We start from the raw sequence: 49,226 nt of genomic DNA on the forward strand, positions 1-49,226 counted from the left end.
CGGGCAGTTCGCCGACCGGTTCCGGCGCGCGCGGCCGAGGACCCGGCGCTTGCTGGGCCTGTGTGGGAGTGGGAGCCGCGCTCGGCCGCGGCCGAGCGTGACGGGGTTCCCGCCTTCGTGGCCAGTCGTGAGGGTCGAGTTGGCTGGCGACCGTCAGCGGCCGCCGGGACGCGCCCCGACGCTGACGTCGTCGAGGTAGGGGCCCTTGAACCGCATCGCGGGTGCCGGCTGCTCGCACGGCTCGTGTGGGATGCCGCGCTCCCGTTCAGAACTCGGGTGACTGATCCGCCGCGCCGCGGGTCGCTAGGCTCGATGGGGCGCGGCACTGGACCGTGCGAGAGGAGACCGCAATGGCTCGGATTCCCCCCGCGGTGAGCGTCTTCGTCGACCGTGCGGCGGCACTCGACGGCGCCGCCTACCCCGCGATCGAAGACGCCCACCTCGACGCCGATGAGGTGGCAGCGCTGCACGAGAGGCGCGACCCGAAGTTGTCGGCGTCCGAGTCGTCGTCCCTCGACGCGTACGTCCGCGAGCGACTGCGCGCCCGCAGTGCTGACCTGCCGCAGTCCGGCATCGGCACCATCAGTGGTGCCATCGGCGCGACGAACCTGGCCGCGCGGGTGATCTGGAAGCGCGACACCGTGGCGCCGGAGGTCTTCGAGATCGTCGTCGCGCCGTTCCGGGACGCCGGAGTCGAGGTGCCCTGACGGAATTGGTGTTCTCCCCATGCGGTCGATCCCGAGGTCCGCTTGTGCTGGGGGCACCGGCCGCGGCGGGAGGACCCCTCCCAGCCCGCGGGCAGATCGACGGCCCTACGTGAACGAACGCATAGCCCGGCCTTGTGCTCGGTACCAAGGCAGACCCTAGGAGGTCTCCAGGTGCAGGCGGCAGCGGGCCTGATAGCTCTCGATGCCGCCGACGTGCTCGGCGCCGGGAACCATCGCGTCGCCCACGGCTCCCGCTCGGACCCGCTGGTGGAAGGCCGCGTCCCGCCCGCAGACGGCGCACACCGCGGTGAGTTTCGTGACCGACTCGGCGACCGCCATCAGGGCCGGCAGCGGCTCGAACGGCCGCGCGTCGAACGTGACCGACAGTCCGGCGACCACCACCACGATGCCGCGCCCGGCGAGCTCCGTGGCGGCCTCGAGCAGGTCCGGGCCGAAGAACTGGGCCTCGTCGACCGCGACCAGGTCCGGGGCGCGCCCAGCGAGGAGGTCGAGCAGCGCCGGGACGCCGGAGGCCATGTGCGACTCGGTGCTCTGCCCGGTGTGCGAGGACACCGTGCCGGTGCCGTGTCGCTCGTCCAGGGCGTGGTTGACGACCGTCACCTCCAGGCCGGCGAGCCGGGCGCGGCGGACCCGGCGCAGCAGTTCCTCGGACTTGCCCGCGAACATCGGCCCGCAGACCACCTCGATCCGGCCGGCGGGGCCGGTTTCTGTGCGCATGCCCGCGAGAGTACCTGCCGGTGCCGACGATTCCGACAGGTGCCGACGGTGCCGGGTGTGCCGACGGTGCCGAGGGTGCCGACAGTGCCGAGGTGCCGAGGCGCGGATCGCGGTTTGCGCGGAGGTGCCGGCACCGGGCAAATCCCGTGGCCGGGTGCACGGTCGCCCTGCCACCATGGCCGGCATGGACTACGTGACGTGGCGGTCCGGTGACGTCGAGGCGACCGCCTGGCGACGCCCGGACGGCCGGTGGCAGCTGGGCCTGCCCGACCGGACCGAGTCCTGGCCGGCGCTGCTCGCCGGCCGGCCGGGCGCCGTCGACCGGCTTCTTGTCAGCGCGACCGAGGGCTCCTGGGACGCGCCGCTCGCGGACCTGGGATTCACCGCCGTCCGCACGGAGCAGGTCTGGCACCTCCCGGTGGCCGGCCTGACCACGGCGATCACGAGTGCCGCGCACACCTTCACCCCGGTCACCGGCTGCGACCTGGACCGCGTGCGGGACCTGGACAACATCGTCCGGCAGCAGATCCCCGGGACCGAGGACTGGACGGGCACCGTCGAGGACCTGCGAGCGACCCTCTCCGACGACGAGTTCGACCCGCTCCTGTACCTGATCGCCGTGCACACCGGCTCCGGTTCCTACGACGGCCTGATCCGCGTCTGGTACCGCCGCCCCCGGCCCCGGCTGGGCTGCCTCGGGGTGGTGCCGCAGTGGCGGCGCACCCGGCTCGCGGCCGGGCTGCTCGGCGCCGTCGCCACCATCCTGCGCGGGCGCGCGGTCACCGAGATCCTGACCGAGACCGACCTGCGCAACCCCGACTCCCACCCGATGGCGGCCCGCCACGGGGGCATCCCACGGCACCGCACGACCGAGTGGGCGCTGACCGCCGGATAGCATCGAGGAATGACGGCCCGTCCTCGCAGCACACGCGCCGCCCTCACCGCCCTCGTCGCCCTCGTGCTGCTGGCCCTGGCCGCGACCGGCGCGCCGCCCGCCCGCGCCACCACCGGCGGAGCTGCGAGCGCGACCGGGGTGGACGCCATCGCCTCCGAGGTGGACCTGACCGTCACCACGACGGGCGCGATCGGCGCGCTGCAACCCGTCATCGACCTGCTCACCGAGGACCCGATCCTGCGCGGCCAGACGGTCACGCGCGTGCAGGTCGGCACCCCGGCGGAGCCCAGCGGCACCGAGTCCGACGCCGTCGGGCCGGTCTCCGTCGCCGACCTCGTGGTCATCGAGGCGGTCACGGCGGACACCGCGCGGGTCGAGAACGAGACCCTGTCGGCCCGGTCCGGCGTCGGTGGCGCGAACGTGACCCTGTTCGCCTACGAGGTGCTCGACGTCGGCCCGGTGACGGCCTCGGCCACGACCCACCCGACCGAGGCGCCCACCGCGGATGCGGCCGTCACCAGCCTGTCGGTGTTCGGCTCGTCCGTCACCATCCCGGACGGCGAGTTCGTCGACCTGGACCTGGCGCTCAGCACCGACCAGGTCCTGGACCTGCTCGAGGAGCAGTTCCCGGGACTGTCCTCGATCACCCGGTTCATCGGCTCGGCGATCAGCGCCGACGGCGCGATCGAGGTCACGATCGGCAGCGTTCACGAGGTCGACGAGGGGACGGGGTCCGCCCGCGCCGTGGGGTTGAGCGCCGAGGTCGGCCTCGACCTCCACCTGGAATTGTGCCTGCCCGACTCCGACGGCGGTTGCCGCGGATCGGTGGCGATCAGCACGAACGCGACCGTGCTCGACCTCACGTTGGCCGAGGCCGCCGTCGAGCGACCCGAGGCGCTGCCCGAACCGGCGAGCGTGAACGGGTGGGTGATCGCCGCGATCGTCGTCGCGGTCGCCGCGGTCGGCGTGACGATCGGGGTGATCGTGGGCACCCGGCGGGCTCGCCGGCAGGGCGCATGAGGTTGTTCGCCGCGATCCGTCCGCCGGTGCCAGTGCTCGCGCAGCTCGGTGCGGCGACCACCGCGCTGCGGATCGGCGCCGGCTCGCCGCTGCGGTGGGTGCCGACCGAGCAGCAGCACGTCACCGTCGCGTTCTTCGGGGAGGTGCCCGGCGGCGCAGCCTCCGATCTCGAGGGGCCGCTGGCGCGGGTGGTGGCCGGCTTCGCGCCGCTGGAGCTGCGACTGCGCGGGGCGGGGGAGTTCGCGGGCCGCTCGCTCTGGGTGGGGGTCGGCGATGGTGGCACCGGCGGCCCGGGTACCGGCGACCTGCCGCGGTTGCTGGCGCTCATGGCCGCAGCCGACGGCCTGCCGTACGCGCAGGAGCGTGACCGCCGGCGGGCGCACCTGAGTGTGGCGCGTCGCTCACGCCGGGCCGCGGACGTCGATCTGCACGCCCTCGCCCGCGTGCTCTCGGTGTACTCCGGGCCGGCCTGGGTGGCCGAGGAGGTCGAGCTGGTGGCCTCCCAGCTCGGCGCGGGCCCCGGCGGCGGGCCGTTGCACGAGGTGATCGACAGGTTTCCGCTGCGCGGCTACGGCACCTGACCCTCGCCGTCGGGCCCCGGTCACGGCAGACTGGGCGGATGCGCCTGCCGATCGACCTGCCCGTCACCCCGATGCTCGCGAAGGCCGTCAAGGCGGTGCCCGCACCGGACGCCGTCGAGGGCGGCTACTCCTACGAACCGAAGTGGGACGGGTTCCGCGGCATCATCCTGCGCGACGGCGACGAGGTGGAGATCGCCTCCCGGGGCAGCAAGCCGCTGACGCGGTACTTCCCCGAACTCGTCGAAGCGGTCACGGCGCACCTGCCGTCCCGGTGCGCCGTGGACGGCGAGATCGTGGTCCGCTCGGGGGAGGCGGGCAGCCAGCGGTTGGACTGGGAGGCGCTCTCGCAGCGGATCCATCCCGCGGACTCGAGGGTGCGACGCCTGGCCGCGGAGACGCCGTCGGAGTTCGTGGCGTTCGACCTGCTCGCGCTCGGCGACGACGATCTCATGGGCGAGGCGTTCTCGGTGCGGCGGGCACGCCTCGAGGCCATGTTCGACGCCGTGTCCCCGGGTGCGCCGATCCACCTCACCCGGGTCACCGGTGACGACGCGGTCGCGAACGACTGGTTCGAGCGGTTCGAGGGGGCGGGGCTCGACGGTGTCGTCGCCAAGCCGCTCGCGCAGCCGTACGCGCCCGGCAAGCGCACGATGCTCAAGATCAAGCACGCCCGCACGGCGGACGCGGTGCTCGTGGGCTACCGCGTGCACAAGAGCGGGCAGGGCGTCGGGTCGTTGCTGCTCGGCATGTACACCGAGGACGGGAGCCTGGTGAACGTCGGCGGCATCTCGGCGTTCACGAACGCCCGGCGCCTCGAACTCGTGGACGAACTGGACGAGCTCGTGGCGCGCGGTGACGACGGCGCGGCCGTGCGCGGCGAGACCGACCGGTCCCGGTTCAGCGCCAGCAAGGACGTCTCGTTCGTGCGGTTGCGTCCGGAACGGGTGGTCGAGGTCGCGTTCGACCAGCTGGAGGGGTGGCGGTTCCGGCACTCGGTGACCTTCCTGCGCTGGCGCCCGGACCGGGACCCGGAGTCCTGCCTGATCGACCAGGTGGACCGGGCGGTCGCCTACGACCTGGACGCCGTGCTGGCGAGGTAGGCAGCGTGGCTGGCGGGCAGACGGACCTGGCTCTCGACGAGCACCTGAACGCGATCGCGGCGGGTGCCGACCGGATGCTCGCCGAGCATGCCCGGTCCGGTCCGGACGCCGGGGTGCCGACCTGCCCGGCGTGGACCGCGGACAAGCTCCTGGCGCACCAGGCGATGGTGCACCGGTGGGCGGCCGCGAACGTGCGCGGTGAGGGGTCCCGGCCCCCGATCACGCAGACCCGGATCCTCGCGGAGGTCCCGGACCTGCGCGGCTACCTGCGGGAGGGGGCCGAGGCCCTGGTCTCCGCGATCACCGGGGCCGACGACGACCTGAGGGCGATGACCTTCCTCGACGACGCGCCACCGCCGCGGCGGTTCTGGGCCCGGCGCCAGGCGCACGAGACCACCATCCACGCCGTCGACGCGCTCGCGGCCGCCCTCGGCAGGGTGCCGACGGCCGCCGAGGCCGGCCTGCCCGTCGAGCTCGCCGCCGATGGCATCGACGAACTGCTGCGCGGGTTCGTCCCTCGGGGTACGAAGACGAGCCCGCTCTACGGAGGTGAGATGTTCGCCTTCGCCGTGCGGCCGTCGGACGCCGTCGCGAACTGGACCGTCCGGGTCGGCGACGGTCCGCTGGTGACCACGCGAGGCGCCGCCGGTGAGGTCGACGCCGAGCTCACCGGCACCGCGGCGCAGTTGTACCTCGGACTCTGGAACCGTGGTGCGGAGATCGTCGAGTCCGGCGAGCGCGAGATCCTGCGCCGGTTCGCCGACGTGCGGGTGCGGTGGTGAACGGGCCGTCCCGAACGGCGCGGTCCGGAGCGCCGGCGCCCGGACCTGTGGTGCGGTCGCGACGGTCGCGCTAGTGTGCGGCGCATCGCGGGTCACCGACGGCCTGCCGAGACGAATGCGGGGGCGTGGGATGTCGAGAGCGCGACGAGGCGTGGTGATGACCTTCCTGGTCGGGGTGCTGCTGGTGCTGGCCGGCTGTTCCGACGGTGCCGGCCCGACGACGGCGGTGCCCGGGGACTGTCTGGTCGAGGCGAGCGGTGCGGATGACATGAACGTCGTCGAGTGCGCCGACGCGGAGGCGAAGTGGTCGGTCCTCGCGGTTGCCGACACCACCGACGACACTGTGTGTGCCGACCAGCCGGACGGCGACATCTACCTGACGTTCGAGGACGAGGGGACGTCGGTGTGCCTGCGCCTGTTGGGCGCGGTGGGTGACTGCGCCTGGACGGACTTCTCGGGACTCGCCGACTGCGAGGAGGACTCCGGCTACCAGCTCGCCGCGATCCTCGAGGACACCGACGACGAGTCCGGCTGCCCGGCCGAGACCGAGCAGGTGCGGGTCTACAGCGACCCGAGCGTGTACTGCTGGATCCGCTGGCCGGCCTCGTGACCGGCAGTCCCTGATCGCCGACGGTGAATCGCTCCGCACTGTCCACGGCAGCCAGTTGCCGCCTGCTCACGACCGGGCGGCGGTCCGGGCGCCCCCATGTGGTCTCGGTGTGGTTCGTGCTCGCCGGGGACACGGTGTTCGTGCTGGCCCGAGGCCCCGGGACCGACTGGGTCCGCAACGTCCGTGCCGAACCGGTGGTCGAGGTCCGTCATCGGCGCACCGTGCTGCCCGGGCGCGCCCGCCTCGTGACCGACGAGGCGGAGAGTCGCCGGGCCCAGACCGCCTGGCAGGCCAAGTACGCCGGCCGGCTCGCGGACCTGCCCGCGTACTCGCCCGAGGCCACGGTGGTCGCGGTCGACCTCGATCACTGACCTCGATCAGCGGTCGCGATCACCGAGCCCGGCCGGTCACTGCTCGATCCGGTTGCCGTCGGAGTCCCAGTGCTCGGCGACCTTCTTGCTCGGCTGCACCCGAGGGGGCTCGCCGGGCTGCTTCGGGTAGTCCGGCGGCCAGTTCAGCTCGCCGCCGGGCAGCTCCTCCCAGAGCCGCAGCAGCGGCTCGATCGAGTAGGCCCGGTCGTCCATGTCGGCCCACGGGTCGCCGTCGGCGAGGTAGTCCGGCACGGTGGTCAGGTTGAAGTCGCGCGGGTCCCCGACCTCGGCGAGACCCGCCCAGGTCATCGGCGTGCTGACTGGGGCGCCCGGCCGGGCCCGCAGGCTCCAGGCGCTCGCGATCGTCCGGTCCCGCAGGTTCTGGTTGTAGTCCAGGAACAGCCGGGACCCGCGTTCCTCCTTCCACCAGGCCGTGGTGACCCCGCCGTCGCGCCGCTCCAGCTCGCGTCCGAGGCCGATCGCCGCATGCCGCACCTCGTCGAAGGTCCAGTTCGGTTGGATCCGCACGAAGATGTGCACGCCACGGTTCCCACTGGTCTTGGGGTAGCCGCGCAGGCCGAGCTCCTCGAGCAACTCCCGGGTCACGTCGGCCACCCGCTGGGCGTCGGCGAAACCCGTGCCCGGCTGCGGGTCCAGATCCAGCCGGAGCTCGTCGGGGTGGTCGACGTCGGGCCGGCGCACCGGCCAGGGGTGGAACGTGAGCGCACCCATGTGCCCGGCCCAGACCAGCGCGGCGGGCTCGGTCGGACAGAGCTCGTCCGCCGTCCGGCCGCTCGGGAACGCGATCCGCACCGTCTCCACGAAGTCCGGTGCGCCGCGGGGCAGCCGCTTCTGGTAGAAGCCGTCGGCATCCCGGTCCTGCGGGCCGACGGCCAGCCGCATGCCCTCGCGCCAGCCGTCGGGCCAGCGCTCCATGGCGGTCGGCCGCTCGCCGACGACCCGCATCAGCGCGTCACCGACCGCCGCGAAGTAGCGGCAGACCTCCAGCTTGGTGATCGCCGGGGTCGCAGATGTCGCCTCATAGACGACCCGGTCCGGACTGGACACCCGCACCTCGCGCGTGCCGACCTCGACGGTGGCCGCTGGAGTCTTCGCCATGGCCGTCAGCCTACGCGGACGCGCGCTCGCCGAGCCCGTACCGGTGCCCGGCGTAACCCCAGACGGCCAGGCCGAGCATCGGCCCCCAGAACCAGGCCGGGAAGATCAGTGCGCCCTGCAGGCCCATCATGAGCAGCAGCGGCACGGCGGCCCCGCACAGCATCAGGGCGACGAGCCCACCGGGGATGATCGCCGCGAGCGGGTGCACCGGCCGGTCGGTCGCGCCGGAGCCGCCGGGGAACCAGCGGGGCAGCCGCTCGCCCCAGCGGGCGATCAGCCCGAGGGTGAGCACGAAGCCGAACCAACCGGCCGCGCCGAGCATGAGGCCCTGGACGCGGACGCTCGGATCCAGCTCGGCCACCGGCCCGCCGAACTGCGGCCACGGGGTCAGCCAGGTCAACCGGATGACGGCGTACGGCAGTGGGCCGAGCGCGGCCAGCGCCGTGAACAGCACCCGGTGCCGCGTCACCCACGCCGTCGCGCGGCGGCCACGGCCGTCGGCGCGGGCATCCCGGATCAGCAGGGCACCCCAGGCCACCGCCGCGAGCAGGGGCAGCACCACGGACGCGATCGTCCACTGGATGCCCGGAAGCATGGGGGCCATCGTCTCGACGTAGCCGGCCAGGGCTCCACGGATGACGATCCCACCGATGACGAGAGCCACGGCCACCACCAGCAGCATCGGTCGGGCGCCCCGGTAGGCACGGAAGGCGAGGATCCAGAGGGTGATCAGCACGAGCGGCAGCGCCCAGGCGACCACGTAGCCGAACGTACTGAGGGTGCCGGTGCCCTGGGCGAGGACGCCGAACACCACCGCACTGACGGCGCCGACGGCAGTCGTGAGCGCGGCCGGGGACCGGCCGATCAGCCGGGAGCCGGCGGCGAGCACCCCGAGGCCACCGAGCGCCGCGAGCGTGGCCGTCATCGCGGTCGGCGACAGCAGGGCCGTGGCGAGCACGCCGTTGTCCGCCGTGTACTGGTTGATGCCGGGCCGGGCCAGGAACAGCAGACACAGGGCGGTCACCGCCAGCGAACCGATGCCGGCCAGCAGGACCGGGATGCGGGATGCGGTCGGGACCCCCGCGGCGCGGGGATCGTGGTCGATCACGACCGGGGTTGTCCGGGGCATGGTGCCCCTCCTCTCGTAGCAGCGTGCTGCCACGATCGCGCCGACCACCCGGTGCGCGGCTCCCCCGAGTGGGGGAGCGGGCGTCCCGTAGGAGGGAGAACGCCGACGGCGGCGCTCACCTCGGGAGGTGAGCGCCGCCGTCGGGCAGTGCGTGGACTGTCGGGCTAGAGGGAGGCGTACGCCTGCGCGAGGCGGGTGACGCCCTCGTCGATCTCGTCCGGGGTGACGCCGGAGTAGGCGATCCGGATCGAGTTCTTCGCGCCGTCGAGCAGGAAGTCGCTGCCCTTGACGATCGCCAGACCACGGGCAGCGGCCGCGTCGAACAGGGCGTCGCCGTCGGTGCCCTCGGGGAACTCCACCCAGAGGAAGTAGCCACCCTCGGGGTCCACGAACCTCGCGTCCGGGATCTGCGCGCGCAGCCCGTCGGCGAGCCGCGCGGCCCGCTCGGCGAGCGCCGTCTTCACGGTCGCGATGGAGGTCTCGAAGGACCCGCCGCGCACGAACTCGTTCACGATCGACTGGGCGACCATGTTCGGGGAGATGTAGGTGCCGGTGGCGAGCTTCGCGATCTTCGCGATCAGGTCCTCGTCGCCGACCAGGTAGCCGACCCGGATCCCCGGGCAGACGGTCTTGGAGAAGGAGGACGCGTAGACGACCTCGCCGGAGGTGGACAGCGAGAGCATCGTGGGCTGGGACTCGCCGGAGAACCGGAGCTCGACGTAGGGGTCGTCCTCGAAGATCGTGACGTCGTACTCCCGGGCGAGCGCCACCAGGGCGCGGCGCTTGTCCCCGGACAGGGAGTACCCGGCCGGGTTCTGGAAGTTCGGGATCAGGTGGGCCAGGCGCACGTCGGTGCCGCCGGCGAGCAGGTCGGCGAACGCGCGCACGTTGACGCCGTCCTCCTCCAGTTCGAGCGCGCGCAGGTCCGCCTGGCGGCCCTTCAGGGAGAGCAGGGTGCGGTCGTAGGACGGTCGCTCCACGACCACCGTGTCACCGGCGGAGACGAGGGTCTCGAACAGGAACGCGTCCGCCTGCATGGAGCCGTTCGTGACCAGCACCTGGTTCTCGGACACGCCATGCCGCTCCGCGATCCAGGCGCGCAGCGGCTTGTAGCCGACCGAGGTGCCGTAGGCGAACGTGCCGGCCGGGTCCGTGGTGAACGCACGGTCGGCGGCGGCGCGCAGCCCCTCGGTGTCGATGATGTCGAGGGAGGGGGCGCCGCGGGCGAACGAGATGGGGGCGGGTTCGGTGGCCATGGCGACCAGCGTAGTTCCCGGGTGCCGGGCGTCGCCAAACCGTCTCGCAGCGCGGCCACGCGAGACTCGGCGAGTGCGTTCCGACCTCGCCGGGCGGGACAGCCGCGTCCTGTCAGTGCTCCAGCCCTCGAATCAGTCGGGGCCCGCCGACTGACTCGGGGCGTACCCGACTGACAGTGGCGCGGGACTCACCGCGGCCGGTCCTCGGCGGCGTCGTCGGTGTTCTCCTCGGTCGTGGTGGCCTCGTGGGCGAGCCGGGCACGTTTGCGCAGCCGGACGATGACGAACCACACGATCAGGCCCGCGATCGCGATGAGCACGAGGTTCGAGATGACCCCGCTCCAGCGCTCGAGCACCGGCTCGATGGCCGGGCCGAACGCGAAGCCCAGGCCGATCCAGATCGTGTTCCAGATCAGCGACCCGAGGAATGTGTACAGCGAGAACTTCCACAGGGCCATCCGCTCGATCCCTGCGGGGATCGAGATGAACGAGCGGACCAGCGGTACGCACCGCCCGGTGAAGACCGCGACCCCGCCCCAGCGGGAGAAGAACGCCTCGGCCTTGTCGAAGTCGGCCACCTCGACCAGCGGCATCTTCTCGAAGATCCAGCGGGTCCGGTTCCGGCCCAGCGCGGCGCCCAGGCCGTACCAGATCCAACCGCCGATCAAGCCGGCCAGCGTCGCCGCGAACAGGGCCCACCAGAAGTTCATCCGGCCCGCGTAGGCGAGGAAGCCGGCGCCGGGCAGGATCGCCTCGGAGGGGATCGGCGGGAAGAACGTCTCGATCAGCACCGCGAGCCCCACGCCGACCTCGCCCACGGTCGTCATCAACGAGAGCACCCACCCGATGAACCCCTCGTACTCGGCGGCGGGGTCGCCCGTCTGCATGGGGAGGTGGGCAAGCGCGCGCATGGAACTCCTCGGAGGATCGGGCCGGCGATGTCAGCGCAGGTGCGGCGGTCGCCTTCGACCCAAGGTTCTCACGCCTGCTCGCGCTGCCACCTCCCACCACGGTCGTAGCATCCGTGGGACCGTGGGCGGACCCGGGCCGCCCGCACCCACTGGCCTACTGACCCACGCGTCCGTCGACCCGTTCCCGGATCAGGTCCGCATGGCCGCAGTGCCGGGAGTACTCCTCGATCATGTGGATCAGCACCTGACGTAGCGGGGTCTGCCCGTCCGCACCGATCCAGCCGAGGTCGTCGTGGGCGGCGACGAACGCCTCCGAGTTCGCGACCTCCGCGCGCCATGTGGCCCACGCCTCCTCGACCACGGCGGCGTCGGCGACCGCGCCGCTGAACTCGGTGTCGATGCCGTCGACCACGTAGGGCGCCGGTACCTCCTCCCCGGCGAGGATGCGACGGAACCAACTCCGCTCCACACCTGCGAGGTGGCGCACCAGTCCGAGCAGGGAGAGATCCGACGGCGGCACGGACGCCTTCGCGAGACCGGCCGGATCGAGCCCGGCGCACTTCAGCTCGAGGGTGAGCCGGTAGTCGCTCAGGAAGCCGAGCAGCATGGCCCGCTCGGTGTTCTCGAAGCCGCCGTCCTGGCGCGGATCCTCCTCCTCGGGCACGAACATGTCCCACCAGCCGAACCTGCGCTCCGGGAGCTCCTGACCGACCTCGTCGCGGGTGACCATGCTCCGAGCCTGCCTCCGGCGGCCGGATGGGGCAAGGACAATTGGCGGCCGGGCGGGCGGCCGGGCGGGTGGATCGGTCAGCCGAGCCGGCGGTACCCGTACAGGTCCTTCTGGGTCTGGTTCACCCAGATCCGGGTGCGCAGGTCGTCGGGGGAGTCGGGGTTGGCGATCTGCAGGGACAGCCCATAGTTCTCGTCGACCACGTCCGCGACGATGCCGGCGTCGTTCACCCGCTCGGCCAGGGCGCGCACGTCCGGATGCTCGAACGAGAGCACCGCCCCCACCGAGCCGGCGCCGTGGACCGCGAACAGCCCACCGCCGGGGGCCCTCAGGTCCACCCACTCGCCGGAGTCGGACCGGATCCGCTCTTCCAGCCCGAGCGCCGTGAGCGCCCGGACGCCGCCCGGGACGTCCCCGGTGTACCAGAGCGGCAGCACCTCCGCCGGTGCCGCGGCGGCGAGGGCCGTGCGGCCGGTCAGGTCGGAGTTCTCGTCCAGGTACACGTGCTGCCCGTCGGCCGCGGCGATCGTGGCGTAGCGGCCGAAGTCCTCGGTGGTCACGCTCGGGCTCAGACCGAGCCCGTCCAGAGCGGCGGCGGCGGCGCGCAGCGCCGCATCCAGGTCCGCGACCACGAATCGCAACTGCGTGCTCCCGACCGACGGGTCGCCGTCGGGCATGGCGTGGATCGCGACGCCGCCACCGGCGAGCGCGAAGAGCTGCCAGTCGCCCTCGTCGAGGACCTGCTCCGCGCCGAGTGCCGTGACCAGGGCGACCCACGGCGCGGGATGCGCGGTGTACCGGATCGGGCGGACGCGCAGACTCATCGGTCGTGCTCCTTCAGGTAGGTCTCCAGGGCTCGCTGGACGAACGCGGACAGGCTGAGGCCGTCGTCGATCGAGCGATGCTTGACCGCCCGGATGAGCTCCGGCGGGAGGTAGACGTTGAACTGGGCCTTCGCGGCCTTCTCCTCTGTCATGCGAACATGCTAGCAACCTACAAAGGCCTTGGGCAACGCCGGCCGGTGTGCCAGGATTGCCCCATGCTCACGCGTCGATTTAGTTGGCCCGCCTCCGGGCCGCTGCACGCCGGCTGAGCCCACCGACGATCGCCGATCGTCATGCCCGGGGCGGGCGCCTCTACACTCCCAGTGGTCCCCACACGTCCCGGAAGGTTCGCATGCCCACCCCCGAAACACCCTCCCCGCTCGATGCCGACGCCGTCGGGGTGGCACTGACCGCCGCCCTGGAGGCCGTCGCCGGAGCCGACTCGCTGGACGCGCTCGCCGGCGTCCGCATCGCCCACACCGGGGACAAGAGCCCGCTCGCCCTCGCCAACCGCGCCATCGGCGCCCTCGCCCCGGCGGACAAGGCGACCGCCGGCAAGCTCGTCGGCTCCTCGCGTGGTCGGTTGAACGCCGCCATCGCCGCCCGCCAGGGCGAACTCGAGGCCGAGCGCGACGAGCAGGTGCTGCGCACCGAGGCCGTCGACGTGACGATCCCCGTCGACCGCGCCCCGCTCGGCTCCCGGCACCCCCTCGACTCCCTGATGGACGAGGTCGCCGACTTCTTCGTCGGGATGGGCTGGGAGATCGCCGAGGGGCCCGAGCTCGAACACGAGTGGTTCAACTTCGACGCGCTGAACTTCGGCCCGGACCATCCGGCCCGGCAGATGCAGGACACGTTCTTCATCGATCCCGCGAGCGCCGCCGAGCATCTGGTGCTGCGCACGCACACCTCCCCGGTGCAGGCCCGCACGCTGCTCACCCGGGACCTGCCGGTGTACATCGCCTGCCCGGGCAAGGTGTTCCGCACCGACGAGCTCGACGCGACGCACACGCCGGTGTTCCACCAGGTCGAGGGCCTGGCGGTGGACAAGGGCCTGACCATGGCGAACCTGACTGGGACCCTCGACCACTTCGCCCGGGCCATGTTCGGCCCCGAGGCGAAGACCCGGCTGCGGCCCTCGTTCTTCCCGTTCACCGAACCGAGCGCCGAGATGGACCTGTGGTTCCCGGCGAAGAAGGGCGGCCCGGGCTGGATCGAGTGGGGCGGCTGCGGCATGGTCAACCCGAACGTGCTGCGGGCCTGCGGCATCGACCCGGACGTCTATTCCGGGTTCGCGTTCGGGATGGGCATCGAGCGCACCCTGATGCTGCGCCACGACATCACGGACATGCACGACATCATCGAGGGCGATATCCGCTTCTCCCAGGAAGGACAGCGCTGATGCCGTACGTCGTGCCGAGCTGGCTCCGCGACCACGTCGAGATCCCCGTGGGCACCACAGCCGCCCAGCTGGCCGCGGACCTGGTCCGGGTCGGCCTGGAGGAGGAGGCGGTGCACGCCGCGGGGGTGACCGGCCCGCTCGTGGTCGGCCGGGTGCTCGAGGTGAACCCCGAGCCGCAGAAGAACGGCAAGACCATCAACTGGTGCCGGGTGGACGTCGGCGCCCACAACAACGCCGACGGCTCCGGCCGTGGGATCGTCTGCGGCGCCCACAACTTCGCTGCGGGTGACTCCGTGGTGGTCGCCCTGCCCGGCGCCGTGCTGCCCGGCGACTTCGCGATCGCGGCCCGCAAGACGTACGGCCACGTCTCCGACGGGATGATCTGCTCCGAGAGCGAGCTCGGCCTCGGCGAGGGACACGAGGGCATCATCGTGCTCGAGGACGCGCCCGCGCCGGGCACCGACGCCATCGCGTTGCTCGGCCTCGGCGAGGAGGTCCTCGAGATCAATGTGACCCCGGACCGCGGCTACTGCTTCAGCGTGCGTGGGGTGGCCCGCGAGTACGGCCACTCCACCGGCGCCGCATTCACCGACCACGGGCTGCCGGGCCCGGACCTGCCGTCCGGCAACGACGCGGGCTTCGCCGTCGAACTCGCCGACGACGCCCCGATCCACGGGGTGCCCGGCGCGGACCGGTTCGTCGCCCGGATCGTCCGCGGCGTCGACACCACCGCGCCGACCCCGGACTGGATGGCCACCCGGCTGCGCCAGGCCGGGATGCGCCCGATCTCCCTGGCGGTGGACATCACGAACTACGTGATGCTCGACCTCGGTCAGCCGCTGCACGCCTACGACCTGGCCACGCTGGCCGCCCCGATCGTGGTGCGCCGGGCCCGGGCGGGGGAGCGGCTCACCACCCTGGACGACGTCACCCGCACCCTGGACGCCGAGGATCTGTTGATCACCGACTCCCCGGACGCACCCGGGTCGCGCATCCTCGGCATCGCCGGAGTGATGGGCGGTGCCGACACAGAGGTGACGGACGCGACCACGGACGTGCTCATCGAGGCGGCCCACTTCGACCAGATCTCGGTGGCCCGCAGCGCCCGACGGCACAAGCTGCCCAGCGAGGCCGCCAAGCGGTTCGAACGGGGCGTGGACACCGCGCTGCAGGCGGTCGCCGCGCAGCGCGTCGTCGACCTGCTCGTGCAGTTCGCCGGCGGCTCACCCGATGCCGGGGTCACCGACCTCGACCGCACGACGGCGCCCGAACCGATCGCGATCGACGTCACCCTGCCGGGTCGGCTGGTCGGGGTCGAGTACTCGGCCGAGACGGTGATCGCCACCCTCGAGTCGCTGGGCGCTCTGGTGGTCACCGGCGGCGCCGAGCTGCTGGTCACCCCGCCGACCTGGCGGGCCGACCTGACCGAGCCGGCCGACCTCGTCGAGGAGGTCGTGCGCCTGCAGGGCTACGACCGGGTGCCCTCGGTGCTTCCGGCCGCACCGCCGGGTGGTCGCGGGCTCAGCCTCACGCAGCGCCGCCGGCGCCGGGTGGCGAGCCTGCTCGCCGACTCCGGTCTCACCCAGGTGCTCACCTACCCGTTCATGGCCTCCTCACGGCACGACGACCTGGCGCTGCCCGAGGGTGATCCACGGCGCCGCGCCGTGCGGCTGGCGAACCCGCTGTCGGAGGCGATGCCGTACCTGCGGACCTCGCTGCTGCACACGCTGGTCGATGCCGCGGTGCGCAACGTCGGCCGTGGACTGACCGACGTCGCGATCTACGAGATCGGCATGGTCACCCGACCGGACGGCGCCGGCCACCCGTCGCCGCTTCCGCCCACCGGGGTCCGCCCGAGCGATGCGGACCTGGACGCGATCCGGGCCGCCGTGCCCGCGCAGCCGCTGCGGGTGGCCGGCGTCCTGGCCGGCAGCCTGGTCCCGCCCGGCGTGTACACGCAGGCCCGGCGGGCCGATCACGCCGACGCCATCGCGCTCGTGCACCGGATCGCGCAGGCGACCGGCGTCACGCCCGTCGTCGAGGCGGACACCGAGTCCCTGCCCTGGCACCCGGGCCGGTGCGCGCGGTTCACCACGCCCGACGGCGTCCTGCTGGGCCACGCGGGCGAACTCGCCCCGAAGGTCACGGCGGCGCTGGGCCTGCCGGCCCGCACGGTGGCGTTCGAGGTGGACCTGGACGCCCTGTTCGACGCCGCGCCGAGCGAGCCGAAGCAGATCCCGCCGCTGTCGACGTTCCCGGCCGCGAAGGAGGACATCGCGCTGGTCGTCGACGCCGGCACGCCGGTCGCGGACGTGCTCGCCGCCGTGCGGGAGGGCGCCGGCGACCTGGCCGAGGACGTGCACCTCTTCGACATCTACACGGGCGAGTCCGTGGGTGAGGGCAAGGCCTCGATGGCGTTCTCGCTGCGCCTGCGGGCCGCCGACCGCACGCTCACCGCCGCCGACACGGCGCAGGTGCGGGACGCCGTCGTGGCCCTCGCGGGCGAGCGGCTCGGCGCGCGGTTGCGCGCCTGACCCGACCGGAATCGGGCCGGGGCGCACGATCTGGCCCGGGGGTGGTGAGCGCCACGCCCCGGGCCGCGACCGCCGCCGGGCCCGCCGGGGACCTTGGTCCCTCGATCCGCCGGATGCGCTGCGGCACCCTGGATACATGAGAGTCCTGGTAGCGATCGCATCCACCTACGGCGCCACCGCCGAGATCGGCGAGGCCGTCGCGGCCGAGTTGCGCCAGGGCGGCCACGACGTGGACGTCCGACGGGTCGACTCGGTGGAGTCGCTGCAGGGGTACGACGGCGTCGTGCTCGGCTCCGCGGTGTACATCGGCCGGGTCCTGACGTCGGCCCGGCAGTTCGCCGCCCGGCTCGCCGAGGAGTTCGCCCCGCGCCCGGTGTGGGTGTTCGCCTCCGGGATGAAGAGCGTCACCGCGTACCCGCTCGGTGCCGCGTTCACCTCGCCCGTGCCGCCGCCCTACTTCGGTGCTCGGTACGCGATCTTCGGTGGCGTGGTGGACCGCAGCAAGCTGGGATCCGCGGAGCGCTCACTGATCGGGTTCGTGGGCGCCACCCACTCCGACGAGCGCGACTTCGACCTGATCGCGGCCTGGTCCGGTGAGGTCTCGGTGCGGATGAACCAGTTCGACGCGCTCGACCGGGCCAGATCGGCGCAAGGCACTCGATGAGCACGTCAGCCGGTCGGGTCCAGCCGGAAGTGCAGCTCGGGTGACAGGTCCGGTCCGCCTCCGGCCGTCCCGGGCCCCGACCAGAATCGGATCGCGAGCGCACGACTTCGTGGCCGGTACGAGGCCGACCAGAGGGTTCCGCCGAGCACGTCGCCGGACCGTGGGCACCGGGTACTGACCGCGACCCGATCGGCGATGTGGGCAAGCTGGTCGGCGGTGACCAGGCGATCGGGGTCGGCTCCGAGGCTCGCGTCGATCACCTCGAGACGTTCGAGGGATCCGCGGACCTCCGGGTCGTTCTCCCACGCGTCGGGGAGTCGTCGAAGCAGGCTGTGGTTGGTGGATCTCATCGATCCGTCGCGCTTGACCACCGTGTGCATCGTGTTGTCGTCCCCGGGCTCCGCCATCATCACGACGCCCTCGGCATCGGCGACGAGGTAGTGGCGGGGCATCCAGGACCGATACCACTGCTGCTCGGTGAAGACACGCTGGGCGTCCTCGACGGTGCGACAGCGGTCCAGGATGAACCGCAGCACCTCCAGTTCGTTCAACCCCGGCTCGATGCCCGGAGGGCCGAGGGTCGGTGCCGTGCGATCGACGAGCTGCATCATCGAGACGACCAGCCCCGCCTCGTTCATGCCGTCGATCACTCCGTTGCAGAGGTCGAAGGCACACATGAACAACGTGCTCAGCCCTCCGTCGGTGGGGTGGACCTCCATCAGATACGGCTCGCTCAGCAAGGCGGGCGCCTCGGGACGGGCACCGCGGCCGAGCACCACGTCCGGCAACGAGAGGAATCCGAAGTCGAAGTTTCGCTGGACCACGATGCCGGCATCCATGGTCGGCGCGGTGAGCACCGAGCAGCCGACCACCTGGGGCGGCGCCGGCAACGACATGTGGTGGCCGACGCCGAGCGCGTCCACGCTCGGGTCCGAGGTGTCCAGACCGAACGCGCGCGCGATTCCGGCACCACGCGCGGCCAGCTCCGGATAGTGGCGAACTGCCCACGCACGCCGGGCCTGCACGACCCGATCCGGTAGCAGGAGATCGGGTGCGGCTACCCGATGCCGGGACCTGGCGATGTGCCCGAGGGACTCCCCGATCGCATCGTTGCCTCCCCGCAGGCGCACGTGCCGAACCACGAGGCGTTCGTCCGGCGATCGGTACACGATCTCGTCCATCGGGCCGCCCCTACTCGACTCGACGGGCTCCGGCGGGCATCAGCTGCCGGTTCACCGCCCCGCAGGTGAGCCAGTCCCGCAGCACCTCGTTGAAGAGAGCCGGGTCCTCGGCGTTCCAGGCGTGATGCATGCGCGGCACCAGTCGGGTGGTGATCGCCGCCACGTCCGGATAGGCGCGCAGGGCCTCGCGCACGGGGCGCATGTCCCGCTGTCCGGCCAGGCCCAGCACCGGGACCTCCGAGCGACCCAGTGCGGCCAGATCGGCCGCGGGCAGGCCCTCGTAGACCTCGGCCACGACGGCCCGCATGTTCTCGACGCGCATCGCCAGACCGTCGCTGACGAACTGCTCGACGGCGTCCGGAGGCAGTCCGAACATTCGTGCCTGGGCGGCCCAGTACCAGCGGCGGTCCCACAATCGCAACTGCATCGTATTGAGCCGCCGGGCCAGTCCACCGACCCCCTCCAGCAGTGCTCCGGTCAGCAGCGCGGAATGCACCACCTCGGGGTGTCGGGCGGTCAGCACGGTGCCGACCACGGCGCCCATGGACATACCCACCACGTGGGCCCGGCCGCCGTCGGCCCGGTCGGCGACGATCGCGGCGGCCCGGTCGGCGACGTCGGCCAGGGACGTCCAGTCCAGCGCGGCGGACGCGCCGAAGCCCGGCAGGTCGGGCACCAGGCAGTGGTGGTCCGGCAGCGCCTCCACCTGGTCGTGCCACATCCATCCGGGGATGTTGCCGCCGTGCAGGAACAACACACTCGGCCCGGCCCCTTCGTGGGCACTGGTGACGTACATCAGGCGAACTCCCGGTCCAGCTCGTCCAGCCAGTCCAGCTCGGCCCGCGCGTGCGCCAGTCCGTTGCGCAGGGTGGCCAGCCGGAGCCGTTCCGCCCTGCTCCGGCCCGGGCCCTCGGCCTGCTCGAGCGCGGTCAGCGTCTGCCAGGCGCCCATGACCGCGGCGCGACGGCGGCCCAGCAGTTCACGGACGCCGTCGTCGTCGAGGGCGGGTGCGAAGAACACCCGGGCGAGGAAATCGTTGCGAGCCGGCGCCGGATCCGGCTCGGCGCGGAGCCAGCGCTCGAGTTCCTCGCGGCCGGCGGCGGTGATCCGGTGCACCCTGCGGCTCGGACGCCCGTCCTGGGGCACCACCTCGACCTCGGCCAGACCGGTATCGACCAGTGCGGTCAGGGTCCGGTAGATCTGTGCCTGGTCGCCGGACCAGAAGTGGTTGACGGACTCGTCGAACGCCTTCTTGAGGTCGTAGCCGGTCAGTGGGGACAGATCGAGGAGCCCCAGGACCGCATGCTTCATACTCATGACCGATATAAGACCATGCATATATAGGACGACGCAAGCATTCGGCGCCGGTCCACTCCGGCGCGCTGCGTCACTGACCCGCGGGACGGGTCAGTGACGCAGCCGGGTGCTTCAGGGCAGCAGCAGCACCTTGCCGGTGGTCCCGCGGCTCTCGAGGGCGCGGTGCGCGTCGGCAGCCTCCGCCAGCGGGAACGTGGCGCCCACGCGCACGTCCAGGTCACCACTCGCGAGCGCGCCGAAGACGGCGCCGGAGCGGTAGGCGAGCTCGTCCGGGTCCGCGGTGTAGTGCCCGAGCGTCGGCCGGGTGACGAACAAGGAGCCCGAGCTGTTCAGCCGCTGCAGGTCGAACGGGGGCACCTGCCCGCTGGCGCCGCCGAACAGCACGAGCATGCCCCGGCGCCGCACGCTCGCCAGGGTCGCGTCGAACGTGGTGGCGCCGACGCCGTCGTAGGCCACATGCACGCCGGCGCCGCCGGTGAGGTCCCGCACGATCTGGGGGAGTTCGGTCGTCAGGTCGTCGAGCTCGGTGTAGCGGACCACGTCGCTCGCACCGGCGGCCCGGGACAGGGCCTCCTTCTCCGCGGTGGACACTGTGGTGATCACCCTGGCCCCCCGCGCGACGGCGAGCTGGGTGAGCAGCAGCCCGACACCGCCCGCGCCGGCCGTGAGCAGCACGTCCTGGCCGGGCCGGACGTCGAACACCCCGTCGACGAGCATGTGCGCCGTCATCCCCTGCAGCGGCAGCGCCGCGGCCACGTGCGCGTCGACGCCGTCGGGCACGACGATCGCGGCGTCCGCCTCGAGCAGGACCTCCTCGGCGTAGGAGCCGCTCAGCGACCCCGACCACGCGACGAGCCGGCCCGGCGAGAGGTGGGTGACACCGTCGCCGACCGCGACCACCTCGCCGGCGCCCTCGCTCCCGGGCACGAACGGGAACTGGCGGGGGTACACGCCGGAGCGCACATAGGTGTCGTAGAAGTTCACCCCGATCGCGCTCGTGCGGACCAGCACCTGCCCGGCCCTGGGAGCGGGCGACGGACGGTCGGTCGGGGTGAGGACATCGGGACCGCCGGCGGTCCGGGCTTCGATGGCGCGCATGGGTGTCAACCTACAGCGGCGCCCCCCGGCCAGAGGTAGGGAGAACCCCCGGGTCCAGATGCCGGTGGGCACCAGTGATCGGGCGGCCCCGGGCGAGAAGGCTGTTCACCATGACCGCAACCCTCGATCCACCCGTACTCGCCCCCGCCGCGAGTCCGCCGCCCGCACGCGACCTGTTCGTGGATGTCCTGCGGCTGTTCGCGATCGTGCTCGTGGTGGCCCAGCACTGGCTGATGCCGGTGTTCGACTACTCGGGCGGGACCCTCGTCACCGGCAACGCGCTCACCGTCCCCGGTGGGTGGGCGATCACCTGGATCAGCCAGGTGATGCCACTGATCTTCTTCACCGGTGGGGCCGCGACCGCGATCAGCCTGCGCCGTCGCGGCACCGGCCCGGACCGGGCCTGGGTGGCCGAGCGGATCTTGCGCCTGGCGATCCCGGTGCTCGCCCTGGCGGCGCTCTGGCTGCCGCTGCCGCACCTGCTCCTGGCCCTCGGGCTGCCCGCCGAGCCGGTCTCGGTCGGTGCCCGCCTGGTGGGTGCGCTGCTGTGGTTCCTCGCCGCGTACGTGATGATCACGTTGCTCAGCCCGGCGCTGGTGCGTCTGGCCCAGGTGTTGCGTGGCCGCGAACTCGTCGGCTTCGCCGCCGTCGCGATCGCGGTCGACGTGGCCCGGTTCTCCTTCGACGCCCCGGACCTGCTCGGCTACCTGAACGTGCTGGCCGTCTGGGGCGCCGTGCACCAGGCCGGCATCCACTACGGGAACGGGCGGCTCCGGGGCATCCGGGGCGTGCGCGCGCTCGCGCTCGGTGTCGCCGGGTTCGCCGTGGCGGCCCTCGCCGTCGCCTTCGGGCCCTACCCGCCGAGCATGATCGGTCTGCCGGGTGACCCGATGTCCAACATGAACCCCCCGACGGCGGTGCTGCTCGCACTCGCGGTCGGCCAGCTCGGCCTGGCGCTCGCCATCCGCGAGAAGATCGCGGCCTGGGCCGCACGGCCCCGGGTCGCCGCGGTGGTGGGGCGGCTGTCGGGGTCCTCGATGACCGTGTACCTGTGGCACACCCCCGCCCTGGTGCTGGTCGCCGGCGTCGCGGTGTTCGCGCTCGACCGCGGCACGCCCGACCCGTTGTCGGCCGAATGGTTCGACGGCGTGACGGCCTGGGTCGCGATGCTCACCGTCGTGCTCGTCGTGGCCGTGCGGGTGTTCTCCCGCCTGGAGCGGGTGCGACTGCCGCGCCCGGTCGCAGCGGACCTGAGTGCCGGGCGGCTCGGCGCCGGTGGGCTGCTCGTGGGTCTGGGCGTGCTCGCCCTGACCGTCGGCGGGTTCCGTCCCGAGACGTTCTGGGCTCCCACCGGACCGCTGGTGGCCGTGGCGTCGATCACGGTCGGGGTACTGCTGCTCTCCGGTGGGAGAGTCAGGAACGCGTTCGCCGGCGGCAGTGGCGGCAGAGACGGGCAACCGCGCTGGTCTTCGGCGGCGCGAACCGGCAGGGTGGCGTCATGACCGCGCTCGAGACCCCCGTCGGCCCCGAGCCGCAGGCCGCGGAGCGGGTCTCGGTGCTGCGCCGGGCCGCACGCGAGAGCGGATACCTGCTCCTCTGCCTGCCGATCGCCATCGCCGGGCTGGTGGTGTTCGTGGTCGGTGTTTCCCTCGGCACCGCGCTCCTGATCACCGTGGTCGGCCTGCCGATCCTGGCGGGAACCCTCGCTGCCGCCCAGGGCCTCGGGAACCTCGAGCGCGAGCGACTGGCCGCGATCGGACACCCGGTGCCGGCCACGCGGCCGTTCCACACCGACCGGAGGGGCCTGCGCCGGTTCCTGGCCAGGCTCGGCCACGGGCAGAGCTGGCTCGACCTGCTCCACACGCTGCTGTTCTTCCCGCTCTCGCTCACGACCTTCATCGTCACGGTGGTCTGGTGGGTGGTCGGCGCCGGGGGAGTGCTGTACTTCGTCTGGGAGCGGTACCTGCCGGACGGGGGCCGGACCGGTCTCGCGGACCTGCTCGGCTACCCCGGCCGGGTGGCGGACATCGCCCTGACCACCGTGATCGGCGCGATCCTGCTGATCACCGCACCGTGGGTCGTGCGGGCCATGGTCGCGGTGCACCGCGGACTCGCGCGGGTCACCCTCGGTGGTACCTCCTCCTCGGCCCTGCGCGCCCAGGTCGCCGAGCTCACCCGCAGCCGGGCCGCGGTGGTCGGCGCCGAGGCGGACACGCTGCGCCGGATCGAGCGGGACATCCATGACGGTCCCCAGCAACGCCTGGTCCGGATGAGCATGGACCTGCAGTCCGCGCAGCGGCGCCTCGCCGCCGAGGACCCGAAGGCTGCCGAGCGGCTGATCGCCGAGGCCATCGGGCACGCCCAGGCGAGCCTCGACGAACTCCGCACCCTGTCCCGCGGTATCGCCCCGCCGGTGCTCAGTGACCGCGGTCTTCGGGCGGCGATCGCCTCGGCCGCGGGCCAGTCACCGATCCCGGTCGAGCTGGACATCGCCCTCGAACCGGGGCAGCGGTTCACCGCGGCTCGGGAGTCGGCGGCGTACTTCGTGGTCACCGAGTCGCTCGTGAACGCGGCCAAGCACTCCCGCGCGTCGGTGGTACGGGTGGTCGTGACGGAACTGGACGACGCCGCCCTGAGGGTCGAGATCGCGGACGACGGTATCGGTGGCGCACACCCGGGCAAGGGGCATGGCCTGACGGGTCTCGCGGACCGCCTCGCCGGCGTGGACGGCGTCCTCGACGTCGACAGCACCGACGGCGCCGGTACCCGGGTGGTGGCCACGATCCCCTGACGGACGCCGCGCGCGGGTCCGTCGCCGAGCAGTCCCGGCGGCCGGGCCCGCGCTCGGCTAGGGTCGGGAACCATGCGCGTCGCCCTCGCCGAGGATTCGGTCCTGCTCCGTGAGGGGCTGATCCGGCTTCTCGAGGAGGCCGACTGTGAGGTGGTGGCCGCGGTCGGGGACGGTGACGCCCTGGTCGCCGCGGTGTCCGAGACCCGCCCCGACGTGGCCGTCGTCGACGTGCGGATGCCGCCGTCGTTCACCGACGAGGGCCTGCGTGCCGCGCTGACGATCCGGGAACGGGTGCCGAGCACCGCCGTGCTGGTGCTCTCGCAGTACGTGGAGGAGTCCTACGCGGGGGATCTGCTCGCCACCGGAGCCGGCGTCGGGTACCTGCTGAAGGATCGGGTCGCCGACCTCGACGAGCTCTCCGACGCCCTCGCGCGAGTGGCCGCCGGCGGGACGGTGCTCGATCCCACGGTGGTGTCCCAGTTGTTCGCGGGCCGCCGGGCCCGACCGGTGCAGCGGCTCACCGCCCGCGAGCGTGAGGTCCTCACGCTGATGGCGCAGGGGCGCACGAACACCGCCATCGGACGCGCCATGGTGATCACGCCGAAGGCGGTCGAGAAGCACGTGTCGTCGATCTTCGACAAGCTCGACCTGCCGCCGTCGGGCGACGACCACCGGCGGGTCCTCGCCGTCCTCACCTGGCTGCGGGAGGGGACCGCGTCGGTGTCCTGAGCTGGACGTGGGCGTCGATCCGGACCCGGCGGCGGGCGTCCGACCCGACCCCGACCCTGAGGGGCTCGGGGTGGGATCCCGGGGGCGAATGGGGGGCATACCCCATGGCCGCGCCGCTGCCCGGGACGGTTGGCTGGGAGCCATGGAAAGCCTCCTCGCCGGACTCGCCGACCACTTCGGACCACTCCTGCTCGCACTCGGCGCGCTGTTCGCATTCGCCGAGTCCGCGCTCGGTCTCGGCTTCGTGTTCCCCGGCGAGACCGTGGTGCTCGGCATCGGCGCGGCGACGAGCACCGGTGACCAGGTCGCCCTGGCGATCGGGGTCGTCGCACTCGGTGCCACGGCCGGGGACCACCTCGGCTACCTGATCGGGAAGAGGGCCGGACCCACGCTCCGGGAGACGCGGGTGGTGAGCCGGGTCGGTACCCGGCACTGGGACCGCGGCGCGCGGATGCTGCGTCGTTACGGGGTCCTGGCGATCATCGTCTCCCGGCTGCTCCCGGCCGTGCGCACGCTGGTGCCACCGGCCGCGGGAGCGAGCCGGGTGGGCTACGGGACGTTCGTGGTCGGGTCGATCGTCGGAGCGTTGCTGTGGTCCGGGCTCTGGGTCGGCGTCGGCGCCGCGGCCCGGACGGCGTTGCCCCAGGCCGCCGCCAGGCTCGGCACGGCCAGTTGGCTGGTGCTCGCGGGCGTGGTGGTGGCCGCGGTCGTGTCGGTGCTCGCGGTGCGCCTCGCCCGTCGCCGCTCCCGGGCAGCGGGCCGGGTCGCCGCGGATGACGTCACCGAGTGCGCCTGAGGGCGCTCGACCATGCCGCATGGGCGGGAGCACCGGCGCACGCCGAGTACGCCCGGGTGCACCGGCCCCGGAGGCCGCGTCAGGCGCGGGGCGGGTGCACCCCGCCGCGCGCGAGCCAGTTGATCCACGCATCGCGCCAGTCGGTGACCGGCGCGCCGACCTCGTCGCCGAGGCCGACGCCGTGCCGCCCGGTGGGGTAGACGTGCAGTTCGAACGGCACGGCCGCATCCCGCAGCGCTGCGGCCATCAGGAGCGAGTTCTCCACCGGGACCGCGGCGTCGTCCGCGGTGTGCCACAGGAACGCCGGCGGAGTGTTCGAGTCGACCCGGCGTTCCACGCTCAGGGAGGCCGCACGGGCCTCGGTGTCGGTCTCGCCGAGCAGGTTCCGGCGCGAGTCGACGTGGGCCCGATTCACGAGCGAGATCACCGCATAACTGAGTGTGACCAGATCCGGCCGACCCAGGGTGTGCACGTCGGCGCCGTCGCGTGCGGCCAGGTCGGCCCGCTCGGCCTCGGTGACCGTGGCGACCGAGCCGGCGAGGTGGCCGCCGGCGGAGAAGCCGACCACCGCCACCGGCCCGGAGAAGGCCCCGTGCACCCCGGCTCGGAGGTCGGCCAGCGCGAGCAGGACCTGGTCCAGGGCATCCGGATGGATGGCCGGTGCCACCGGGTACTCCAGGTGCCCTGACGCGATGCCGCGCTCGGCGAGAAACGCCGTGACGCCCGGTCCCTCGTGCTCGGACCGCCCGGCGTAACCACCGCCCGGCAGCACGAGCACGAACCCGGAGGCACCGCCGTCGGCCAGTTCCTCGGCGCTGGGATGCAGAACGAGCGGGACGCGCGGAACTCGACCGGTTGCCGACATGCGCAGCACTGTAGGGCACCCGACGGGCGGTCGGCGCCGCCGTCGCGACGGGTCAGTGCACGGGGTAGGTGGCCGGGGCCTTCTCGAACGCCCGGGAGATGCGCTCGCGGCGTTCGAGCACCTCGTCGCGCATGTCCTCCATGTCCCGCAGCACCCGCTTGCGGACCCGCTTGCTGAGGAGATCGACGTAGAGCTGGCCGTGCAGGTGGCCGACCTCGTGCTGGAAGCAACGGGCCAGGTAGTCCCTGCCCTCGAGTTCGACGGGCTCGCCGTGCTGATCGACCCCGCGCACACGCACGTGCACGGGGCGGAACAGGTCCGCGCCGGGGCCGGGCACGCTCAGGCAGCCCTCCTCGCCCTCCTCGGTCTCGCCGTCCAGCACCGTGAGCACAGGGTTCACCACGTGCCCGACGTGACGAACGTCGTCGGAGTCGGTCAGGTCGTAGACGAACAGCCGGACGTCCTCGCCGACCTGGTTCGCCGCCAGGCCGACGCCCTCGGCGACGAGCATGGTCGCGAACATGTCGTCCACGAGCCGGGCCAGTTCCGGTGACCCGAAGTTCTCGACATCCCGGCACGGGTGGTGCAGGACGTCCTCGCCGACCTCGGTGATCCGCAGCGCCTGACCGCGGGTCGCCTCGGGCGGGACCTCGGGATAGTTCGCCACGGGAACGCCTTGGAGGAGGGTGGTGCTCATGTCGACCATTGTTCCGCAAGCGCGGGGGTGCCCGGTGTTCCCCGACCGTCGGTCGGCGACGCTGGGCCGGCGACGCCCGGCGGCCGTCGTCACTCAGTGGCCCCTGAACGCCTCGGCCAGCCACCAGGACGGCTCGGAGTCGGCCACCTTCGCGTCGATCAGGAGCGGCGTGTCGCGGGGACCGCGCAGCCAGTCGATCACCGGCGCCAGGTCCTCGGGGCGTCGCACCGTGACCCCGGTGAAGCCGTACCCGCGCGCGATGGCGGCGAGGTCGGTGTCGCCGAACTCGACGAACCCGTGATCGGTCCCGCTGCGACCGAAGTGGTGCAGTTCGGCGCCGTAACCGCCGTCGTTGTAGACGATCACCACGAGCGGCAGGCCCAGCCGGACGACGGTCTCGAGTTCGGATGCGGCCATCAGGATGCCACCGTCGCCGGTGCCCAGGACGGGCAGCCGCCCCGGGTGCGCGAGGGCGGTGCCGATAGCGGAGCCGAGGCCGAGCCCGACGCACTGGAACGCCTGGCTGAAGCACAGCGACCGTTCGTCGGCGACCTCGAGGAACATCGACGGATAGCCGAGGAAGTTTCCCGAGTCCACGGCGACCACCCGGTCGGCGTCGAGGATCTCGTCGAGCCCGACGGTGAGCGTACGAGGGTCGATCCGCTCAGCGGTCGACAGATCGTCGTACAGCACGTCCCGCCAGCGCCCCTCGTCCGCGATGCGGCCGCGGACGGACTCGGTCCGGTAGCCGACGGCTGTGTGCCCGCGTCCGGCCAGCCGCGCGGTGGTGTGCTCGGCGGTCCGGGCGCTGTCGCCGATCACCGCCAGGTCCACCGGCCGGTGCCGGCCCGGCGCCATCGGATCGACGTCCACCTGGACCACCCGCGCGCTCGGCCCGATCAGGGTCCCGTGACGCGTCGTCCACATGTTCAACGCGCACCCGAACGAGACGATCAGGTCCGCGCCCGCGATCAGTTCGGCGGCCAAGGGCGTGGCGAACCCGCCGGAGACGTCCAGGTCCCACGCATCCCCCCGGAAGAGACCACGGACGACGGCGGAGGTCGCCAACAAGGCGCCCGTCGCCTCGCCTAGGGCGCGCAGGGCGGGACCCGCGTCGCGGGCGCCGCGGCCCGCCACGATCACCGGACGCCGGGCCGTCGCGAACGCGTCCACGAGCGCCGTGACGGCATCCGGGTCGGGGGCGGGGGAACCCGCGAATGTGGTCTCGGGCGGGCCGGTCCTCGGCACGTCGGGGCCCGGCGGGTCGGTGCCGGGCCGGCCGACGGCCGCAGTGCGTGACTGCTCGCCGACCGGCGTCGGTGCGTCCGCCGTCACGCCGTCGACCTCCGTGCCCTGCACGTCCAAGGGCAGGTTCAACAGCACCGGGATGCGTTCGGTCACGGCGAGCCGGTGGGCGAGCGCGGCGTCGCGGGCAGCGCTACCGGCCGAGACCCGTAGGCTGCGCCCACCGACCGACTCGATCAGCCGGTCCTGGGCGATCCGGAAGTTCGAGTGCAGGGCCGACCCCGCGGTCTCGGCAGCCAGGATGACCATCGGCGTGCCACTCTTCGCGGCCTCGGTGATGCCGGTGACCGCGTTCGTGAGACCGCAGCCCTGATGCACGCTGAGCGCGCTCACGCCGCCGCCCATCCGCGAGTAGGCATCCGCCATCGCGGCCGCGCCACCCTCGTGCCGGGCCGCGACGTAGGTGGCACCGGCGTCGATCATGGACCGAGTGACGGCGTAGTTGCCGCTGCCGATCACGCCGAACACCTGCGTCACCCCGAGGCCGACCAGGGTCCGGGCGACGACCTCCTGGACCTGCACGTCAGGCGCCCGTCGGCACCAGGGCGAGCACACGGGCCGGGCTGGCGGTGCCACCGACGATCGGGAGCGGGGCCGCGATCAACACGGCACCGCGGGTCGGCAGCGACTCCAGGTTCCGCAACTGCGTCAGGCCGTACTTGCCGGCGCCGAGAAGGAGGTTGTGGCCGGGGTAGGGCGGGTCGAACGACCCGGCCTGACCGGCGTCCGTGCCCACCGTCTCCACGGCCATCCCGATGATGTGCGGGTGCTCGGCCACGAAGCGCGCCGCCTCCGTGGACGGACCGGGCGTGTGCGGACCGTCCTCGGCGTTGTTCAGGAACGCCACGGCGTCGTCGGCCCGCGCGGCCCAGCCGGTGCGCAGCACGAGCCAGCTGGGCTCGGTGATGGCGCCGTGCTCGACCTCCCAGGCCCGCAGGTGCGCCGGCTCGAGCAGGAAGTCCGGGTTCAGGGCGACCTCATCGCTCACGTCCACCACGACTGCGGGAGCGACCAGCTTCTCCGGCGGGATCTGCGAGACGTCCTCGCCGTCCTTGCCCGTGATCCAGTGCTTCGGGGCGTCCAGGTGGGTGCCGGTGTGTTCACCCGTGGTGAAGACGTTGCAGTGCCAGGCCGGTCCCCGTTCGTCGAAGTGGGCCACCTCGGTCAACTCGAACGGAACCGTGTTCACCCACGGCTCGGGCAGTTCGAGGATCGGGGTCTGTGCGGTCAGCGGGGCAGTCAGATCGATGACCCGGACGGCTCCGGAGGTCAGGGCGGCGGTGAGGTCCATGGGGCTCCTTCGGCGGGGTGACGGCTTCGTCCTCGCGGATCGTATCGACTGCCGCCCGCTCCTGGTGCCGGTCGTCCACACCCGGGGAGAGGAGCGCAAAGTGGTGTGCTTCCGACGTACCGGGTACGTCGGACTCACACCGCAACAGACAGACCGGAGTCCGGCGAGCGTCAGTCCCAGCGCACCTCGGGGACGTCGGCGCCGAAGTCGACGGCGGGCGCACCGAGGTGCCCGGCGCTGCCGGCGATCAGTTCGCAGCGGCCGGCCTGACCGTCCTCGGAGCAGTCGAACTCGACGTGGACCGTGCCGATGGGCTCGCCGCTCACGATCCTCGGGTCGTAGGCGTCGATGTCGGCCTCGAGGGAGTCGAGGGTCGCCTGGGCCTCGGCCGACAACGTCCTGGAGATGGTGCCCTCGGTCACCGTGGTGCCCTGGATCGTGCCGGGCAGGTCGATGCCGCAGCCGGCGGCGAGCGTCGTCGAGGCGATGCATGTGCCGACCGCCTCGCCGACCAGGGTGCGGAAGGTTGCGAGGCCCGCGTCGCTCAGCACGACGTCAGCGTCGAAGTCCGCCGCGTCGTAGTCCTGTGAGACGGTCGTCACCGTGGTGCCGCCGAGCGTGAACATCGGGTCGGACACGCTCAACTCGTAGGCGCCCAGGAACACCTCCACCTCCATGTCCGTGACCGGGACACCATTGACCAGCGCGCCTGCGGCGACCAGCGGATCGCCGATGTAGAGGCTGCCGTAGCCGCCGACGATCTCCCACTCGGCGGTGTCCTCGGCGGACGCAGGGCCGACGACCCTCAGGGTGATCTCGACCTGCTCGTCGCCCAACAGGTACGACGCCCGGACGTCGACCGTTCCGAGCGCGGCCTCCGGAACGACGGGAGCCACCTCGATCTCGGTGATCGGCGCGACCGCGTTCGATGCCGCCAGCACTTCATCGGTCATCAGCACCGACGGCCCGGCGGTGAGCGTGAGGAACGAGAGTGCCGTCTCGGCGTCGCCGTCCGCCAGTGCGTGCAGGTAGCCCTGGACGGGAGCGATCGCGGCGTCAGCTCGTGCCTGCGCGGCGGCCTCGGCGGCCAGCGCCGAGGCGGTCGCCTCCTCCGCCGCCCGCTGCTCCGCGCGCCGGGCACTCGTGACCGAGAGCACCACGACGAGTGCGATCACGAGCACGAGGGAGCCGATGATGGCGAGGAGCACACCCCTGCGCATCGGCCTGCGCGGTGGCGTGGCCGCGGGCTGGAGCAGTCCTGGCGGGGGGCCGTGCCACGGTTCGTGCGGATCCGGCATGGAGCGTTGCTGCGAGGAGCCTGGCGGCCAGGGCTGCTGCGCCGAGTCCTGCGGCCAGGGTTGCTGCGCCGCCTGCGGTGGGACCTGCTGCCAGGGTTGGCCGCCGTTGCTCAGCGGCCAGGGCCGGTCCACACCGGGTGCCTGCCAGGCCGGCCGTGCCGACTGTCCGCCCGGTGATGACCACGGCGACCGGGCCTCGGGCGGCCTGACGTATGAGGGCGGGCCCGGGTCCGAGTGCGGCCCCGGAGACCGGTCCGGCCGAGCCCCGGTGTGCTCCCCGGGCTGCTGTGAGTCCTGCCCCATGGTCACTCCTCGCCCCTGCGTCCGGCCCTCGAGGCCCGTGGCTCACGGGCGTGCACGGCTGCGTTTGGCGCGAATCGTACCGGCATCGTCGCTCGCCGGCGGGCGATACCCCCCACGGCACCCGAGCGCGGGCGGTCAGCCGGGCTCGGCAGTGGCGTCCCTGGCGGTGGCACCCTCGGCAGGTGCGTCGTCCTCCGAGAAGTTGGCACCGTCCGGCCAGGCGCAGAGGCACACCTTGTTGCCGGCGCGATCGGCGAGGATCCAGTGTCCCGGTGCCGCGTCGTGCACCACGGTCCCGCCCGCCGCCACGGCCGCCTCGAACCGGCCCCGGGCGTGCTCGCGCGCCACCGACACGTCGATGTGCATCGCGTGCCGAAGCGGCTTCGCCTCGTCGAGCCCCTGCATCCAGACCGTGGAGCCATGGCCGAGCGGGTCGATGCCGTTGTCATCGTCCATCGGGTCGTAGCCGAGGGCGGCCCGCCAGAAGGCGATGTCGAGGTCGTCGGGTCTCGCCGCGATCGCGAGTTGCACCTCCTGGACCTGACTGCGGTCGGCGCGCGCGCCCTGCGCAGCGGCTACCGCCGAGACCGCCCGGGCCAGGTCAACGTGCCCGACCTCGAGTGCCCACAGGTCCCGGGTCAGCCGAACGGTGAGCCGGTCCCGGGCGATCGTGAGGATCCCGCCTGCGTCCTCGAACCCCGCGACCCCCGCGATCGCCCCGGCGAGCCGCACGGCCTCGACGAGCGAGCCGGTCGGGAACACCGCCGTCGCGCCACCGTGAAGGACGACCCAGTCGTCGAGGCCGGTGGCCCCGAGGAAGTGGCGCCAACCCTGTTCGCTCATGTCCGGCCTCCGATTCTGGGGGTGGGTCCACCCTGGCCGAACCTACCGGCCGTCCGGGCGTGGCGGGCCACACCGGCCGACCGAAAACACGTTGACATCCCGCCGACGCCCCTGAAGGCTCTCTGACCTATCCGACCCATCGGCTCCCAGCCCGACGAGAGAACGGAACGACCATGCGCGAGTTCGTGTGCACCGCAATCGCCCACCTGCACACGGAGAGCCATGGAACGTCCACGACCCAGCAGACCCACACCTGACGCACCCGCGCGCCCCGGCACCCGCCGCCTCAACCTCGGCGTCCTGGCCCATGTCGATGCCGGCAAGACCAGCCTGACCGAGGCCCTGTTGCACGCCGGCGGCGCGATCGACCGGATCGGCGGGGTGGACGCCGGCACGACCCAGACCGACACCCTCGCCCTGGAGCGGCAGCGAGGTATCACGATCCGCTCCGCGGTGGCGTCGTTCCGGGTCGGCGACATCGGCGTCAACCTGGTGGACACGCCCGGTCACCCGGACTTCATCGCCGAGGTCGACAGGTCGCTGGCGGTCCTGGACGGTGCCGTCCTGGTCCTGTCCGCCGTCGAGGGGGTGCAGGCCCAGACCGTGGTGCTGTACCGGGCGCTGCGGCGCCTCGAGGTTCCACTCGTGCTGTTCGTGAACAAGATCGACCGGTCCGGGGCAGCGCCGGAGCGGGTGCTCGACGAGATCCGGTACCGGCTGAACCCGGCGGCGGTCCCGCTCAACCGCGCGCTCGGTGCCGGCGCTCCCGTGGCGCGTGCCCAACCGCTGGCCTGGAGCGAGCCGGCCGTGGCCGAGGACCTGACGGCGCAACTCGCCTCCCACGACGACGGACTGCTCGCCGAGTGGCTCGCCGGACCGGTCCGGGCGCGGCGACTGCGCTCCAGTCTGGAGCGGTCGACCCGGGCCGGCGCCGTCCACCCGGTCCTGTTCGGCTCGGCCCGAACCGGTGCCGGCCTCACCCAGCTGATCGACACGGTGACCCGCCTGCTCACGCCACCCGCCGGCGACGAGACCGCCGCCGTGTCCGCGCAGGTCTTCAAGGTCGAACGCCCCACCTCCGGCGGACGGCACGCCACGCTCCGGATGCGTTCCGGCGTGCTGCGCCTACGGGACCGGGTGCCGCTGGGCGGTGGCCGGACCGCGACCGTCACCGGCCTCGAGGTCTTCGAGCCGGGCGGCCCCGTGCGGCGTGCCCGGGCCGCGCCCGGGCAGATCGCCAGGGTTCGCGGACTGGACACGGTGCAGATCGGTGACTGGCTCGGCTCCGAACCCGCGTCGTGCGCGGCAGCCGACCTGCCGAGGCCGGGCTTCGAGACGCGGGTGGTGGCCCGTGATCCCGCCGAACAGGAGGGCCTGCGCCGGGCGCTGACGGAACTGGCCGACATCGACCCGTTGATCGCGATCCGGCCGGATCGGGGCGCCGTGCGGATCAGCACCTACGGCGAGGTGCAGCAGCAGGTCCTGGCCCAGACCCTGGCCGCCGAGTTCGGCATCGACGCAGACTTCCGGGGGACCACGGTGGCCTGCGTCGAGCGACCGTCGCGCACCGGTGCCGCCGTGCGGCGGATGGGTGATCCCGGCCACCTGCTGAACTACACGCTCGCGGTCCGCATCGAGCCGGCACCACCGGGCAGCGGCATCGACCTGGCCGTCGAGGCGCCACGCACCGGCGTGCCCCTGCACGTCTACTCCACCCTCGAGGGTTACCGGTCGGCGATGCTCGGCTACCTCACCGATCCGCTCGCCTCCGGGCCGCACGGCTGGCCGGTGACGGACGTCAGGGTGATCGTGACCGAGAGCAACTACCCGCCGGCCGGCCCGCGTGCCTCCGAGGTGCGGCACACGACCGGGGAGGTGGTGCGCGAAGCCGTACAGCGGGCGGGCACGACGGTCTGCGAACCGGTCGACCACTTCACGGTCGAAGCACCGGCGCAGACGCTTGCCGCGGTCCTCGGCCTGCTCGCCCGCCACGGCGCCACCATGGACGGCATGGACGCCACGGACGAGAGGAACCGGTTGGCGGTGGTGTCCGGGACGATCCGGACGGCCGCGGTCGGGGCGGTGCGGGCCGGTCTGAATGCCGCCACGAACGGGCAGGGCGTCCTGGAATGCGACCCGGACCACTTCGCGCCCCGGTAGGTCGCGGGCTGGACACCCATCCCACCGACTGTATAGTTATGCACATGCCTGTATCAGTCGCGATCGCCGGCGCCAGCGGCTACGCCGGGGGTGAGGTCCTACGCCTGCTGCTGGGGCACCCCGAGGTGACCGTCGGCGCGCTCACCGCCCACCGGAGCGCCGGTGACCTCGTCGGCACCCACCACCCGCATCTGCGTGCCCTGGCCGACCGGCGGTTCGTCGAGACCACCGCCGAGAACCTGCTCGGCCACGACGTCGTGGTCCTGGCCCTGCCGCACGGTGCCTCCGGCGAGATCGCGGCCGCACTCGCGGCGGCGGGCTCCGACGCGCTCGTGCTGGACTGCGGCGCCGACCACCGACTCGTGGACGCGGAGGACTGGCAGGCGTTCTACGGTTCGCCCCACGCCGGGACCTGGCCGTACGGTCTGCCCGAGCTGGTGCTCGCCGACGCCGGCACCCGCCAGCGTGAGGTACTGCGCTCGGCCCGGCGGATCGCCGTGCCCGGCTGCAACGTCACCGCCGTCACCCTGGGCATCCAGCCAGGTATCGCGACCGGGGTGGTGGAGGCGACCGACCTGGTCGCGGTCCTCGCGAACGGATACTCCGGCGCCGGCAAGGCGGCCAAGACCCACCTGATCGCCTCGGAGGCGCTCGGCTCCGCGGTGCCCTACGCCGTCGGCGGCACGCACCGGCACATCCCCGAGATCGAGCAGAACCTGCGGGCGGCCGGTGCGGAGTACGTCCGGCTCTCCTTCACGCCCACGCTCGTGCCGATGGCCCGGGGCATCCTCGCCACCACGACGGCGCGCCTCACCGACGGCATCGACCCCGCCACGGTCAGGGCGGCCTGGGAGACCTACTACGCGGACGAGCCGTTCGTGCACCTGCTGCCCGAGGGCCAGTGGCCCACCACGGCCGCGACCCTGGGCGCGAACACCGCCCTGGTCCAGGTCGCGGTGGACGCCCGGGCCGGCCGGGTGGTGTCCGTCTGTGCGATCGACAACCTGGTCAAGGGCACCGCCGGCGGCGCCGTCCAGTCGATGAACCTGGCCCTCGGGCTGCCCGAGACCACCGGCCTGCCGACGAACGGAGTCGCCCCGTGAGCATCACCGCACCCGCCGGGTTCCGCGCCGCCGGCGTCACCGCCGGCCTCAAGGCCTCCGGCAAGCCGGACCTCGCGCTGGTCGTCAACGACGGCCCGCAGCACGTCGGCGCCGCCGTGTTCACGTCCAACCGGGTGGTCGGGGCACCGGTCACCTGGTCGCGTCAGGTGGTCGCCGACGGCGTCGTGAACGCCGTCGTGCTGAACTCCGGCGGTGCGAACGTGGCCACCGGCCCCGAGGGGTTCGGCCACGCGCACGCCACGGCCGAGCGGGCGGCCGACCTGCTCGGCATCTCCGCCGCGGACGTCGTGGTGTGCTCGACCGGCCTGATCGGCGTGCCGCTCGCCGCGGACCGGCTGCTCGCCGGACTCGACGTGGCCGCCGCCGCGCTCGGCACCGACGGCGGGGAGGCCGCCGCCACCGCGATCATGACCACCGACACCGTCGCCAAGACCACCCACGTCCCCGGCGCCGGCTGGAGCGTCGGCGGGATGGCCAAGGGCGCGGGCATGCTCGCGCCGGCGCTCGCGACGATGCTCGTGGTGCTCACCACCGATGCCGTCGTCGACGCGGCCACCGCCGACGCCGCGCTGCGGGACGCGGTCGGCACCACCTTCGACCGGATCGACTCGGACGGCTGCATGTCCACCTCGGACACGGTCGTGCTGATGTCCTCCGGGGCCAGCGGCATCACCCCGACCCCCGAGGACTTCGCCGAGGCCGTCCGGTCGGCCTGCGCGACGCTGGCGCGTGCCCTGATCGCCGATGCCGAGGGCTCCACCCATGACATCGCGGTCGAGGTGGTCGGGGCCACCGACACCGGCGCCGCGGTGGCCGTGGCCCGCGCGGTCACCCGGTCCAACCTCTTCAAGGCCGCCATGTTCGGCAACGACCCGAACTGGGGACGCATCATCGCCCAGGTCGGGACGGTGCCGGAGGACGTCGCCCCGTTCGATCCGGCCCGGCTGGACGTGAGCATCAACGGGCTGCTCATCTGCCGGGCCGGCGGAGCGCACGAGGACCCGGCGCAGCTCGACCTGGCCGCCGACCGCGAGGTCCACGTCCGGATCGACCTGCACGCGGGTGACGCGGCGGCGACCGTCTGGACCAACGACCTCTCCCACGCCTACGTCCACGAGAACAGCGCCTACTCCACATGAGCGAGCCCATCCCCGAGCCGGCCCTGCCCGAACCGGCCCCGCCCGAGGCGACGCCCCCTCCCGAGGCGCCCCCCGCCGTCGACCCCTCGTTCGTCTTCAACACCGAGACGGACCTGTTCCCCCACCAGAAGGCGGAGGTGCTCGTCCAGGCTCTGCCGTGGCTGGAGGAGTTCGCCGGGGCGATCGTGGTCATCAAGTTCGGCGGCAACGCCATGGTCGACGCGACCCTCGAGCGCGCCTTCGCCGACGACATCCGGTTCTTCCGCTACGCCGGGCTCAAGCCCGTCGTGGTGCACGGCGGCGGCCCCCAGATCTCGCGCATGCTCGCCCGGCTCGGGATCACCTCCGAGTTCCGCGGCGGCCTGCGGGTGACCACACCGGAGACCATGGACGTGGTGCGGATGGTGCTCACCGGCCAGGTCCAGCGCGACCTGGTCAGCCGGCTCAACGAGCGCGAGCCGCTCGCCGTCGGCCTGTCCGGCGAGGACGGCGGCCTGTTCCGCGCCGTGAAGCGGCCCGCGATGATCGACGGCGAGCCCGTCGACGTCGGCCTGGTCGGGGATGTCGTCGAGGTGCGCCCGAAGGCCGTGCAGGACCTGCTCGACGCCGGCCGGATCCCGGTGGTCTCCACGATCGCGCCCGACGGCGAGCACCCCGGCGATGTCCTGAACGTGAACGCGGACACCGCCGCCGCCGCGCTCGCCACCGCGCTCGGGGCGCAGAAGCTCGTGGTGCTCACCGACGTGGAGGGGCTCTACGCCGCGTGGCCGGACCGGTCCTCGCTGATCCGCTCGATCGGCGCGGACGACCTCGAGGAGCTGCTGCCCGGCCTGGAGTCCGGGATGGTCCCGAAGATGGAGGCATGCCTGCGCGCGGTCCGCGGCGGTGTGCGCCAGGCCCACGTGATCGACGGCCGCCAGCCGCACTCGCTGCTGCTGGAGATCTTCACGAACGAGGGGGTGGGCACGATGGTGCTGCCCGTCGCCGAGCGAAGCGAGAACGACGAGAACGACGAGGACGACGAGGACACAGCATGAGTGAAGTGATCGAGGCCGCCACCGGTTCGCTGACCCAGGACGACTGGCGGCGCCGGTACGCGGGCGCGGTGATGAACACGTTCGGCCCGCCGCAGCGGGTGCTCGTGCGTGGTGAGGGTTGCTACGTGTGGGACGCGGACGGCAACCGCTTCCTCGACCTGCTCGCCGGCATCGCGGTGAACGCGCTCGGGCACGCCCACCCCACGCTCACCGGCGCGATCAGCGCGCAGCTCGGCACGCTCGGGCACATCTCGAACTTCTTCGCCTCGCCCACCCAGATCACGCTCGCCGAGCGCCTGCTCGGCCTCGTGGTCGACGGCGGCGCACCGGCGGGTGCGCGCGTGTTCTTCACGAACTCCGGCACCGAGGCGATGGAGGCGGCGTTCAAGCTCGCCCGCCGTCACGGCGGCCCCGGCCGGGACCGCATCCTCGCCCTCGACGGCGCGTTCCACGGCCGGTCCATGGGCGCGCTCGCGCTCACCGCGAAGCCCGCCTACCGGGAGCCGTTCGAGCCGCTGCCGGGCGGCGTGGAGCACCTGCCGTTCGGTGACCTCGCGGCCCTGGAGGCCGCATTCGCCGACGGCGGAGGGCGGGTCGCGGCGCTGATCGTCGAGCCGGTCCAGGGGGAGGCCGGGGTACGGCCGCTGCCCCCGGGGTACCTGGCCGCGGCGCGCGAGCTGACCTCCGCCAACGGAGCCCTGCTGATCCTCGACGAGGTGCAGTCCGGCATGGGCCGCACCGGCACCTGGATGGGCCACCACCTGCCGCACGTCGGCGGAGGGGTGGTCCCAGACGCGATCGCCCTGGCCAAGGGCCTCGGCGGCGGGTTCCCGATGGGCGCGCTCGTGGCCGTCTCCGAGGAGGCGGCCACCCTGCTCGCCCCCGGCCAGCACGGCACCACGTTCGGCGGGAACCCGGTGGCCGCCGCCGCCGCCCTGGCCACCATCCACGTGATCGAGCGCGACGGGCTGCTCGCGAACGCGACGACCGTGGGGCAGCACCTGCGCACCGAGATCGCGGCCCTCGACCACCCGCTCGTGACCGGGTGCCGCGGCGAGGGCCTGCTGATCGCGATCGAGCTCGCCGCACCGGTGGCCCCGGCGGCCGCGACCGCCGCGCTCGCACACGGCTACATCGTCAACGCGGTGGCCCCGGACGCGATCCGGCTGGCCCCGCCGCTGATCCTGACCACGACGCAGGCCGACGCCTTCGTGGCGGACCTGCCGACGATCCTCACGGAGGCGAACCCCGCATGAACCAGCCCAGCACGCCCCGCCACTTCCTCGCCGACGACGACCTGACCAGCGCCGAGCAGCGCGAGGTGCTGCAGCTCGCGCTCGCCACGAAGGCGGCCCGGCACGCGTTCCGGCCGCTGGCCGGGCCGCAGGCGGTCGCGATCATCTTCGACAAGCCGACCCTGCGCACCCAGGCGTCGTTCACCGCGGGCGTCGCCGAGCTCGGCGGCTACCCGATGCTCGTGGACGGCAACCTCGCCCAGGTCGGCGTGCGGGAGTCCGTGCCGGACGTGGCCCGGGTGCTCGGCCGGATGACGTCGGCGATCGTGTGGCGCACGTTCGGCCAGGACCGGATCGAGGCGATGGCCGCCCACGCCGGGGTGCCGGTCGTGAACGCGCTCACCGACGACTACCACCCGTGCCAGATCCTCGCCGACCTGCTCACCATCGCCGAGCACACCGGCGGCCTGTCCGCCTCCGGGCCGGCCCTGGCCGGGCGGACGTTCGCCTACGTCGGCGACGGCGCGAACAACATGGCCAACTCCTACCTGCTCGGCGGCGCGCTCGCCGGGCTGGACGTGCGTATCGGTGCCCCGGCCGATTACCACCCGCGCGCCGACATCGTGGCCCGGGCGCAGGCGATCGCGAGCGAGACCGGCGGTGCCGTGACGATTAGTACGGACGCGGCCGAGGTGGTGCAGGGCGCGGACGCCGTCGCCACCGACACCTGGGTGTCGATGGGCCAGGAGGACGAGTCCGCGGCGCGCGAGGCCCCCTTCCGCCCCTACCAGCTGAACGACGACCTGCTCGGCCAGGCTGCGCCGTCGGCGATTGCGATGCACTGCCTGCCCGCCTACCGCGGCAAGGAGATCACCGACGAGGTGATGGAGGGTCCGCGGTCGGTCGTCTGGGACGAGGCCGAGAACCGGCTGCACGCGCAGAAGGCGATCCTGGCGTGGCTGGTGCAGCAGGGATGAGCATTCCCGCGACCAAGACGGCCCGGCACGCCCTCATCAGACAAGTGGTGGAGGCGGGTGTGGTGCGCTCCCAGTCCGAGCTGCAGGCCGTGCTCGCCGACCGGGGCGTCAGCGCCACCCAGGCGACCCTGTCGCGGGACCTGGACGAGTTGCGCGCCTACAAGGTCCGTGACGCGGTGGGCGGCCAGCGGTACGCGCTGCCCCCCGAGAGCGGGATCGGCTACGCGGGCGGCGACACCGAGCAGCTCGCCACCCGCCTGGCCCGGTTGTGCACCGAGCTGCTCGTCTCGGCCGACGTCTCCGGGAACCTGGTGGTGCTGCGCACCCCGCCGGGCGCGGCACAATTCTTGGCATCGGCGATCGACCACTCCGTCCTGCCGCCGGTGATCGGCACGATCGCCGGGGACGACACCGTGCTGGTGATCGCCGCCGAGGCGGAGGGTGGACCCGCGGTCGCCCAGCTGTTCCTGGATCTGGCCGATGGCCGCGATCCCGAGAGAGAAACCACGAACCCTGAGGAGAACCGGTGAGCAAGGTACTGACGGAACTGCCGGTCGGCGAACGGGTGGGAATCGCGTTCTCCGGCGGCCTGGACACCTCGGTCGCGGTGGCCTGGATGCGCCACCACGGGGCGATCCCGTGCACCTACACCGCTGACCTGGGCCAGTACGACGAGCCCGAGATCGAGAAGGTCCCGGGCCGCGCCATCGCCTACGGCGCGGAACTTTCCCGCGCCGTGGACTGCCGGAGCGCCCTGGTCGAGGAGGGGCTCGCCGCGCTCGCCTGCGGTGCGTTCCACATCCGCAGCGGCGGCCGCGCCTACTTCAACACCACCCCCCTCGGCCGCGCCGTCACCGGCACCCTGCTGGTGCGCGCCATGCAGGCCGACGACGTCGACATCTGGGGGGACGGGTCCACGTTCAAGGGCAACGACATCGAGCGGTTCTACCGCTACGGGCTGCTCGCGAACCCGTCCCTGCGGATCTACAAGCCGTGGCTGGACCCGGCGTTCGTGTCCGAGCTGGGCGGCCGGGCCGAGATGAGCGAGTGGCTCGCGGAGCACGACCTGCCCTACCGGGACAGCGCCGAGAAGGCCTACTCCACCGACGCCAACATCTGGGGCGCCACCCACGAGGCGAAGACCCTCGAGCACCTGGACGTCTCCCTCGAGACCGTCGACCCGATCATGGGCGTCAAGTTCTGGGACCCGGCCGTGACGATCGAGCCCGAGGACGTCACCATCGCCTTCGTCCAGGGCCGCCCGGTCGAGATCAACGGACAGCCGTTCGCCGACCCGGTGGACCTCGTGCACGAGGCGAACACCATCGGTGGCCGGCACGGGCTCGGCATGTCCGACCAGATCGAGAACCGGATCATCGAGGCGAAGTCCCGCGGCATCTACGAGGCCCCGGGGATGGCGCTGCTGCACATCGCCTATGAGCGGCTGGTGGCGGCGATCCACAACGAGGACACCATCGCGAACTACCACAACGACGGCCGCCGTCTGGGTCGGCTGCTCTACGAGGGCCGCTGGCTCGACCCGCAGGCGCTCATGATCCGCGAGTCGATCCAGCGGTGGATCGCCTCCGTGGTCACCGGCGAGGTCACCCTGCGCCTGCGGCGCGGCGAGGACTACACGGTGCTGCGTACCGACGGACCCGCGTTCTCCTACCAGCCGGAGAAGCTGTCCATGGAACGCACCGAGGGGGCTGCCTTCGGTCCGACCGACCGGATCGGTCAGCTGACCATGCGCAACCTCGACATCGCCGACTCCCGCGACAAGCTGGAGCTGTACGCCCAGCAGCCGGTGAACCAGGGGCAGGTGCTCGTCGAGAATGGCACCCTGTTCGGTGAACTGCCCACCGGTGGCGCCGCCGTCATCACGGCCAACCCGGCGGTGACCGGTGACGAGACCGCACTGGAGAGCGCGGCCCTGGAGGAGGGGACCGACTGATGGGCGAGCACTCCACGTCCGGCGCCCTCTGGGGCGGGCGCTTCAGCGGTGGCCCCGCCGACGCCCTCGCCGCCCTCAGCAAGTCCACCCACTTCGACTGGCGGCTCGCCCGGCACGACATCGCCGGCTCCCGGGCGCACGCCCGAGTGCTGCACGGCGCCGGGCTGCTGAGCGGGGCGGAACTGGCCGGCATGCTGGCCGCGCTCGACTCCCTGGACGCCGACGTCACCGTCGGCGCGTTCGTGGCCGCGGACGCGGACGAGGACGTGCACACCGCGCTCGAGCGGGGCCTGATCGAGCGCGCCGGCCCCGAACTCGGTGGCAAGCTGCGCGCTGGGCGGTCCCGCAACGACCAGATCGCGACCCTGATCCGGATGTACCTGCGCGAGCAGGCACTGCTGATCGCCGGTGGCGTCCTGGACGTCGTGGACGCGCTGGCCGCGCAGGCGCAGGCGCACCCGAACGCGCCGATGCCGGGGCGCACCCACCTCCAGCACGCCCAGCCGGTGCTGCTCGCCCACCACCTGCTCGCGCACGCCTGGCCGCTGCTGCGTGACGTGGACCGGCTCCGGGACTGGGACGCCCGCGCGGCGATCTCGCCGTACGGGTCCGGGGCGCTCGCGGGCTCCTCACTCGGCCTGGACCCGGCCGCGGTGGCCGCGGACCTGGGCTTCGACGCCCCGGTGGCGAACTCGATCGACGGCACGGCCGCTCGGGACGTGGTGGCCGAGTTCTCGTTCGTGACCGCGATGATCGGGGTCGACCTGTCCCGGATCTCGGAGGAGGTCATCCTCTGGGCCACGAAGGAGTTCGGCTTCGTCACCCTCGACGATGCGTTCTCCACCGGCTCCTCGATCATGCCGCAGAAGAAGAACCCGGACGTGGCCGAGCTCGCCCGCGGCAAGGCGGGCCGTCTCATCGGCGACCTGGCCGGCCTCCTCGCCACCCTCAAGGGGCTGCCGCTCGCGTACAACCGGGACCTGCAGGAGGACAAGGAGCCCGTGTTCGACGCGATCGACACGCTCGAACTGCTCCTGCCCGCCGTCTCCGGCATGGTCGCGACCCTCACGTTCCACACCGAGCGGCTCGCCGAGCTCGCGCCCCAGGGCTTCGCCCTGGCCACCGACATCGCCGAGTGGCTGGTGCGCCGGGGCGTGCCGTTCCGGGACGCCCACGAGATCGCCGGCGCCTGCGTGCAGGCGTGCGAGGCCCGCGGCATCGAGCTCTGGGACCTCGGCGACGACGACCTGGCCGCGATCAGCACCCACCTGACGCCGGGTGTGCGGGACGTGCTCAGCGTCGAGGGATCGATCGGCTCGCGCGACGGGGTCGGGGGCACCGCGCCCGCACGGGTCGCCGAGCAGCTCGAGGCGGCCCGGACCGCGTCCGCCGAGCGGCGCGCGGGCATCGCCGCGATGCGGTGACCCGGGCGCCTCGGATGCCCGACGGCGGGGCCGCTCCGGCCGAGACCGTCGCCGCGATCGTCGCGGCCACGGCCGCGGCGGGGCCGCGGTGCGGGCGGACCACGGTGCTCGCCATCGACGGTCCGGCCGGGTCCGGCAAGACCAGTCTCGCCGCCGCCGTGGCGCCGGCCCTGAACGCCCGGACCATCCACATGGACGACCTCTACGAGGGCTGGTCCGGGCTCGCGGCCGCGGGGGACCGGCTCACCGAGGAGATCCTCGCACCGATCTGGCTCGGGAGGCCGGGCCGGTACCGCCGCTATGACTGGCATGACGAGGAGTTCGCGGAGTCCCACGAGGTCCCGGTCGCCGACCACCTCGTGGTCGAGGGGGTCGGGTGTGTGCGGGCCTCCTCCCGCCGGTTCCTCTCGGTGATCGTGTGGGTGGAGGCCGATGACGACGTCCGGCTGGCCCGCGGCCTCGCCCGCGACGGGGTGGCCGCCGAGCCGCACTGGCGGGACTGGATGGCCACCGAGCGGGACCTGTTCGCCCGGGTCGGCACCCGCGAGCTCGCCGACGTCCGCGTGGACGCCTGGGGCCGGCTGCGCCCATGAGCCGACCATGAGCGACACCGCCCTCGACCTGACCCGGCGCAGTACTGCGCTCGCGACCGAGCTGCTCGGGGCCAGGATCACCTCCCGGGTCGGCGGGCAGGAGGTGACCGTCCGGCTCGTCGAGGTCGAGGCCTACGAGGGCACCGACGACCCCGGATCGCACGCCTTCCGTGGCCCGACCCCGCGCAACGAGGTCATGTTCGGGCCGCCCGGTCGCCTCTACGTCTACCGACATCTCGGGCTGCACCACTGCGCCAATCTCGTCTGCGGTCCGGACGGCGTCGCCTCCGCGGTCCTGTTGCGTGCCGGTGAGGTGGTCGCCGGGACCGACGAGGCCCGACGGCGTCGGCTCGCCGCCGGCGTCTGCCGCACCGACCGGGATCTCGCCCGGGGCCCGGCGCGCCTGGCCGTCGCGCTCGGACTCACCCGTGAACACAACGCAGCCGTGGTCGCTCAGGCGCCGGACGCCGTCGGGCTCCTGAGCCTCGAACCCGGCCCACGGCCCGCCGCCGTGGCCAGCGGCGGCCGGGTCGGGGTCAGCGGCGCCGGCGGCGACGCCGCGCGGTTCGGCTGGCGGTACTGGATCGAGGGCGACCCGCACGTGTCCGCGTACCGGGCCGCCGGACGCCGTTAGGCTCGCTCTGGCCGGCAGGCCGCCGGCCCCGCATGCACCACCACCCCGAGAGGCAGAGAAGTAGACGTGAACGACATCCTCGACGAGCTGCGCTGGCGCGGTCTGATCGCCCAGTCCACCGATGAGTCGGCCCTGGCCGACGCGCTCGCGGCGGGGCCGGTCACCTACTACTGCGGTTTCGACCCGACGGCGCCGAGCCTGCACCACGGACACCTGGTCCAGTTGGTGCTGCTGCGGCACCTGCAACTGGCCGGCCACCGCGCCCTCGCGCTGGTCGGCGGCGCCACCGGGATGATCGGCGACCCGCGGATGTCCGGCGAACGGACCCTGAACGCCAAGGAGGTGGTGGCGGAGTGGACCGAACGACTGCGCAGCCAGATCTCCAGGTTCCTGGACTTCGAGGGCGACAACCCGGCGACCCTGGTGAACAACCTGGACTGGACCGCACCGCTGAGCGCGATCGACTTCCTCCGCGAGATCGGTAAGCACTACCGGCTCGGCACCATGCTCGCCAAGGACACCGTGGCCAGGCGGCTGAACAGCGACGAGGGCATCAGCTTCACGGAGTTCAGCTACCAGATCCTGCAGGGCATGGACTTCCTGGAGTTGCACCGCCGCTACGGTTGCACCCTGCAGACCGGCGGCAACGACCAGTGGGGCAACCTGCTCTCGGGAGTCGAGCTGATCCGCAAGTCCGACGGTGCCGCCGTGCACGTGCTCACCACCCCGCTGATCACGAAGGCCGACGGCACCAAGTTCGGCAAGAGCGAGGGCGGCGCGGTCTGGCTCGCGCCGGACATGATGAGCCCGTACGCGTTCTTCCAGTTCTGGCTGAACACCGACGACGCGGACGTGGTGGGCTACCTGAAGATCTTCACGTTCGCCGACCGCGACCGCATCGGTGAGCTGGAGCGCGCGGTCGCCGAGGCGCCCCGGGCGCGCGAGGCCCAGCGGGTGCTCGCCCGCGAGGTGACGACGCTGGTGCACGGCGCGGACGCCATGGCCCGGGTCGAGGCAGCCTCGGCGGCGCTGTTCGGCGGCGGCGACCTGTCGGGCCTCGACGCCGGTACCCTCGCCGACGCGGTGGCCGAGGTGCCCCGGGGGACCGTGGTGCCGGGGGAGTCCACGATCGTGGATGCCCTGGTGGCGACCGGGCTCGAGAAGGGCCGCAACGCCGCCCGGCGCGTGGTCGGTGAGGGCGGTGCGTACCTGAACAACGTCAAGGTGGCCGACCCGGAGCAGGTGATCACCGAGGCCGACCTCCTCGCCGGCGGCGTGGCCCTGGTGCGCCGTGGCCGGCGCAACCTGGCGGTCGTCACCGCCTGAGCGGTTCGCGGCCGGTGGGCCCATCCCGGTGGCACCAGCTGCCGCGATCGGAAGTCTGCCCGAACGGCCCTGGTGGGCCGACGGCGCGGCGCCCATAATGCTCGGGTGATCGAGAGGGCGCACCCGTGCGTGCGGTCCGGGAGCCCGACCTAGCCGGGATCAGAGGTCGGCGATCCGGCGCTACCACGCCGGCGTCTCGGCAGCGCCCGGCCGGCGTTGCCGACGCGCTCCTCGGCCTGCAGGCCACCGCCGGGAACCGGGCCGTGGTCACCCTCCTGGACCCGTCAGTGCAGCGGCAGCCGCCGAAGCCGGCCCGCACGAGTGCGGGCTGGGCGAATGCCGACACCGCCGCCGGCGGTGGGCCCGGCTGGAACGCCGCGGCCCGGAGCAGGGTGGGCGGCACCGGGATCCGGAGGATCCCGGTGGACGACCTGTCGGCGGGCAACCAGTTGGAGTGGAGCCCGAACCGCGGCGAGCGCTCGAACGCCGCACACGAGCAGGCCGACACCAAGGAGACCGCCGCCGGGCGTGCGATCGTGCTCCTGCCCGAAGGTCTCGACGTCGACCGTCCCATCGACGTGCTGCTGCACCTGCACGGCTACACCGACCGGGCGGGGGACCCCGCGGCCGGCTGGCGGCAGGCGAGGACGCCGGTCACGAAGGATCAGAGAGCCTACAAGCCCGTTCGCGACGTCGACCAGGACCGGATCCTCGCGCAGGTGCACACGGTGACGAAGTCGAACCCGCAGACCCTGGGCATCCTGCCGCAGGGGGTCGGCCACTCCCACTTCGGCAAGAACTTCGTGCCCGGCGGCTATGTCAACGAGGTGATCCGTCGGCTGGAGGAGATCAAGGAACTGCCCGCCCCGAAGTCCGGCTCGCTCGCGGTCAACCTGATCCTGTCCGCGCACAGCGGCGGCGGGCACACGGTTCGCAAGGCGCTGGCCGCGGAGCTCGCCCAGGCGAAGGCCGACACCAGGGCGGCCGCGAAGGCGAAGAGGGCGGGACGCGAGCCGCCGGCCCCGACGGCGCAACCCGGGGCCGCCGGGGGCACGGGTGGCCGAGTCGCCCCCGTGCTGAACCCGGTCCAGGTCGTGCTGTTCGAGGCGATCAACAACGCCCGTGAACTGACCACGGTCCGGGACTGGGTGTACCTGCACCTCAACCGGACCAGGGCCGCACTCGATGCCGAGACCAACCCGATCCTCAAGGCCTGGATCATCATCGGCTGCCCGACGCTGCGTGCCTACCGCTCGGCCACGAACGGGATGTACGCCACCCTGTACCGCGACCTCACGATCGCGATCGACAGGTGGTTCACCGACCCCTCGTTGGGCGGACAGCTGGAGCCGGGCGCGAAGCAGTTGCTCCGCGACCGGTTCCGGGTGGAGGTGCTGCACGGCGTGGTCAGCCAACCGGGCGGCCTGTCCGGGCACGAGCAGGTCGTGGCCGGCCTCGGGACGCCCGAGCAGGGGCCCCTCGCCGACGCGCTGGCCGCGCGCTCGGATCCGTCCGCCTCGAACCTGCTCAAGGGGCCTCCCCGCGGGTCCCAGGCCGCCCCGGGAAACCCCAAGGCGCCGGGACCGAAGAAGGCCCCGAAGCAGAAGAAGGCCCCGAAACAGAAGAAGGCCGCCGCCGCTGGATCCGCACGAGCAGACCAGCCTCCGACCGGGTCGGGCGCGGCGGCTTCCACCGGCGCCGCCGCCGCGGTGGGGGCACCGGCGATCACCTTCGGCCGCCGTGCCCGCCGGGACACCGTGGCCGCCTCCACCCTGACGGTGCTCGCCCAGATCCTGACGACGGCCGGCATCGGAAGCGCGACTATCAGCAGCACCGCCCGCACCCCGCCCGACCAGGCGCGTGCGATGTACGCCAACCTCGTCGGGACCGGGGCGAACCAGGGCGTGGCGAAGCAGCGTGCCCTGTACGGCTCGGCGGGGGACAAGATCATCGACGAGTTCGAGAGACTGCGCGACGAGGGCGGCGCCCCGGCCGAGATCCAGGCCGGCATGGTGGCTCGGATCGAGTCGATCGGGCCCGGCAAGGTCTCCAAGCACTTGGCCGATCCGGCGACGCTGAACGTCCTCGACATCGCACCCACCTCGCTCGGCGGGAGCACGGCGATCGCTCGGTTCGAGGCAGCGGCCGAGGCCCTGGTGGGCACGCAGGTCTCGCGGCTGCTGACCCCCGGCGGTGGTGACCCCGCCGAGCACCTGGAGATCAAACCGGCAGGCGACGGCGTCGTGGGCGCGACGGATGCGCCCGCCGGTCAGGGCGGCTCGGCCGGGAGGAAGCCGGCGAAACGCCCCGTCGCGGAGAAGGCGCCTGAGAAGCGACTCGTGGGAGCGAGGGCCAAGAATCCGGCCGGCGAGAAGATCACGGCGCTCGCGCCCGAGAAGGTCAGGACGCCCACCCCCGACGCCGGCGCTCAGGCCTCGACTACGGCCACCACGGCCGAGGCCGGATCGGGCACCGGCTCAGCGGAGACGAAGGCGTGGATCCTCGACGTCACCCGGACCACCCTCGAGCGCCTGCCGAAGAAGGAGCGGGAGCGGTACGAGCAGATCCCATGGAACGACCTCGACTACCCGGGAGCCTCGTTCAGGATCGAGGACACCTCCGCGGAGAACCTGCTCGCGTGGCGCTCGAAACCGGGGTACGAGGTCTTCGACGTGACGAAGAAGACGAAGAAGGGCGAGGTCGTCACCTGGTACGTGCGCGGTACCCACCAGAAGGACGCCGCGGCCCTCCTGCGGGCCCTGTCCGCGCGCCGCCCCGGCGGTGGCGAGCGGCGGGTCAACACCGGGCCGAACGCCATCCTGACCAAGGCTCAGTTCCGCGCGGACCCGGACGCGTTCGACGACTACATCATCAGCCAGCTCGTCGACCCTCCCGGCGAGAAGAAGGCCGGCACCCGCAAGATGATCAACAAGCACGCCTCGCCCCAGTTCGTGGCGATGCGTGAGGCGGCGGCCAAGGACGGCGTCTCGTTGAGCATCGGCAACGCGTTCCGGGAACGCAAGCGGGCCGAGACGGCGGCGAAGAAGAAGGGGAACCGCTTCTCCACGGCCAGCTACTCCCCACACTCCCTCGGCCTGGCCCTCGACCTCAACCTGCGCACCAAGAGCCTCAAGGACGTGGACGAGGTGACCACCCGCATGACGAACACGATGAAGCTCCTCGGTGCCCCGGCGTACAAGTGGATGTTCGAGCACGGTGCGGACTTCGGCTTCTTCCAGTACCGCAACGAACCCTGGCACTGGGAGTACAACCCGTCCGGGTTCGGCGCGACGTTCTGGGCCGACCAACCCGGCCTGGCTCCCTGACCCCACGGCGACCATGGGGGGCGTGACCGGGGTCACGCGCCAGGGATTTGACCCTGCGGAACCTGACCCGTAGTGTTTCACCTCGTTGCCCCGACAGGGAGGAACGGACACCGCGAGGTGGACGGTCCCGGACAGAGGGCACGAACCCCCGGCAGTCACCCGATGCGATGCATCGAGGAGCGACACGACGGGCCTTGGACCACGGTCCATCGGAACACGTCCCACGCCTTCCCGGCAGCACTTCACGCCGGGGCACGGGATTTGACGATGGGGATGCGGGAGGCTAAGGTTGAGAGGTTGCCCCAGCGAGGATCTTGGTTGGTCTGGTGTTGGTGCGCGTCCGCTCCTTGAGAACTCAACAGTGTGTCATATGATCGATGCCGAATAGTTTGTTTATTTGGTTTGACCAG

At 72.7% G+C, this 49,226-nt stretch carries 46 protein-coding genes; 28 read left to right on the plus strand and 18 right to left on the minus strand.

Annotated elements, in window-relative coordinates:
• Positions 1-350 precede the first annotated feature (350 nt).
• A complete protein-coding gene (locus tag EXU48_RS17330) occupies positions 351-707 on the plus strand; it encodes a hypothetical protein (protein ID WP_133108930.1) in 357 nt (118 codons plus the stop codon).
• Between the two features lie 156 nt (positions 708-863).
• Here EXU48_RS17330 and EXU48_RS17335 read toward each other — a convergent pair whose 3' ends face one another.
• Positions 864-1,445: a thymidine kinase gene (locus EXU48_RS17335; RefSeq protein WP_133108931.1), complete on the minus strand. Its 582-nt coding sequence runs from the start codon at positions 1,443-1,445 to the stop codon at positions 864-866.
• A 184-nt stretch (positions 1,446-1,629) separates the two neighbouring features.
• Here EXU48_RS17335 and EXU48_RS17340 point away from each other — a divergent pair, with 184 nt between their 5' ends.
• From EXU48_RS17340 to EXU48_RS17370, 7 genes are all read left to right on the plus strand, one after another.
• Positions 1,630-2,340: an N-acetyltransferase gene (locus EXU48_RS17340; protein ID WP_133108932.1), complete on the plus strand. Its 711-nt coding sequence runs from the start codon at positions 1,630-1,632 to the stop codon at positions 2,338-2,340.
• Positions 2,341-2,349: 9 nt separating this feature from the next.
• Entirely contained in the window at positions 2,350-3,360 is a 1,011-nt protein-coding gene (locus EXU48_RS17345; protein WP_133108933.1) for a hypothetical protein, read from the plus strand.
• The gene (gene thpR, locus EXU48_RS17350; RefSeq protein ID WP_133108934.1) at positions 3,357-3,941 is read left to right on the plus strand and encodes an RNA 2',3'-cyclic phosphodiesterase; all 585 of its coding nucleotides are present in this window, start codon (positions 3,357-3,359) and stop codon (positions 3,939-3,941) included. Before EXU48_RS17345 ends, thpR begins: the two co-directional genes overlap by 4 nt.
• A 38-nt stretch (positions 3,942-3,979) precedes the next feature.
• Positions 3,980-5,041 carry an ATP-dependent DNA ligase gene (locus EXU48_RS17355; RefSeq protein ID WP_133108935.1) on the plus strand — a complete coding sequence of 354 codons (1,062 nt, stop codon included), beginning with the start codon at positions 3,980-3,982 and terminating at the stop codon, positions 5,039-5,041.
• 5 nt (positions 5,042-5,046) lie between these two features.
• Positions 5,047-5,823, plus strand: coding sequence for a maleylpyruvate isomerase family mycothiol-dependent enzyme (locus tag EXU48_RS17360; protein WP_207947797.1), 777 nt, complete (start codon positions 5,047-5,049; stop codon positions 5,821-5,823).
• Positions 5,824-5,980: 157 nt separating this feature from the next.
• A complete protein-coding gene (locus EXU48_RS17365) occupies positions 5,981-6,433 on the plus strand; it encodes an LppU/SCO3897 family protein (protein WP_133108936.1) in 453 nt (150 codons plus the stop codon).
• 23 nt (positions 6,434-6,456) lie between these two features.
• Entirely contained in the window at positions 6,457-6,804 is a 348-nt protein-coding gene (locus tag EXU48_RS17370) for a nitroreductase family deazaflavin-dependent oxidoreductase (protein WP_133108937.1), read from the plus strand.
• Positions 6,805-6,840: 36 nt separating this feature from the next.
• Here the strand turns inward: EXU48_RS17370 and EXU48_RS17375 are convergent, their stop codons facing one another.
• From EXU48_RS17375 to EXU48_RS17405, 7 genes are all read right to left on the minus strand, one after another.
• On the minus strand, positions 6,841-7,923 hold the full coding sequence (locus EXU48_RS17375; RefSeq protein WP_133108938.1) for a DNA polymerase domain-containing protein: 1,083 nt from the start codon (positions 7,921-7,923) through the stop codon (positions 6,841-6,843).
• A 10-nt stretch (positions 7,924-7,933) separates the two neighbouring features.
• Positions 7,934-9,052: a hypothetical protein gene (locus EXU48_RS17380; protein WP_133108939.1), complete on the minus strand. Its 1,119-nt coding sequence runs from the start codon at positions 9,050-9,052 to the stop codon at positions 7,934-7,936.
• 164 nt (positions 9,053-9,216) lie between these two features.
• A complete protein-coding gene (locus tag EXU48_RS17385) occupies positions 9,217-10,308 on the minus strand; it encodes an aminotransferase-like domain-containing protein (RefSeq protein WP_133108940.1) in 1,092 nt (363 codons plus the stop codon).
• A gap of 188 nt (positions 10,309-10,496) precedes the next feature.
• Positions 10,497-11,219, minus strand: coding sequence for a DedA family protein (locus EXU48_RS17390; protein ID WP_207947798.1), 723 nt, complete (start codon positions 11,217-11,219; stop codon positions 10,497-10,499).
• 154 nt (positions 11,220-11,373) lie between these two features.
• The gene (locus EXU48_RS17395; RefSeq protein ID WP_235857101.1) at positions 11,374-11,949 is read right to left on the minus strand and encodes a DinB family protein; all 576 of its coding nucleotides are present in this window, start codon (positions 11,947-11,949) and stop codon (positions 11,374-11,376) included.
• Between the two features lie 77 nt (positions 11,950-12,026).
• Positions 12,027-12,773, minus strand: coding sequence for a hypothetical protein (locus EXU48_RS17400; RefSeq protein WP_133108941.1), 747 nt, complete (start codon positions 12,771-12,773; stop codon positions 12,027-12,029).
• The gene (locus EXU48_RS17405) at positions 12,770-12,925 is read right to left on the minus strand and encodes a ribbon-helix-helix domain-containing protein (protein ID WP_133108942.1); all 156 of its coding nucleotides are present in this window, start codon (positions 12,923-12,925) and stop codon (positions 12,770-12,772) included. Before EXU48_RS17405 ends, EXU48_RS17400 begins: the two co-directional genes overlap by 4 nt.
• Before the next feature lie 200 nt (positions 12,926-13,125).
• Here EXU48_RS17405 and pheS point away from each other — a divergent pair, with 200 nt between their 5' ends.
• From pheS to EXU48_RS17420, 3 genes are all read left to right on the plus strand, one after another.
• On the plus strand, positions 13,126-14,175 hold the full coding sequence (pheS, locus tag EXU48_RS17410; protein ID WP_133108943.1) for a phenylalanine--tRNA ligase subunit alpha: 1,050 nt from the start codon (positions 13,126-13,128) through the stop codon (positions 14,173-14,175).
• Positions 14,175-16,709 (plus strand): phenylalanine--tRNA ligase subunit beta, encoded by a 2,535-nt coding sequence (pheT, locus tag EXU48_RS17415; RefSeq protein ID WP_133108944.1) that lies wholly within the window; start codon positions 14,175-14,177, stop codon positions 16,707-16,709. The genes pheS and pheT overlap by 1 nt, the downstream gene beginning before the upstream one ends.
• Before the next feature lie 136 nt (positions 16,710-16,845).
• The gene (locus EXU48_RS17420) at positions 16,846-17,373 is read left to right on the plus strand and encodes a flavodoxin domain-containing protein (RefSeq protein ID WP_133108945.1); all 528 of its coding nucleotides are present in this window, start codon (positions 16,846-16,848) and stop codon (positions 17,371-17,373) included.
• Positions 17,374-17,378: 5 nt separating this feature from the next.
• Here EXU48_RS17420 and EXU48_RS17425 read toward each other — a convergent pair whose 3' ends face one another.
• From EXU48_RS17425 to EXU48_RS17440, 4 genes are all read right to left on the minus strand, one after another.
• On the minus strand, positions 17,379-18,554 hold the full coding sequence (locus EXU48_RS17425; RefSeq protein WP_133108946.1) for a C45 family autoproteolytic acyltransferase/hydolase: 1,176 nt from the start codon (positions 18,552-18,554) through the stop codon (positions 17,379-17,381).
• Between the two features lie 10 nt (positions 18,555-18,564).
• The gene (locus EXU48_RS17430) at positions 18,565-19,350 is read right to left on the minus strand and encodes an alpha/beta fold hydrolase (protein ID WP_133108947.1); all 786 of its coding nucleotides are present in this window, start codon (positions 19,348-19,350) and stop codon (positions 18,565-18,567) included.
• Positions 19,350-19,871 carry a PadR family transcriptional regulator gene (locus tag EXU48_RS17435; RefSeq protein ID WP_133108948.1) on the minus strand — a complete coding sequence of 174 codons (522 nt, stop codon included), beginning with the start codon at positions 19,869-19,871 and terminating at the stop codon, positions 19,350-19,352. The genes EXU48_RS17430 and EXU48_RS17435 overlap by 1 nt, the downstream gene beginning before the upstream one ends.
• Before the next feature lie 111 nt (positions 19,872-19,982).
• Positions 19,983-20,969 (minus strand): quinone oxidoreductase family protein, encoded by a 987-nt coding sequence (locus EXU48_RS17440; RefSeq protein WP_133108949.1) that lies wholly within the window; start codon positions 20,967-20,969, stop codon positions 19,983-19,985.
• Between the two features lie 110 nt (positions 20,970-21,079).
• On the opposite strand from EXU48_RS17440, the gene EXU48_RS17445 reads away from it, so the two are divergent.
• The 4 genes from EXU48_RS17445 (at position 21,080) to EXU48_RS17460 (ending at position 25,285) form a co-directional block, all read left to right on the plus strand.
• Positions 21,080-22,471: an acyltransferase family protein gene (locus tag EXU48_RS17445; protein WP_133108950.1), complete on the plus strand. Its 1,392-nt coding sequence runs from the start codon at positions 21,080-21,082 to the stop codon at positions 22,469-22,471.
• Positions 22,468-23,760 carry a sensor histidine kinase gene (locus EXU48_RS17450; protein ID WP_133108951.1) on the plus strand — a complete coding sequence of 431 codons (1,293 nt, stop codon included), beginning with the start codon at positions 22,468-22,470 and terminating at the stop codon, positions 23,758-23,760. Before EXU48_RS17445 ends, EXU48_RS17450 begins: the two co-directional genes overlap by 4 nt.
• A gap of 72 nt (positions 23,761-23,832) precedes the next feature.
• Entirely contained in the window at positions 23,833-24,489 is a 657-nt protein-coding gene (locus EXU48_RS17455) for a response regulator transcription factor (protein WP_133108952.1), read from the plus strand.
• A gap of 142 nt (positions 24,490-24,631) precedes the next feature.
• Entirely contained in the window at positions 24,632-25,285 is a 654-nt protein-coding gene (locus EXU48_RS17460) for a DedA family protein (RefSeq protein ID WP_165962872.1), read from the plus strand.
• Positions 25,286-25,364: 79 nt separating this feature from the next.
• Here EXU48_RS17460 and EXU48_RS17465 read toward each other — a convergent pair whose 3' ends face one another.
• The 6 genes from EXU48_RS17465 to EXU48_RS17490 form a co-directional block, all read right to left on the minus strand.
• Positions 25,365-26,150, minus strand: a complete 786-nt coding sequence (locus EXU48_RS17465) for an alpha/beta hydrolase (RefSeq protein WP_133108954.1) — start codon at positions 26,148-26,150, stop codon at positions 25,365-25,367.
• Between the two features lie 52 nt (positions 26,151-26,202).
• Positions 26,203-26,847 (minus strand): peptide deformylase, encoded by a 645-nt coding sequence (def, locus tag EXU48_RS17470; protein WP_133108955.1) that lies wholly within the window; start codon positions 26,845-26,847, stop codon positions 26,203-26,205.
• 93 nt (positions 26,848-26,940) lie between these two features.
• On the minus strand, positions 26,941-28,674 hold the full coding sequence (locus tag EXU48_RS17475) for a thiamine pyrophosphate-binding protein (RefSeq protein WP_133108956.1): 1,734 nt from the start codon (positions 28,672-28,674) through the stop codon (positions 26,941-26,943).
• Between the two features lies 1 nt (position 28,675).
• Positions 28,676-29,443 (minus strand): cyclase family protein, encoded by a 768-nt coding sequence (locus EXU48_RS17480; RefSeq protein WP_133108957.1) that lies wholly within the window; start codon positions 29,441-29,443, stop codon positions 28,676-28,678.
• A gap of 170 nt (positions 29,444-29,613) precedes the next feature.
• Positions 29,614-30,741 carry a hypothetical protein gene (locus EXU48_RS17485; protein WP_133108958.1) on the minus strand — a complete coding sequence of 376 codons (1,128 nt, stop codon included), beginning with the start codon at positions 30,739-30,741 and terminating at the stop codon, positions 29,614-29,616.
• A gap of 438 nt (positions 30,742-31,179) precedes the next feature.
• Positions 31,180-31,887, minus strand: a complete 708-nt coding sequence (locus tag EXU48_RS17490; RefSeq protein ID WP_165962874.1) for a VOC family protein — start codon at positions 31,885-31,887, stop codon at positions 31,180-31,182.
• A 222-nt stretch (positions 31,888-32,109) separates the two neighbouring features.
• On the opposite strand from EXU48_RS17490, the gene EXU48_RS17495 reads away from it, so the two are divergent.
• The 13 genes from EXU48_RS17495 to EXU48_RS17555 all read left to right on the plus strand — a co-directional run bounded on the left by EXU48_RS17495 (position 32,110) and on the right by EXU48_RS17555 (position 48,816).
• Positions 32,110-34,047, plus strand: a complete 1,938-nt coding sequence (locus EXU48_RS17495) for an elongation factor G (RefSeq protein ID WP_133108959.1) — start codon at positions 32,110-32,112, stop codon at positions 34,045-34,047.
• 44 nt (positions 34,048-34,091) lie between these two features.
• Positions 34,092-35,150 (plus strand): N-acetyl-gamma-glutamyl-phosphate reductase, encoded by a 1,059-nt coding sequence (gene argC, locus EXU48_RS17500; protein WP_207947800.1) that lies wholly within the window; start codon positions 34,092-34,094, stop codon positions 35,148-35,150.
• Positions 35,147-36,310, plus strand: a complete 1,164-nt coding sequence (argJ, locus tag EXU48_RS17505) for a bifunctional glutamate N-acetyltransferase/amino-acid acetyltransferase ArgJ (protein WP_133108961.1) — start codon at positions 35,147-35,149, stop codon at positions 36,308-36,310. Before argC ends, argJ begins: the two co-directional genes overlap by 4 nt.
• Positions 36,307-37,347: an acetylglutamate kinase gene (gene argB / locus EXU48_RS17510; RefSeq protein ID WP_133108962.1), complete on the plus strand. Its 1,041-nt coding sequence runs from the start codon at positions 36,307-36,309 to the stop codon at positions 37,345-37,347. The genes argJ and argB overlap by 4 nt, the downstream gene beginning before the upstream one ends.
• Complete coding sequence (locus EXU48_RS17515; RefSeq protein ID WP_133108963.1) at positions 37,344-38,603, plus strand: acetylornithine transaminase; 1,260 nt, start codon at positions 37,344-37,346, stop codon at positions 38,601-38,603. The genes argB and EXU48_RS17515 overlap by 4 nt, the downstream gene beginning before the upstream one ends.
• Positions 38,600-39,559 carry an ornithine carbamoyltransferase gene (gene argF / locus EXU48_RS17520; protein ID WP_133108964.1) on the plus strand — a complete coding sequence of 320 codons (960 nt, stop codon included), beginning with the start codon at positions 38,600-38,602 and terminating at the stop codon, positions 39,557-39,559. Before EXU48_RS17515 ends, argF begins: the two co-directional genes overlap by 4 nt.
• On the plus strand, positions 39,556-40,089 hold the full coding sequence (locus EXU48_RS17525) for an arginine repressor (protein ID WP_133108965.1): 534 nt from the start codon (positions 39,556-39,558) through the stop codon (positions 40,087-40,089). Before argF ends, EXU48_RS17525 begins: the two co-directional genes overlap by 4 nt.
• The gene (gene argG / locus EXU48_RS17530; RefSeq protein ID WP_133108966.1) at positions 40,086-41,513 is read left to right on the plus strand and encodes an argininosuccinate synthase; all 1,428 of its coding nucleotides are present in this window, start codon (positions 40,086-40,088) and stop codon (positions 41,511-41,513) included. The genes EXU48_RS17525 and argG overlap by 4 nt, the downstream gene beginning before the upstream one ends.
• A complete protein-coding gene (argH, locus tag EXU48_RS17535) occupies positions 41,513-42,937 on the plus strand; it encodes an argininosuccinate lyase (RefSeq protein WP_133108967.1) in 1,425 nt (474 codons plus the stop codon). The genes argG and argH overlap by 1 nt, the downstream gene beginning before the upstream one ends.
• 14 nt (positions 42,938-42,951) lie before the next feature.
• Positions 42,952-43,530, plus strand: coding sequence for a nucleoside/nucleotide kinase family protein (locus EXU48_RS17540; protein WP_133108968.1), 579 nt, complete (start codon positions 42,952-42,954; stop codon positions 43,528-43,530).
• A gap of 7 nt (positions 43,531-43,537) precedes the next feature.
• Positions 43,538-44,164 carry a DNA-3-methyladenine glycosylase gene (locus tag EXU48_RS17545; protein WP_133108969.1) on the plus strand — a complete coding sequence of 209 codons (627 nt, stop codon included), beginning with the start codon at positions 43,538-43,540 and terminating at the stop codon, positions 44,162-44,164.
• Positions 44,165-44,230: 66 nt separating this feature from the next.
• Entirely contained in the window at positions 44,231-45,490 is a 1,260-nt protein-coding gene (gene tyrS, locus EXU48_RS17550) for a tyrosine--tRNA ligase (RefSeq protein ID WP_133108970.1), read from the plus strand.
• 263 nt (positions 45,491-45,753) lie between these two features.
• A complete protein-coding gene (locus EXU48_RS17555) occupies positions 45,754-48,816 on the plus strand; it encodes a D-alanyl-D-alanine carboxypeptidase family protein (RefSeq protein ID WP_133108971.1) in 3,063 nt (1,020 codons plus the stop codon).
• The last annotated feature ends 410 nt before the right edge of the window (positions 48,817-49,226 follow it).

The organism is Occultella glacieicola (genome assembly GCF_004353825.1).
Lineage (GTDB): Bacteria > Actinomycetota > Actinomycetes > Actinomycetales > Beutenbergiaceae > Occultella > Occultella glacieicola.

Bases quoted from the DNA above. Each gene is read 5' to 3' on its own strand.
- EXU48_RS17425 (WP_133108946.1), bottom strand. From the start codon at position 18,554: ATGGACGAGATCGTGTACCGATCGCCGGACGAACGCCTCGTGGTTCGG.
- EXU48_RS17390 (WP_207947798.1), bottom strand. From the start codon at position 11,219: ATGCGCGCGCTTGCCCACCTCCCCATGCAGACGGGCGACCCCGCCGCC.
- argC (WP_207947800.1), top strand. From the start codon at position 34,092: ATGCCTGTATCAGTCGCGATCGCCGGCGCCAGCGGCTACGCCGGGGGT.
- argB (WP_133108962.1), top strand. From the start codon at position 36,307: ATGAGCGAGCCCATCCCCGAGCCGGCCCTGCCCGAACCGGCCCCGCCC.
- EXU48_RS17525 (WP_133108965.1), top strand. From the start codon at position 39,556: ATGAGCATTCCCGCGACCAAGACGGCCCGGCACGCCCTCATCAGACAA.
- EXU48_RS17345 (WP_133108933.1), top strand. From the start codon at position 2,350: ATGACGGCCCGTCCTCGCAGCACACGCGCCGCCCTCACCGCCCTCGTC.
- EXU48_RS17335 (WP_133108931.1), bottom strand. From the start codon at position 1,445: ATGCGCACAGAAACCGGCCCCGCCGGCCGGATCGAGGTGGTCTGCGGG.
- EXU48_RS17450 (WP_133108951.1), top strand. From the start codon at position 22,468: ATGACCGCGCTCGAGACCCCCGTCGGCCCCGAGCCGCAGGCCGCGGAG.
- EXU48_RS17545 (WP_133108969.1), top strand. From the start codon at position 43,538: ATGAGCGACACCGCCCTCGACCTGACCCGGCGCAGTACTGCGCTCGCG.
- EXU48_RS17480 (WP_133108957.1), bottom strand. From the start codon at position 29,443: ATGGACCTCACCGCCGCCCTGACCTCCGGAGCCGTCCGGGTCATCGAT.
- EXU48_RS17495 (WP_133108959.1), top strand. From the start codon at position 32,110: ATGGAACGTCCACGACCCAGCAGACCCACACCTGACGCACCCGCGCGC.
- EXU48_RS17485 (WP_133108958.1), bottom strand. From the start codon at position 30,741: ATGCCGGATCCGCACGAACCGTGGCACGGCCCCCCGCCAGGACTGCTC.
- EXU48_RS17395 (WP_235857101.1), bottom strand. From the start codon at position 11,949: ATGGTCACCCGCGACGAGGTCGGTCAGGAGCTCCCGGAGCGCAGGTTC.
- EXU48_RS17400 (WP_133108941.1), bottom strand. From the start codon at position 12,773: ATGAGTCTGCGCGTCCGCCCGATCCGGTACACCGCGCATCCCGCGCCG.
- EXU48_RS17490 (WP_165962874.1), bottom strand. From the start codon at position 31,887: ATGAGCGAACAGGGTTGGCGCCACTTCCTCGGGGCCACCGGCCTCGAC.
- thpR (WP_133108934.1), top strand. From the start codon at position 3,357: ATGAGGTTGTTCGCCGCGATCCGTCCGCCGGTGCCAGTGCTCGCGCAG.
- EXU48_RS17430 (WP_133108947.1), bottom strand. From the start codon at position 19,350: ATGTACGTCACCAGTGCCCACGAAGGGGCCGGGCCGAGTGTGTTGTTC.
- EXU48_RS17440 (WP_133108949.1), bottom strand. From the start codon at position 20,969: ATGCGCGCCATCGAAGCCCGGACCGCCGGCGGTCCCGATGTCCTCACC.
- EXU48_RS17385 (WP_133108940.1), bottom strand. From the start codon at position 10,308: ATGGCCACCGAACCCGCCCCCATCTCGTTCGCCCGCGGCGCCCCCTCC.
- EXU48_RS17355 (WP_133108935.1), top strand. From the start codon at position 3,980: ATGCGCCTGCCGATCGACCTGCCCGTCACCCCGATGCTCGCGAAGGCC.
- EXU48_RS17455 (WP_133108952.1), top strand. From the start codon at position 23,833: ATGCGCGTCGCCCTCGCCGAGGATTCGGTCCTGCTCCGTGAGGGGCTG.
- argH (WP_133108967.1), top strand. From the start codon at position 41,513: ATGGGCGAGCACTCCACGTCCGGCGCCCTCTGGGGCGGGCGCTTCAGC.
- EXU48_RS17460 (WP_165962872.1), top strand. From the start codon at position 24,632: ATGGAAAGCCTCCTCGCCGGACTCGCCGACCACTTCGGACCACTCCTG.
- EXU48_RS17365 (WP_133108936.1), top strand. From the start codon at position 5,981: ATGACCTTCCTGGTCGGGGTGCTGCTGGTGCTGGCCGGCTGTTCCGAC.
- pheT (WP_133108944.1), top strand. From the start codon at position 14,175: ATGCCGTACGTCGTGCCGAGCTGGCTCCGCGACCACGTCGAGATCCCC.
- EXU48_RS17340 (WP_133108932.1), top strand. From the start codon at position 1,630: ATGGACTACGTGACGTGGCGGTCCGGTGACGTCGAGGCGACCGCCTGG.
- EXU48_RS17330 (WP_133108930.1), top strand. From the start codon at position 351: ATGGCTCGGATTCCCCCCGCGGTGAGCGTCTTCGTCGACCGTGCGGCG.
- EXU48_RS17405 (WP_133108942.1), bottom strand. From the start codon at position 12,925: ATGACAGAGGAGAAGGCCGCGAAGGCCCAGTTCAACGTCTACCTCCCG.
- EXU48_RS17375 (WP_133108938.1), bottom strand. From the start codon at position 7,923: ATGGCGAAGACTCCAGCGGCCACCGTCGAGGTCGGCACGCGCGAGGTG.
- EXU48_RS17380 (WP_133108939.1), bottom strand. From the start codon at position 9,052: ATGCCCCGGACAACCCCGGTCGTGATCGACCACGATCCCCGCGCCGCG.
- EXU48_RS17540 (WP_133108968.1), top strand. From the start codon at position 42,952: ATGCCCGACGGCGGGGCCGCTCCGGCCGAGACCGTCGCCGCGATCGTC.
- EXU48_RS17445 (WP_133108950.1), top strand. From the start codon at position 21,080: ATGACCGCAACCCTCGATCCACCCGTACTCGCCCCCGCCGCGAGTCCG.
- EXU48_RS17420 (WP_133108945.1), top strand. From the start codon at position 16,846: ATGAGAGTCCTGGTAGCGATCGCATCCACCTACGGCGCCACCGCCGAG.
- pheS (WP_133108943.1), top strand. From the start codon at position 13,126: ATGCCCACCCCCGAAACACCCTCCCCGCTCGATGCCGACGCCGTCGGG.
- EXU48_RS17515 (WP_133108963.1), top strand. From the start codon at position 37,344: ATGAGTGAAGTGATCGAGGCCGCCACCGGTTCGCTGACCCAGGACGAC.
- EXU48_RS17435 (WP_133108948.1), bottom strand. From the start codon at position 19,871: ATGAGTATGAAGCATGCGGTCCTGGGGCTCCTCGATCTGTCCCCACTG.
- EXU48_RS17465 (WP_133108954.1), bottom strand. From the start codon at position 26,150: ATGTCGGCAACCGGTCGAGTTCCGCGCGTCCCGCTCGTTCTGCATCCC.
- def (WP_133108955.1), bottom strand. From the start codon at position 26,847: ATGAGCACCACCCTCCTCCAAGGCGTTCCCGTGGCGAACTATCCCGAG.
- argF (WP_133108964.1), top strand. From the start codon at position 38,600: ATGAACCAGCCCAGCACGCCCCGCCACTTCCTCGCCGACGACGACCTG.